This window comes from Paenibacillus sp. J22P15, from assembly GCF_056269345.1.
In genome coordinates, this window is record NZ_JBWDNT010000012.1 from 57,672 (window position 1) to 115,342 (window position 57,671).

Consider the following 57,671-nt stretch of genomic DNA (forward strand, 5'->3'; position numbering starts at 1 on the left):
GTATTAGATTGACGATGCTTCATTAAACTAACGGGCAGGATAAGTTAACTATACATATTTCTCACGTCTTTAATATAGGAACGATTTGGGCTTTAGTGGTGGAATATTACTTCAAATGGGAATGGAGACTTATGTGATGAGGATGTATGCAGACCCAAAAGGTGAAGCATACTGTATCAAATGTAAAAGATTACTTTTCCCATGATAAGAAATGGGGTAAGTAATCTTTTTTTTTACAAAACTTTTACACACATTTGATTTGTTGAAAACATTGCGATTTTATAATCAAATTGTTCTCGAAAACAACTTAAACACACAAATAACCAAAATACGGAGGGATTTATTGTGAAAAAACATCTTTCATTGAAGTCTGCCTTAATGATCAGCTTGATGGCTTTGAGCATCTCGGCGTGCGGTGCTCCTCAACAATCCGCTCCATCGACCACCAACACTCCGGCTCAGGCCAAAGAACAGACTTTGGAAGAGATTCAAAAGCTGGCTAAGCAAGAAGGCAAAATTGTCAGTGTCGGGATGCCTGATAACTGGGCCAACTGGAAAGAAACGTGGGGCAATATCACTTCCAAATACAGTTTAACGCATTCGGATACGGATTTGACAAGTTCAGAGGAAATCGCCAAGTTCGATGCTGAGAAAAAAAACCCAACGGCGGATATCGGGGATGTAGGCATGGCATTCGGTCCGATCGCCGTGCAAAAGGGCGTGACCATGCCTTATAAAACTTCTTACTGGAACGAGATTCCGGATTGGGCGAAGGATAAGGACGGCCACTGGCTGGTTGGTTATCAAGGGACAATCTCCGTACTTGCTGATAAAACGCAAGTGAAAAATCCGCCAATAACATGGGACGACATTGAAAAGGGCGATTATAAAGTTCAGATCCCGGATGTTACCAAGTCTTCACAAGCACAGATGGGCGTACTGGCAGCGGCGATCGCACACGGGGGTAATGAAGGCAACATTCAGCCTGGATTGGACTTTTTTGCGAAACTGGCCAAGCAGAACAGATTGGTTACCAAAGACGTAACCAAAGCCGATTTGGAAAAAGGGGAAGTGCAAGTTGCGATTCTTTGGGATTTTGTATCTTTGGGCTTCAAAGACCAAATTGATCCGAGCCGGTTCGACGTTAACATCATGAAGGAAGGCAGCGTCATTGGCGGATATGCAACCATCCTTAACAAGTATGCGCCACATCCGAATGCCGCGAAGCTTGCCCGAGAATATATTTTGAGTGACGAAGGACAGATCAATCTGGCCAAAGGCTATGCTCGTCCGATTCGCAGCAATGTCAAATTGCCGGAAGATGTCGCCAAGAAGCTGATTCCGAGAGAACAGTATAAAGATGCGAAGCCGATCACGGATTTTAAATCATGGGATGAAACAGCCAAGCAATTGCCACAAATGTGGGAAGAACAAGTTTTGGTTAACATTAAGTAACGAGAAGTGAGGTTTGTCCGAATGAATCATAAAGTCACGCTGTTCGCTGTCATTGCGCTGCTTCCATTTGCCTTGCTGATAGTAGGGTTTGAGCTGCTACCTCTGATTGCCATGATCCGCGACAGCTTTCTTGCTGATGATGGGGTCACATATACGTTCAAGCAGTATATTACGGCTTTAACCAATCCTTATTATACAAAAGGAATGCTGAACAGCCTGCTCATTTCTGTATATGCGAGCTGCATCGGTATCGCGATCGCAATCGCTGCCTCTTATTCCATGACGCGAATGCCTATGAAGATCCAGTCCATGCTGGTGACCTTCTCGAATTTAACGTCTAATTTTTCTGGCGTGCCGCTAGCCTTTGCTTTTATAATTTTGCTCGGTAACAGCGGCGTGTTTACGCTCCTTTTTAAAGAGTGGGGATGGAACATCACGGATTCATTCAATTTATACAGTTGGAGCGGTTTGGTGGCTGTATATGTTTATTTTCAGGTGCCTTTAGCTATATTGCTTCTATACCCGGCCTATTCCGGTATTCATAAACATTGGCGTGAATCCGCTTCGTTGCTCGGAGCATCGGCTTTTCAATTTTGGCTGCGAATCGGACTCCCTGTCATTATACCCAGCATAGTCGGTACATTCAGCATTCTACTAGCCAATGCCATGGGCGCCTATGCAACAGCTTATGCGTTAGTAGGGGGTAGCTATAATTTGCTGCCCATCCGCATCGGCGCGCTCGTAGCGGGGGATGTTGTTACAAGACCTCAATTGGGCAGCGCGCTCGCCGTAATTTTAGGAACGATGATGGTTGTCGCGATGTGGTGTAATGAACGAATGATGCGGCGATTCAGGAGAGACTTGCGATGAAGAAAAAATGGGTGCATATCATTATCATTTCGGTGGTTTTTCTATATCTCTTCTTGCCGCTCGCGGCAACGTTCTTGTATTCGATTGCCAAAGAATGGCATAACACAATTTTGCCGGCATCGTATACGTTCAGTGCGTATGAGAATTTGTACACGGATCCTCGATTTTTACAAGCAGTCGGGCGAACGCTTCTCATCTCTGCGATAACCCTTGTTTTAAGTATAGTTACGATGACGACCGCCACTTTTGTCGTGTTCATGTATTTGCCTAAAATGGAGCGAGTCCTGCAGGCGCTTGTGATGATCCCCTTCGCCGTTCCCGGTGTGGTTGCTGCCGTAGGGTTGATCAAGGTGTACTCCAGCGGGCCGATCGTCTTGTCCGGGACAATCTGGATCTTAATCGGAGCGTATTATGTACTGGTACTTCCTTATATGTATCAAGGTATCCGAAACAATCTGCGTACGATTGACGCAAAAAGGCTGATGGAAGCCGCTGAGGTGCTTGGCGCAAGCAAAATCAAGGGTTTTGCATTCGTCATCATGCCTAACATGGTAACTGGCATTCTCTTATCCGCGCTATTATCGTTCTCGATCCTAATCGGCGAATTCGTTCTAGCCAATTTTCTAATCGGTGGATACTATGAAACGATTCAAGTTTATTTAATGAGACGTTTGAATGAAAACGGCCACTTAGCTAGTAGTATTGTGATTACGTACTTCCTTACAGTGGCGGTGATTTCTTGGATGATGCTGAGATTAGGCAGGCGTTTTGGGAAGACAGAAGAAATCAAGGAGAAGATATCATGAGCTACGTCCAAATCGATCAGGCGTTTAAGCAATATGCAGATTCTACCGTACTGAAGCAAGTATCTCTACAGATTGAAAAAGGTGAATTGGTTACCTTGCTTGGACCAAGCGGCTGCGGGAAGAGTACACTGCTCCGTTCCATCGCCGGTCTGGAGAAGCTGGACGGCGGGACGATCAACGTTAACGGGAACGATATTTCCCACCTTCCACCGCAATTTAGAAATGTGGGCATGGTTTTTCAATCTTATGCGCTGTTCCCTAACATGACCGTCTTCGATAACATTGCCTTCGGTCTTAAGATGCGAAAATGGCCACGAAAAGAGATTACCGACAAAGTAAAACATATTATCGAGTTAATCCATATGTCCGATAAAGCATCTTCCTATCCGCATCAATTGTCTGGTGGTCAACAGCAGCGTGTAGCACTTGCAAGAGCGCTTGTTACAGAACCGGATATTCTGCTTTTGGATGAGCCGCTAAGCGCGCTGGATGCAAAAATCAGGAAAAGCCTGCAAATCGAACTTCGAAACATTCAGCGGGAATTGAAAATGACGATGATCTTCGTTACGCATGACCAGGAAGAAGCGATGACGATTTCCGACCGCATTTTTATTATGAATGGCGGGGAAATTGTTCGTCAGGGCAAGCCGGAAGACATTTACGCTTCACCAAAGAATGAGTTCGTCGCTAGATTTATAGGCAGCTATAACGTATTTACGAGTCAGGAACTTAACTGTTTGACGGGACATACATTCAAATCGGGCAATTATGCCATTCGACCGGAGGTTATGGAGCTGCATCCGCTTGACTCGTTATCTGAACAGCAGAAGTCCGGCATGTGGATCTCAGGGATCATCCTCAATATGACCATCCGTGGCAATGTGCGGCGTTACACTATCCAGGCGCAGGATATAACCTTATTGGTGGATGAGCTGAATGTACCTCAAAAAAGCGCTTTGGATGAGGGTTTGTTCATTAAGTTATGGCTCTTGGAAGATGAATGTAACTTACTAGAATAGAAGGTGATTGAAATGTCGGTTCTGTCGATAGAACGAAAAAACTTAATTTTAGATCGATTGCAGGCTTACGGGAAAGTGAACGCAGCGGAATTAGCTAAGCTCATTGACGTATCCATGGAAACGATCAGACGTGACCTTGATATGCTGGAGAAGGAAGGATTGCTTAGGCGTGTGCACGGCGGCGCAGTCAAACTCAATTTCCAATTGGGAGAACCTCCGTTCTATCAGCGGAAAAGTGTCAGTCTGGAAAGCAAGAAGAAAATAGCGCAGAAAGCCGTTCAACTGGTCAGAGACGGAGACACCATTGTCATCGGGGGAGGGACAACGATCCTTGAGATGGCTCATGCGCTCCGCGGAGTCAATCGAGTAACGATTCTAACCAATTCCGTACCCACGTCACATACGCTCATGGACTCATTAAATCAAGGCTTATTTCACGGGAAAGTGATTTTATTAGGTGGGGAATTGAATGAGGAACAGTATTCGACCTATGGGTCTGTGTGTGAGAAAATGCTGGATCTGTTTTGTGTCAATAAAGCTTTTATTTCGCCGGGATGCCTCTCGCTTGCAGGCATTATGGAATATTCGCTAGAAGAATCGTCGATATCGGCCAAGATGATTCAGGTCGCAAAGGAGAAAATTATCCTTGTGGATCACTTCAAGATCGGTGCGGAAGCATTGTGCAAATTCGCGCAGCTTGATCAGATAAACGTTATTGTTTGCGACCAACCAGCACCGAAATCGTGGAACCCTTCCTTGGAGAATATCGAATGGATTACGGCGGATGAGGAGACAATCAAGTGAAACAGATTAAAGGGATATTATTTGATAAAGACGGAACTTTAATGGATTTTTACTCCAGTTGGGTCTTGGTGGTCACACAGCTAGTGGATCGTTTGTTTGAAAAGCTAGAAATCACCTATTGCCCGGAGCTGAAAAATGATTTGCTCTTTTCTATCGGTTTTCATGAAAATGAAGTAGATCCCGGTGGATTTCTGGCCATAGGTACGACACAGGATATCTACGGCGCGTTTGTTAATGTGCTTGTGAACGTGGATGTGTGTCAGGAGAAGATAAATGGGTTGGAAGATTGGGTGACAGAAGAGCTTTTCAGCTTAACCAAAGCCAACCGGGACAATCTAAAGCCGACAGCCGATTTGCCGGGTTTACTTGTGCAGCTCCGCCGGCATGGTATGAAAATAGGCATCGCAACAGCGGATGATAGAGATTCTACGAAGTTCTTTTTGGATAAGATCGGCATCAAAAGTTATTTTGATTTTATCGGCACATCGGATTATTTCGAGAAAAAGCCGAATCCAAGTATGATTCAAGCATTTTGCGAGATTGCGAATATCAGCGCAGAAGAAGTGGCTGTTGCCGGCGATACGGTTGTCGATCTACAATTTGCCAAAAACGGTTCGGCGGGACTCGCGATCGGTGTTCTCTCCGGGGTCAGCGGAACTAGCCAGCTGAGCGGACTAGCGGATCTCATCATAGAATCAGTGGGGGATATCGTTACGGAGAACGGCGGATTAATTTGGCAGATGAAAGACTGATGAAGCAAGACTGGTCTTATGTGCTGATTGCGAGTGTGTGTGAAGTAGGCTGAGTAATCGGATTGGAGTATGCGGATGGCTGGTTGACATGGTTAGGAACGCTGGCGGCGGTAATTGTTTATCAGCATGATCGTTATCTCGGCCATTGGCTTAAAGCTAATGGATTCATAATGATTTCTGACAGGATAAGGAGGCGTGATCATGAAAGTTGGGTTGGAAACGGAAAGTTATCACCTGCAGTTCATTTCAGGTCGCATGGATGTATTTCAATTTATCCGCAAGACAGCCGAATTGGGATTAGACGGGGTCATGCTGAATATTAATCCTTGGCCGGGGCTGCCGGGATGGGGAGTTCTGGAATCATTTGATCCCGAATATTTGGCGAAAGTTAGCAACGAAATCCGGAAATACGGGTTTTTTGCTGAAATCGATACACGAGGTACGGATCCGGGTTATTTAACGCAAGTGATTGAAGCTGCTCATAAAATAGGAGCCGACGTCATTCGGACTTACGTTTGCACAGACGGATTTGATCTAGATAAATTGAGAAGAGCTCCGCAAGACATTGTAGAGCTTGTCCCGTTGCTGAAGAAATATAGAATTCGACTGGCTGTGGAGAACCATGAGGAAGAACTTGCGGATGAAGTCATTCAAATCATTAAGAAGGTGGACAGCCCTTGGGTCGGTGCTCACTGCGATATTGGCAACAGTATGATGGCATGGGAAGATCCGGTTGAGGCTGTCAGGAAATTGGCGCCATATGCATTTACGACCCATTTTAAAGACCACATCATTATTCATGATGGCGAGGATTACCGCGTATGTGGTGTTCCGGTGGGAACGGGCAATATTGATACTGAATTCTGTTTCAAAACACTTGTTGACCATTCGACCTTAACCCGAATTAATGTGGAGATGTGTTTTCCTTATGCCATTTCTTTCAAAAGAGAGTCCGGAACAGGTGGTATATCGCAGGTCGGTGAAGGCGCGTTTAAGGTTGAGCAGCCACCATATCCATTAAGCCTGATTAAACCGTTGGAATATTACTATCCGCCTGAAGAACTATTGGAGCAAATGATTGAAGATCAAGAGAAGGGTACGGAGCAGTCCGTTAAGTATACGCTGTCGTTAAGAGATAAGTATTGTAGATGAAAAAGGAATGGATCCCAAATTTACTTGATTAGAGAAATTTGAGAAATTTGTTAGGGTGCCTAAGTTAAGAAGGTATGAATGTCGTATTCGATAAATTAATTAAAGAATGTTGATGTCAGACGACAAGAACATATAGACATTGAAAGCCGCTTAAATTGCGGCTTTTTTGTTTAGGTTATGTTAAATCTTAATGTTGATTTTTAACCAAAAGAAAACCGCCCATAGATGAACTGTACCTCCAATTGTTAGATGGTGTCTAACAATTGGTGTGCAGTTCATCCCACGTTGAGTGTGTATGAGATTAACACTGTGACCCTATTTTATTATATTGCTGCAAGCCATGAGCTTCCAACAGGCTCGTTCGGACAGGAAAAAACGGTTATGACGATTATTGATTACGTAACGAATGTGAATCCTGCCGCTAAGGATCAATTCAATATGCAAATACTACTGGAGAAATACCCACAAGGGGAGAAGTTAATGGATGTCTACGAGACGGAAGAGGATGCAGCCGGTTTATATATAACCGGGCCCATAACCAGACAATCCTCGCATCTGTTCCGTCATCCATTTGTTTACCAAGTGAACCCCGAAGGCGGTTCCTTCAAGATCAATGACGAAATTAAACAGTCTCATCTCAACGTTGATGGGACCGATGAACACATAACAGGTGGTTCAACTAATGGATAACGTTAGCTCCATAAATACTAGACGAGGCTGCCGGCATAAAACGGTAGCCTCGTTGAACTAACGGGCAGGTTAACGTAATCACTTCACGAATATATATCCAAATAACTAAAAAGGGATGTTGAAGGTATAAAATGAAAATTTCTATAAGTGAGTTATATGCAGAACCGGGTTGTTATTTTTCAATTTCTTATAAAGTGCCAAAATACATCAGAGAAATACTCAATAACAAAATAATTGTGCCTCACAAAATCACTGAGAAATTAAAGGGATACCATATGTCTCTTATGGTTTCCACTAATTCTCAGATAGAAAAAATTGAAGTAAAAGGTCCTAGCAGGGATACCCGTAATAAATACCTGACGTGGGGTCTATGGCTTCCTTATGAAGAGATAGTAAGGAATGAAGACGAGAGAGAGCAATTCATTAAATATTTTTTCGATTCAATTAAGATATTATTTGCGAAATATGATGTTTCTGAAAAGGAGATTATTATCGTTGAAAGTCTAGTCCGGGGTGAAATATTAGGTAATCCCGAGTATCATATAGAAAAAGAGATATTCGAAGAAATCGATGTATCAGATCTCAATATTGACTAAAGAACTTATTAAGCAAACGGAGAACGATAGTGGAGGAGTTTGCTATGTAGCAGCACCTCTTTTATTTTATTAAAGTAACTGACAGTATACTGGATAAAATTACACGTACTGGTACCAGGGATCCACATTATAAATTAGAATCAAAACAAATAAAGATAAAAGGTAGTAAGGTGAACACTTATGAAAACCAAGTTACTTGAGGTATTAATTTGCATTGTGCTAGGCTTTTTTTCAGGGTTGTTGCTAAGTGGGACTGGGAGACATATTGAAGAAAGTGGAATTCAAATTTTGCTAGGATGTATCTTTTGGATATCTGTCTTTTCTTATCTCAGAAATAAATGATCGACTTTTTATTAAGATAAAGGGGAATTATACCGCAATAACTATCAGGAGAGGGCAGCCAGTATTATTGGCTGCCTTTTCCCCGCTAACTGGCAGATTACGCTAATGAGTATTCTCAAAACAAAAGCACAGTAAAAGGGATATGCCGTAGCTTTCGCGAAAAGATAATTAGTCAAACATCGCCGATCCAGGGAGCTTGAGCAGGAATGAAAAAGATCCTCATTATTGGAATTGTAGCTAGTGGTAAGACGACATTGGCTAAACGCTTATCACAGAAAGTTAGAGTGCCCTGGTATGAACTTGACTCCATAGTCCATCATAAAACACCTACGGGACGAAGCAAGCGTTCTGCAGAAGAACAAATCGAAGTTATAAAGGAGATCGATAAAAAAGGAGCATGGATATTTGAAGGAACAGATAGAGATTCCTATCGATGTTTGTATCAAATGGCAGATACAATCATATTCCTTGATACTCCATTATGGAAGCGGAGGATCAGAATCCTAACACGATTTCTTAAGCAAAAACTTGGTATTGAAAAGTGCCACTATAAGCCAGATATCATGATATTGAAGATGATGTACAAATGGACGAGGGATTTTGAACAAAGTAGAAACAATTTTGAAGCCAAGTTGGAATTATACAATGAGAAAGTGATCAGGTTAAGAGATAATAACAATTTGGATTTTACTAAGGGAAGATGACTAAGCTAACGGGACACGATAGTTGAAAATCGAATGCGGTGCTACTCTATAATATTGAACCAACTAAAAGCCAAATCTAACCTAATATAAAAAAGTCCTGCTAAATTGTTAACCATTTTAGTAGGACTTTTTTTGCATTTATCTAAACGACCGGTTAATTTTTGCGGACGCTTATGGATACGATTTTGTTTCCAAGATATAAGGGCGGATAATATCCAGCGCATCGTGTATTAATTACATAACCTCATGATGTTTTTTAAGCTTTTGTGAAATAATACAGTTAAAGGAAATGAGTTTACAAGAAAGTGGGGGTCTTTATGAATTCAAGTAGACTAACTTGCATCGTACTTATCGGATTAATTATGTTTTTGTGTGGATGTGGAGCTGAGAATAATGCAATAAAAGAAAAAGATAAAAAGATTTCTTCGTTGAACATTAAAAATCAGGGCTTAGAAAACAATTTGGATGTGCTTTTAACAGACGTGCAAAATCATTGGGCAAAGAAGGAACTAACTTTGTTTTTGGGTGCGGATATTATCAAAGGAATCATTTTGACAAATGGGCAGATATCAGTAAAACCTAACAAAACAATGACCAGAGCAGAATTTATAACCGTGTTAGTTCGTGCATTAACACTCGAGTATGACAATGTTCCCTCCGTCACCTTTCATGATGTAAAACCAAAAGATTGGTTTTACTCGTCCGTGATGGCTGCCAATAAAAGTGGGATAGTTTCTGGAGTAAAGGATAATAAATTTGCTCCAAACGCGTATATCACCAGAGGTGAAGTGGCAGTAATTATCGATCGGGCTTTTGCACCCACTGTCAACTTTTCTGGTACGGCTAAACCATTTCCAGATGTAATTAATTATTGGGGCAAATCATCAATTAATAAAGTAAGCAGTGTAGGTATTATTGGGGGTTTACCTGACGGTACTTTCAAGCCTGGTAATAACATAACTAGGGCAGAAGCGGTTACAATGATATACCGTGCCGTGCAAAAAGAGCAATCTCATCTAGTATACGGAGAAAAAATATTACATCATGTGGGTCAAGATGCATCAGATATTCTTTGGTATTTAAATAATCGAGATTATAAAATGTTGACTCAGCATATAGAAGATAATTATTCCGAATGGTATCAAAAACTAATGATTCAACAGTTAAATGAGTACAAAAACCTTCATAAAAAGTATCCCATTGCTCTTGCATTTCACGGCGCTTCTTCGTCCTCAAGGAAAATCATTAGTCGCTCAGACCGTTTTTTTGCAGTGGAGATAAATGTTAATGACGACGTGTACATAGGTGGCGAAGTTAATATTAAGTTGCCAGAGAGAGATATTATTGTAAATACAAGTGGAACTGTTTATTTAAGAAAGTTGGGAAATGGTAAGTGGAACACTTATCTCTTTATTCCTAAAAGTGGAACTTTTGGTTTTTTGGAGAATGTTATTCGCGGAGTGAAAACGAAATTACCTGAAAATTAATAGGATTATTGCAGATCTAATAATTTCTAGTATAAAGCCAAGGACACAAGGGCAGGCAGGATTATGGAACAGATGATTATTTTTCATTTGCCCCTATCCATGTATGGCCCACTTGGCTTTTTCTTATCTCATTTTAAAGGTGAAGGACAAAATATGAACAGGTCTGGATCTGTCTTAGGCGTCATTTTTGATAAGCACTAGATCTCAATTCGGTGGATACAGCTTGTCCCTTGTTAAAATAATATCGTCGGTAATTGTTTATATGCCCCCAATAATACCTTGAGACTCTTAACATACGTTTTAAGTTTAAGTCCTTTTTATACCAAAGTGATTTGAGCACTTTTTTTTGTTTATATAGCTTTTTAATTTCAGCAGATAATGCCGGTTCTGTAACATATTTTCGCAATACCACTCTTGGTACATTTGTCCAAAGGGCTGTGTTGTCACTGTATACGCAGTCTTTGTCCTTGTTATAAACGACATTTTCTATCAGCTCAGCTATCAAGTTAAATCCTGCTGCCCTGACAAAAAAACTGCTTCTGCCAAGTCTCGGGTTAATTTCGAACATCATATATTTGCCTGTTCTGCTGTCGTATTTCATATCGATATTGGAAAAACCGACATAACCAATATTTTCAAGAAATGATTTTACCTTTTGATAAATGTCCATATCATATCGACAAATAATCGCAGCATAGTTGCCAAGTGTTTTCGGTGCGTATTCTTCAAGTACTGGCTGGCCAAGACACATCATTTTCACTTTCCCGTTGTCGTCGGAGTAGCTATTGATGACACGCATCGAGCTGTCCCCGCCAGGAATAAATTCCTGTATAATTAACTTTCCTTTATAATCAGAAGTATTCATGTTTCTGACCATAGATAAATATTCATCCTTAGTGTTAAAGAAAAACACCTTCTTTTTGCCTTCAAAATGACAGTACAAATACGCGTAGGCATTGCTGTTTTCGGGCTTTACGACGATTGGAAATTGAAAATCCATTTGTTCCAGCGCTCTTTCGCGCTCATTCGACTCACAAACAATCGTTTTCGGATAATCCAGTCCATGTTTTTCACATAGTTTATAGAATTTATCTTTTGTATCAAGTGTATTAAGCAAAGCCTCTGAAATAAAATGATTCACAATAAGTCCTTTGAATTTGCTATAATGCCGCGACAACAAGGCGGCATAGTAATCCGAGCAAGGAATGACGACTAGTTTTCTGTTCGGGGCAGTGTGTTTTTCTAATATGGAAAGCAGAGCGCCCGGAAATACGTTCTCATGATCAAATCGATCGATTTGAATGAGATCGAACAATTTGCTGTTCATGGTTGGGATTAACAGCCGGGTGCATAGCAATAGCGGCTTGATCTGGTAAGCCTCATGGATGAGTCTTACGTTTCCATATGCATTTTCATCGCTTCCAAGTATAATCGGAAAAAAATCGTAACTTTTCATGGTTTTCTCCTTGTTCAACATGTTCTACGTTAATTCCTCTTATTATATCAAAAAATATGCCTACAGAAATTCATTAAACTAACGGGTAACGATAGTGGAGCATGCTGCCGCGGTGCAGATGCTCCATTTTTCACTCAACTAACTGGCAGTATAGCGTAATGATTTTCCTCATTAAGGGAAGACTATCACAAAAACATTGAGGTGGAATAGTGATTAGTGAATTGTCCGTAATGTTGGTTCTCTGCATTCTGGTAAGTGCCTCCACTGCTTTTGCTGATCCATCTCCTACTGATGTACCCTCAAAAGGTTACGTTGAAGCAATTATGTATTTTAAAGTATCTTCTGTTATCGACGGATACGGAACGAAGAAGAAACCGTTTAATGATAAATCATTTAGACCTATACCTAATGCGCGTCTAATTATAATTGATTACAAGGGAAATATTGTTGCAAATGGTTTAACAGATAGAAAAGGGCAGTGGAGCATCAAAATAAATACTCCGATCGATCCACGTTTTCCAACTAAGAATATGGCTCTAGTGACTGTGATTACGGTGGCAGATGGGTTTAATGAATTTATTAACTTCAATGTCCCAGTAAACGAGCATGGAAATAGAACAGGTGAGGCAGCAATTACTCTTAGACCGATTAAACCTGACGCTCGGAATGAACCGTCATTCGATGCTGGGTTTCATCGGTTTACGGTATTTGAAATGTTAGATTACTATGCGAAGCAAATTGGACTTGTAAAACAGAAACAGATTCAAGGAGCAGAAGGCTTCGGTGAGGTCGATATGCCATGGAGTGCAACATCGAAAAAGAGCACCGTTAAAAAGGAATAATAGTTTAGCTGGAGTAATTACTTTTGCTCTATATTCAAAGAGGCACGACACGTTAAGCTAACGGTGAATGATAGTTCAATATAAAGCCAACACCGCCATCCACTGGTTGGTGTTTTTTGTTCATCCAGCTAGAGAGAAGTGGAAGCGGTGGTAAGAGTTTTTAGTTAATTTCCTTGATTTCCAATACATCTTTTGTTTTCGCATCAATTTCAACATTAAATTTCCGATGTTGAAATCCTGATTCGGTTTTAATAGTAATCACATTTAACCTGTAAACGGGATTAGTATTAAAAAGAAACGACCAATTATTTCTGCCACCTATCTGACTTATACGATACCCGTCTGATATTGGAGTTACCTTTTCAGCAATTTGAGCGGCTTCTTGGAATGATATTGACGGTGTATTGAATATGGACAAAACAATCAAATAAGCGAGAAGGAAAAAACCAATGCGTAAAATAAATCTTTCCTTCATATAGTAAACCTCCAAGAAAAATGATAATTTTTTTAATCATATGCAATTCCATTACAAAGGTTCTTTGGATTGACTTAATCAGCATTCGTTTCTCAGCTAACGGGGAACGAAAAAATAACGGTATTTGTTCAAGTGTACTGCTGGGCGTTAAGCTAACTGGCAGGATAGTTGAATAAACCATAATGTTTAGAACATATACTTAGTGGTGAATTATTCCGAAATGAAGGAGTTAACGAATAAATGGAAATAAGCCATTGGCACTTGGGGTATTACAAGGATGGCAATGATATAGAAGCTGTTGGTTTTTTTGAAGATGGCAAATGGGTTGTTTACTACGATGATAGTCATGATACAGGTTTGTTTGCAAAGACTCAGCCAAGACATGAATTGTTTGGTGTTGTGATTTTAAAGGTGCATGACTACGAAGAAGCAGAAAATAAATTTTATGAATGGGTAGAAAGCATTCTACTTCCATATAGAAAAAAACGCTCGTGCAGATAGCGTAGTTCTTCGACTATTTCATAGTTTTCTCGCTGACCTGGAGCTTCTCCTTTACTAGATTTGGATACCGCTTTTTAAGTAATCTACCTGCGCTTTCAGGTAATCCCGTTCTTCTTCTACGGTACTGAAGACCGTGCGAGGACGTCCTGTAAGAGGGTTTGTTGTCTTTTCTGCGCGTACGTCAAAGGCCTCTCCTTTTTGCCATTTACTCACCCACACCTTCAATTGGCTACAGTTTCTGATTTCTAACTTTTCAGCCACTTTCTTATAGCTGGATGATCCCTTCATGTATTCCTGCACCGCTGCCAGCTTAAATTCTTCTGTATACTCCTTAAATGTTTGTCCCTTTATAGCCATAGAAAAATCCCCTCCAATTTGAACTCATCCCTTATGGTACCATAAGGTTTTTTCTGAGTGTCTACCTAAACGGGATAATACCACATTCCTTGACGGAACTGGCTTTTTTGCTTCTACATTCAAAATTTTATAAGCGGCCCGATTGAGTGTGGTTTTTTAACAATTGTAGCATCCATGTGACAGCACCTTATCCGGGACATCGACATTTCATATCTATTATTCTTATTTTGAGGGAGGTATGTCCAGAATGAAAGAATTGATAGACTCTGATTTTGACCCTCTAAGTGAGAGCCGAGAATCGATGATGATAATTGGTTCAAACTTACGACCTAACCGAAACTATTACCATTTTTGTGCCTGAAGCTTTCCGGTGTACAGCCCACATGCTTTTTAAACGTTTGATGAAAGTAAGAAACACTGCTATATCCACAGGTATCTGCGATATAAGATACGGTAAGCTCCGTTTGAATAAGCAGCTCTTTGGCTTTGATGATTCGTTTTGCTCCCAAATAGGCAGGCAGGGTAAAACCGGTAACTTGTTTGAAAACCCTGCTGAAGTGCTCCGGACTTACCAGCGCCTGGGAGGCTAGAAGATTCAAGGTAAGCGGTGTTTTCAAGAAATGATCATTGATGTACATAAGCACTTCTTTCAGCCAAATCTCACTTTTGGTAAGCTTACCCATGGTTAGAGAAGTGTCTTTATGGTTCTGTCCGCGGTTGACTTCAAGCAAAACTCGATGCAGCAGGATCATTGCCGCATGCCGGCCTCCACTTCGCCCACTATGCAATTCCTCATTGATTTCATCCAGCAAAGATTCGCAACGACTTAATTCATTTTCCGATAGGGTATGCCGGTAGCCTGTGTTATCTGTTTTTCTTTCGAATGGCTGCAATAGCGTAAATACCTCTCCGAGGGAATGGGAGTGGATGAGGGAGGGGTGGAATAATATAACGCTGCAATCATAAGGATCAGGTTCAGATGGAAGAGGTTTATGAATGACATCCCCCGTAATGGTGTAAACATCCCCCTTTTTCATGGAATACCATTCCTTGTCAATAAAGAATGTGCCACCGCCTTCATGCACGAATACGATTTCATACCAGTCATGAAAATGATAAAAGTTCACTTTGTGCGCAGGATTACCCCTCATATGATAGAACCAAACAAATGGAAATATAGGATCGTATGAATGCTCTTCTCTAATGATGTTATGCATATAATACCTCTTCCTTCATAGAGATTTTTGATTGCCATGATTATAACAAAATAATCAAGAAAAGATCAAAAAAACACACAAGTATCTTAATATAACTAATCTTGCTGCCATTCGAAATAGTTATAATAACCATTACAAGCTGCAATTCATAATAGGAGGAGATCCACATGCAAAATGCTCAAAAACAACCGTTGCCGGAGTTAGCGTCGAATTACGATATTTCCATGGAGCAAGTCCGGCATTTTGAGAAAACAGGCCATATTTGTTTAAGAGAGGTAGCTTCTTTGGAGGAAGTTACGGCTTACAGAAAAGTAATTGGACAAATTGTTCAGCAAAGCGCGATACAAGCCGATCCAATCTCAAAACGAAATACGTATGGGAAAGCATTCATACAAGTTATGAACATATGGGAGCGCTCGGAAGAAGTAAAGAAATTTTCATTTGCCCGCAGATTTGCTAAGATTGCTGCAGAGCTTATGGGTGTTGATGGGGTGCGGATGTACCACGATCAGGCTCTGTACAAGGAACCCGGCGGTGGTCACACACCTTGGCATCAGGATCAGGTGCTTTGGCCGATTGATGAGAAGATGATTACGATGTGGATGCCTTTGGTTGATATCTCTGAGGAGATAGGCTCCATGACTTTCGCGTCAGGTAGCCAGAAGCTTGGATATGCCGCAGATTTATCAATCAACGATGAATCCCACACCACATTGAGAGACCTGATCAAAGCCAAAGCAATTGAGACCGTCACATACGGTGCTATGGCTGCCGGAGATGCTACCTTTCATAATGGATGGACGATGCACACCGCCCCCGGCAATCCGACAGACCGAACACGCGAAGTAATGACCATCATTTATGTAGCCGATGGGACCAGAGTAGCCCAGACGGTAAAAACAAGGCCACGCCAGAGTGATTTGGCAACTTGGATTCCTGGTGCAAAGCCCGGGGATTTGATCGAAAGTCACCTAAACCCAATTATTTACAAAAAATAATAAAAAAAAAACGGCTTCCTTCCCGCCACTGAGGCGATGGGCCTTGTGGTGTATCCACTATCAAAAGCATCTATTGAATTTCGGGGAAGAAACGCATACATGTGGTTTCTCGTTTTTACGATGCTGTTCAGCGGAGGGCACATTCCGTGGTACTTAACGATCCGCTCGCTTCATCTGCTTGATACGATGTGGGCGCTTTTACTTCCTGGAGCCGTACCCGTGTTTAGTGTGATCCTTGTTATGAACTTTTTCCGCAGCATCCCGAAGGAATTGGACGAGGCGGGTCTGATGGACGGAGCAGGACCCAGGTAAATGCAGTTAAGAGTCTATTTACCGCTATCGGTTCCGTCGCTTGCTACTGTGACGCTCTTCAGCATCGTTAATCATTGGAATTCTTTCTTCGACGGACTAATTCTGATGAATAAACCCGAGCATTATCCGCTGCAAACGTACATTCAGCAACTTGTCGTGCAAATCAAACCGAAACTCTCGACCTCGATCAAATCAAACACTGCAAGCAGCGAAAGTGTTCGTTTCGATGATTCCGATAGGTTGTCTATCCTTTCCTACAAAGATACTTTATCAGCGGGATCATGCTCGGATCGGCGAAGGAGTGATGCGCGTTCCCGATCGTCTACCTATGAATTAATCACAAAGTTACCACCAGTTTTACGCTTGCAGGAAGGTCCAAATAGAATCTGACATCAATGAGTTCTGGGTGGAGTTTCCGTATGTTGAATCACTCAATAACAAATTGTGTTGCCTGCTGAAGTGGCCCTAATAATTCCTGAAGCAATTAGACAAGGGTGGAAACCTAGAGAAAAAGGAGCGTTATTAAGTTTCAAAATGTCTGGAAACAAGCTCGGGTCGTTAAACTAACGGTGAACGTTAGCTCAATAAAACATCGGCAGTCTAGGACTTTATTTTCTTGTCCACGGCTACCGCTGTTTTTATAGTTGGGGCAAGTCTAATACCTTCATGAAGAACTTCCAGCCGACCTTGTAACTTTTGATTATTTTGTACATGTTTAGATTAGCATTTGTAGTCAAACTTTGTGGAAGGAAGATGGTTGAGGGGGGAACCTGTAAAACCGATGAGAGTTATCACTAATGGACATTGACGCTGTATTTTTTTAAGTAACTATTACATTAATCGGTGACCGAGCAGTACCTGTTTAGGTAGGGGGCTAGTCGCCCCCTCCTACTCGATTTCAGTTACACTCTTGAGAATAGAAGCGGGAAAAACTCGTTGTCGTATTTCTGTCCGCTATACGGACGGGGCCCAAGTAACTTGACGTTGGTATGTTGCTGTTCGTTTTCCTGGTAAGCTGTATTTCCAGGCATGAGATGGGCTACAAGCGATAGCCGCGGATCAGCCGTATGATTCGGTCCGCTGCCGTGAAACGTAAGCGCGTGATGGAAGCTTGCTTGACCGGCTTTCATGATGCAGGGCTCCTCGACCCACTTCCTATTCTCCGTTGCGAATTTATCACGCAGTATATCCAGATTTTGCTCGAAGAATGTATTGCTGTCTTTGATTAATCCCCACTTATGAGAACCGAGGATCGTCATCATTCCGCCATTCGTCAAATCCGTATCCTGGAGCGCAATCCACACCGTCATCATATTTGTCGTGTTGGAGCTTCCCCAGTAGCCGTAATCCTGATGCCATCCAACATTTCCGACATTCGATACTTGTCCGTTGAGACCGGGCTTATATAATACTTGGTCATGCCACAGCCGGATCGAATCTTCCCCCAATAAATCTGCCGTGATTTCACCTAATAACGGGTTCGTCACAATCTCGTGAACGGTATCGTTAATCCACCAGCCGTTATCAAGCTTGCGCAGCTTGGGGTTTTCTTGGGTGTAAGGAGTGAAATTGTGATAGAGAGGCGATCCTTCCCTATCCCAATCACCAGCCCATATGCGCTCATGCGCCTCGCGAAGCTGGGCGATTTCTTCGTCTGTAAGTAACTTCGGGCTAATCCAATACCCGTCTCGGTTAAATACATCTTTGTCTTCCTGCGTAACTTTAATGTGATCCATCGTCTGTTGCCTCCTCGATTGGTTGGAATTCATGGAATTCATCTTGAATTATCCCAATCATAATCGGTTGAAAGCGCGTTGACGTTCGGAAAATTGAAGAGTAATATTTTGTACATGAAAATAAATAATGAACAAATCCATTCCATGCGATGGGGACGAAACGGCGCAGATTTTGGAGTACCGGAATTGGAGTCGATAGGCTTCGACCATTTAAAGAAGGCGTTAACACTTACGGAGCATTATCATGAAAACTGTTATGAATTCGTAATAATTGAGAAAGGAAGGGCCAGCTGGGGCGTAGGCGAAGATATATATGAGACGCGGACAGGGGAAGTGTTCTATACCCTCCCGAATGAGAAGCATCGCGGATCATTCAATGTAATAGAGCCATGCAGATTGTGGTGGATTATTCTCAATATACAACAACGCGATGAAGACGGAAGATGGCTAGGTTTAAGCAGATCGGAAGAATTAAGTTTGCTTCATCTGTTACAGAATGTTCGGCGTGTAACTCAACTGGGGATACAAGCTGCCCGAAGCGCGCGTCGAATAAAGCAAACGATGGAACATGGCAGTAATCTCCCTGCCTTAAACATTCGGCTGGCGCTCTTGGAGCTGCTGTTAAGCCTCACCGATTTTCGCGAACGCAAAGAGCTTTCCCCTGAATTGATTCAAAGCATGGATCTCATCCTGCGCGAAATGACGATAAGGCCAGAATGGAACCCGCGGCTGCATGAATTGGCGGCGATCGCTAACGTAAGTCCATCATATTTTCATCATATATTTCAAGAGCACACGGGACTTACGCCTAAAGGCTACATGGAATACATTAAAATATCGGAAGCGACGAAACTGTTGAAGGATACGGAGATGTCTGTCACAGAGATCGCATTGCGGCTTGGCTACAGCTCATCACAGCATTTTGCCACCGCTTTCGGAAGAGCGATAGGTCAAACACCCACGCAGTGGAGAGGGTGAATTTGCTGTCTGCATGTTCGCAACCCTATTTATAAAAAACGGTTAATAATCAGAATAGATTTGTGGGAGTAGTTTCGATGATCTGGTTGCAAGGAGTAGTTTACTTCAGGCGGTATTACAGGGCATGGCTCAATATAAAAAAAGGGGACGAATAACTTGGAGAGCAGATTAACTCCTAAACAACAAAAACGACAGCAAGAGCGTGAGATTATTGATGAGTATCATAAATTTGTAACTGAGCAAGCTCTAGAACCCTTGTATCAATCTTTTTGGAATGGAAATCAGGGTCTTTGCCTTATTTCGAACTAACTGAGCTAATCCATGTATTCCATAAAAAGAATCAGGAGATCTACAAGGATTTTACATACACAGATCATAAAGACATCCTTCTACTTGCAAAAATGAAATTGGGCCGATTAACTGAGGAGGATATTAATGATAATAAGTGGCTACTGGAACGATGGGGGTTTGAAGATAAAACCTAAATTATAATAAGCTAGACAGAAAAGTCTCCCTCGGACCAACATAAACGTCAGCTACAGGGGGAACAGATAGCGAGACTCTATTAGAACTAGAGCCAGGTCTTTTAAATGCTTCATGGGATTGGGGCAACGGTGATTGGGAAACTGCACTTGGTGCTGCTGCACATATGGGAAGAAAGGATATTGCAAATTATTTACTTACTGCAATGTTAGATAAGGTCGAAATTGTAAAAGCAATAATCTCTGATAACTCTGCCTTAAAACATAGTTTAGGACCTCATCAAATCCCGTTAATTAATCATGCCGAAACAGGCGAAGCAACAGCTGTAGTTAGTTTTCTCAAGTCAATAGAAAATTGAGACCTATTAAAAACTAACGTGACACGTTGGTTAAACACAAATGGAGCAGTTGCAGTCGGCAGCAGCTCCATTTTTTATTACTTTAATTGGGAGTTAAGATAAATAAGGAGTGCAACCATAAGCTTATCTTAGGCGTCTGTTTTTAAAACCAGTAAAGGAAAATAGTGAGGGGAAACGTTAAAAAAATCCAAATCACGGATTGGGGTGGTCTCATGCATTTAGAATTGGAAGAGGGAACATGGACACTTTTTATCACTTGTATTTCGATCATTTTTCTTTTAAGCGCAATTTTTTTAATAAGAATGTCGATTATTCATAAAACAAAAGCTTTTGTATGGATAATCTTTTCCACTATCTTTCAAACTGGAGCACTAGTACTTGGACTAACATTATTTCCGCAGGATAATGAATTAGGAACTATGCTGTCAGAGGAAAACTCTTTGAATCTTGGAATGATTGGTCTAACGTGGGCAGCAAGTATGCTATTTCTCCTTATTGGAATTTGGCAAATAATCGCTAAGCTCTCAAATAAGAAAAAAGATAATGCTTAAGCTACGTTTAGTAAAACAGCAGGTTTAAGTTAACCGGTTATTCCGCTGTCTGTCATGTTTTCCAGATCGGCCGACGTGCTGGAGCTTGGCGACGAGACGGCTTCAGGACTAGGAGTAAGGGTGCAGCTGCATCGCTTTGGCATGATGGCTATAAGCGTTGCCTTGGCTGGCTCGGCAGTCGCGTTTGCGGGAGGAATCGGCGAACCGAGTCTCTGCCGCCACCTTATGGGAGAATACAGAAGTCAATTTATATTGGCTGCACGAGAAGAGGATCGGTGAAGAAGCCAGTCCGATTCAGCAATTGCGCATCCAGGAGGATTACAACTATTTGCTGTCGGCACCGGGTGTTAATCGAAAAACTACGACACAAAACTGTTTTTTAAGCAGTTTTGTGTCAACGCACAAGTCACTCACGAATAGAGTGGCTTTTTTTATCTAGTCGTGAAGGGGATCCGAGCCTTCAATGAAGGTAGTTCGCCGGAAGACGGATAGTAATCGTCGTTCCTTCCCCAAGCTGACTGTCGATGCTTATGCCGTATTGCTCCCCGAAGTAAAACAGAATGCGATCATGTACATTTTTGATTCCAATATGTTCCTCGTCCAGTGTATCCGATGGTTGATATAGTCGCCTGCGGAGCTCTTTAATCTTCTCTTCACTCATACCAACACCGTTATCCTTAATCATAATCAATATATCGCTTCCTGATCTAGTGGAGGATACCTCGAGCAAGCCGGGTCCGCTGCGGCACTCTAATCCATGTACAATGGCGTTTTCTATTAAAGGCTGCATCGAAAAATGCATAACTTGAATACTCTCGCTATTCGCTGCCAATCGTTCGACATACTGAATTTTATCTCCAAAGCGCAATTGTTGTATTTTTACATATAGACGTATATGCTCAAGCTCTTCCTGAAGTGTAACGGTCTCCTTGCCAGATTGAATATGAACCCGGAATAATCGTCCGACAATCCCAACCATCTCGCCGATATCACGTTGTCCATTTATGACTGCTTTCATCTGAATGGATTCGAGTACATTGGCAAGGAAATGAGGGTTGATCTGGCTCTTTAGAGCGCCAAACTGCGCTACCTTTTGCTGAGCTTTTGCCATAGAGGTTCGCTCGATATAATTCTGCAAGTCTTCGACCATTTTGCGAATGCCTTGATAGAGAACGCCGAATTCATCTTGACGGTCACTGCTTAAATCAACGTCAAATTTCCCCATACCGACCATTTTGACCTGCCTGCTTAAGAGGATAATAGGTTTCGTTACACGCTCCGATAAGATGTACATGAACAATATAGCAGTGCCAAGCGAAAGGATGGCTAGCGTTAAAATAATTTTGCCGAGAAACGCTGCCTGCTTCGTCATTTCTTTCTCTCCAATATACTGAATGACCTTCCAATCGGAATAAGAGGAGGTCACAAAGTTAATATACGATTTGGTATCGTCAACATCCGCATAAAAGCTTCCTGAGTCTTTGTTTAGAAAAGTACGAAGCACTTTATCCCTTATCGGAAGTGTGTGGGCGGTGGCCGTAAGATCGGTATCCGAATTGTAAATGACGCCGCCCTTATCGTCGATAATAATAAAATTGCGTTCGCTCGTTTCTGAAAGTTTCAAGATTTCCCGCAGCGAATCAAGCCTAATATCAATGAGCATGACCCCTAAAGGTTGTTTGCTGCCGACTTTGTTGATGACCCTTGCGATTGAAATGACCAGCTCTTTGGAATTGGTTCGGTGGAAGGGGATATGGCTGCCAAATAGAATGATTCCCCCTTTTTTTTGCTGCGTCTGCAAATACCAATCTTCTTTAGTGAAATCCTTGAAGTCGTAATCGGCTCGGTTAAAATTTGCGGAATAAAAGACGCGGGAGCCAGCATAGATCTGGACGCTATCGACATTCTTGATCGTCATCTCAATAGCGCTTATGAAATGCTCAATGGTGTTTCCATACTGAATACTCTGATCATTCCCGCTGCTATCCTTATTGTTCGTCCAATGCTCAAGCGCAGCTTGAAGCTGGCTATCCATTTGCGCATTGAGCGTGCCTTTCTCGATGCTTTGAAGGTACTGGTCGATATTGAAGGATAGATTATTGAGAATGAGATTAGAGCTGCTTTGATATTCATTTTTGACCGCTTGATTTGAAAAGATATAGATAATGGCCGATATAGCAAGCAACGGAATGGTGATCGTCAGGACCATAAGGACAAAAATTTGATGATTAACATGCTTCATGCGATAGGAGTAGACGGGCCTACGTAATTTGTTCACAGCTTCACCATCCTGATTGCTTTCTATAGTCAGTTGGCGTCATATTCGTCATGCTTCTGAATGTTTTTACGAAATGCTTATAACTCTTATATCCGCACATCGTGCAAACATCAGTCACCAAATACTCTGGTTTCTTCAAACATTCCTGTGCAAATTCCATGCGAATTTCGGTGACGAAGCGCATGTAGTTTTTATCTAATTTACGTTTAAACAGACGACTTAAATAGGATGGATTATAGAAGAAGCGGTCTGCAACCATTTGCAGTGTCACCTCTTGATCGATATGCTGCCTGATAAACGCTTCGATATGTTCAAAGATGATCGCATCCTGTTGGTGATGCTGCGTTATACCTTCTGTATAAACGATACCCAAATGAACCATCCACCTGCCCAGCCAGTCGAAGAGGGCTCTGAGCGTTGGAAAATCATCCACAAACGTAAGGTTCAATAGCTTTTCGCTGTATACACCTTCAATGTGAATCCCATTTTTATTGGCAAATCGAATAATTACACTGATCATTTCCTGCAAAAACGCGAGCCATTTGTCAGGTGAGGAATAGGTTGTTTTACTCAAAATATCTTGGGTAAAACGCTGCAACAGCACCTCTGTCTCCGTCTTATTTCCACTTTCGAGACAGGCGATGATTCGTTTTCTATCATTCTCATCCAGCTGGAAAATCGCTGCTTTAGAAGATGGTGAGGTTTCACTGAGCTGATCGGCGATAAATAAAGAGCGATCTGTTTTGTAAAATCGCTGATACAATGATTTACCGGTATGATGAAGCAGCTTATTAAGCTCGGATAAATGAGTCGTTTGCGTGCCTATCACCATAAATAGTTGATATTCGTTACTGGCGGTTTTCAGCATATGATCCAGTTGGCTGTGGGCATGCTCCGCAAGCAGAATACCGTTATCGCTATCTTCTGTTGCTGCCATAACAAATATTCCATAAAGCTTGGATTTATAGGTGTATGTAAAAATATGATGCGGGGTAGGAACAGAAACTAGCGGCTCTACCATTTCTGACACAAAGGATTCCGCTTGCTGTCTGCCCCATCTGCTTGACTTAGAATGCGCTTCCAAAATAGGTAACCAAGTCAGCACAAATGGTTGATAGATGTAAGTGACACTCTTAAATGCACAAAGAACCTCGATCATAGATTGGTCTATTGCAGCATGCTCATCTTCCAGCAGGTGCTTCACGAGCTCACTCCCTTTGAGCTTCCAGCTTTGCTTCATTTCTTGTTCCATAGTAGAACGACTTTGGATTTCAAGACGTTTTTTCTTAAGCATACTCATGCAATTTTGCAATGTTGTAAGGCTTTCCTCGTATTCCAAAGGCTTGAGCAAAAAGGCGTGGACACCGCCGACCTGAATCGCCCTCTGGGCATATTCAAAATCATTAAATCCTGTCAGAATGATAAATACAGTATCAGGCAGTACCATACGGATTTGCTCAATCATCTGAAGTCCATCCATCACTGGCATACGGATATCGGTTATGACCAAATCGGGCACTTCCCTGAGTGCGACTTCAAGCCCTTCCATTCCGTTCTCAGCTTCAATAATGGAATGGACCTCAAGCTCCTCCCAAGAAAAATAATGTTTAAGACCGAGGCGTATAATGGGTTCATCCTCAACAATCATTAGTTTGTACATGATAGTCCCTCCAGAAGGTAAATACCTATTTTGGATTTCACTAAATGATGTAATGAATTATAACATTACCTCTGGACATGTAGTAGGAACATGTCAGAAAACGACCATGAATGTAAAGTGAGAGGGATTCTTCTAAATTTACAAATGTTTTATGATTAACGCAAGGAATAAAACGCTAACAACTATTCCGAAAACAAAATGGGGGGCATTTAAATGAGTGTTATGAAAAAAGGACTTATGACGATAGCAGGTGTCGCTTTGCTAGGCATGCAGCTCGCTGCATGTGGGAACACGAACACGAACACGAATTCGAATAACGAGCCTAGTAGTAACGCTGGTAATACAAAACCAGTTGCAACCGAGACTGCCGCTAAGCCAGTCGAGATAACATGGTGGAACTTCCCAACCTTCCAAGCGCTTGACGGTGAAGTCGGTAAATACGAGAAAGAAATTATTGCAGCCTTTAATGAGAAAAACCCAGAAATTAAAGTAAACCTTGAAATGATTACTTTTGAAGGCGGCCCTGAGAAGCTGAATGTCGCAATCGCTTCCAACACAGCCCCTGACGTTATCTATGATGCACCTGGACGAATTATTGACTGGGGCAAAAAGGATTTGCTTGCACCGTTAAATGATTTGGTAACGGATGAAGTGAAAAACGATATTGCACCAGCTTTCTGGAAGCAATCGAGTGTAGGCGATGAAATATATATGTATCCGATTAATACCGCGCCGTTCATGATGGCTGTCAATAAGACGATATTCGAGAAAATCGGTGCGCTAGACCTGCTTCCACTGGAAAAGGAAGATAGAACATGGACGTTTGAAGAGTATAAGAAAGCGCTTCAGGCTGTTAAAGAAAAAGCGCCGGAAGTCATTCCTACCGGATTTTTTGCAAAAAGCCAAGCAGGAGATCAAGGGACACGCGCTTATATCGCTAACCTTGGTAATTCCAGATTTTTGAATGAGGACAATTCCGCAGTTGCCATTAACACAGAGGATGCTGCTAAAGCGCTCGACTGGATTGTGCAAGCTACAAAGGATAAAGTAAGCGTTGCAGGTTCGGCTTCACTTGCTGCCGCTGATGTGAATGATTTGTTCCTGCAAGGGAAACTAGCTTTTACACTTAACTATTCTGCTGTTCTTAAAGCGCAAAACGTTTCTAAAAAAATGGTTGAATTTGAAGATATTTTACTTCCTTTCCCTACATTAGATGGATCTGAGCCTAAGCTTGAGCCGTATCTAGGCGGCATGGCCATATTCAACAATGGTGATGAGGATAAAATTGCAGCATCGAAAAAATTGATTGATTTTATCGCTAACGACGAGGTATATGGCAAGAAAAACTTGATTCAAACGGGTGGATTGTCCGTACGCAATTCCATTACAGGGCTATATAACGATCCCGAGTACACCTATGCTGAATATGCACGTAAATTTACGACTGATGCGCCAACAATTGCTGACGGCTATGCCGAAATCCGTACATTCTGGTTCCCTGAATTGCAAAACGCACTGATTGGCGGAGCAACAGGCAAAGAAGCTTTGGATAGCTTTGCGAAAAAAGCAGACGAAGCGATTGCGAAAGCAAAAGCAGCAGCTAAATAAATTATAAAGAACAAGGCGGCCATGAAGGAGTAGAGTGCGCAAGTGCTCTACTCTTTTCAAATCATCGAAGAATGGGGAGAGGGAAATGGAGGTAGCGGTTCGCAAAACAAAGGGCTATGTTATACGCGATTGGTTGATGAGCTATATTTTTTTATTACCAGCGTTTGGGTTTTTCCTGCTTTTTGTTGCTTATCCGATGGTCAAAGGGGTTTATATCAGCTTCTTTGATTACTCGCTCAGAGATTTTAACTTTATTTGGTTCGATAATTACATCTCATTAATTCATAACGAAACCTTTCTGAAGTCCATGAGAAATACGCTTTTGCTTGTTGTCATTACCGTGCCTATCGTAATCGTCTTCTCTATTTTTGTTGCGGTCAATATTTACAAGAAGAAAGAGTTTGCAAGATCCTTCTTTAGAGGCGTTTTCTACTTGCCGGCCGTATCCTCCGTCGTTAGTATTACGGTGGTATGGGGCTGGATCTATCATCCGAATTATGGCATTCTCAATTACTTAACAAGCTTGGTTGGGGCCGAACCCATTTCTTGGTTGGGAGATACAAGGACTGCACTGCTTGCCATTATCGCTGTATTAATTACGACATCCGTTGGTCAACCGATCATCCTATATGTCGCATCACTTGGCAATATTCCGACCTCCTACATCGAAGCGGCGGAGCTGGATCGCGCAACGCCTTGGCAAATTTTTCGGAAAATTGTATGGCCTATGCTGATGCCTACAAATTTGTATATTATCGTGATTACTACGATTAATACTTTTCAGTGCTTCGCTTTGATTCAGTTGCTTACCTCAGGAGGACCCGTCTATAGTACATCGACTGTTATGTACGGCGTATATGAGCAAGCATTCGTGCTTGGCAATTTCGGCAATGCTTCTGCGATGGGGGTTCTGCTCGCGATCGTTATTGGCATCATCTCTATCATTCAATTCAAATACTTTGGCAGCGATGTTGAGTACTAAGGAGGGGACATCATGAATACAAGCCATTCATTAGAAATGAAAACATCTATGCCGCAGCCAAAGCGAAAAAGCGCATGGAAAAAAGAGTTCACGCCCTCGAAAGTGCTGGCAGGAATCCTTTTGATACTAGCGACAATATTTTTTATGTTTCCTTTTTACTGGGTTGTCTCAGGCTCGTTTAAGCTCCAGACCGTCGCTACCACTATTCCTCCAGAATGGTTTCCGCTCAAGCCGACCATGCAAAACTGGACCGAATTATTTAAAAACCCTGTAGAGCGCTGGATGTTCAACAGCTTTATCATCGCATTGGTAGAGATGATAGCGATATGTGTTGTTTCTTCTCTTGCTGGATATGTGCTTGCCAAAAAAACATTCCCTGGGCGAGTGATCATTTTTACGATGTTCGTCGCAGCGATGGCGCTGCCTAAACAAGTTATTCTCGTGCCGCTCTTTACGATGTTAGCTGATTTTGGCTGGGTGAATACCTATAAAGGACTTATTTTACCAGCGATCGGCTGGCCTTTCGGTGTGTTTCTCATGAAGCAATTTGCACAAACCATTCCGGGAGAATTGATTGAGGCTGCAAAGATAGACGGCTGCTCGGAAATACGATTATTCACTACCATTATCGTGCCTTTACTTAAGCCTGCATTAGGCGCGCTTGCGATCTTTACGTTTATTACTTCTTGGAATGATTATTTCAGCCAACTCATTATGACAAGATCAACATCAATGATGACGCTGCCGCTTGGCGTAGCTACGCTTAGAGGCGAATTTACAACCAATTACGGACTGCTTATGGCTGGTGCGGCATTAGCTTCTATTCCAATGATCGCCATCTTCCTTTTATTCCAGAAGGCTTTTACACAAGGGATTACAATGGGGGCAGTCAAGGGTTAACAGGCATTATGATCTATTTCAAGCACTTTAAAATTCGACTTTCTAAAACGGAGGCTATTTTACAATGAAACGCTATGATTTAGAACGGTTTAAAGGCATTACGATCGCGATGTACTCCAGCTACAATGAGCAGGGGGAGATTAATAAGGAAGCAGCACGGAAGCTAGCTCGCCATTATGCTTCTACTGGTGTGAGGGGTCTGTATGTCGGGGGAAGCTCAGGCGAGGGCATGCTGCAATCTGTAGAAGAGCGCAAGCAAATGCTGGAGGCGGTTATTGCTGAAGTTGGTCAAGAGCTTACGATTATTGCTCATGTTGGAGCTCCATCAACCAGAGACAGCGTTGAGCTTGCTATGCATGCGGAGCAAGCGGGTGCTCATGCTGTGTCTGCCGTACCGGCAATTTATTACCGATTATCTCCACAAAGCGTAGAAGCTCATTGGCAAGCCATTATTGACAGCACTTCACTTCCGTTCATTATTTATCATATTCCCCAAACAACAGGCTTTCAACTATCGAAGAGCCTCTTAACCAAAATGGCTGCTCAGGAAAAAGTAATTGGCGTAAAAATATCAGCAGAGAGTACGTTTGAACTGCAGCAATTCAAGGCTGCCGGCGGCAAAGAGTTTCTCGTACTAAACGGTCCTGATGAGCAATACCTTGCCGGACGCAGCATCGGAGCGGACGGTGGAATCGGCGGTACGTATGGGGTCATGCCAGAGCTTTTCCTTAAGATTGAGCAATGTTATGTTCAAGGTGACATGGCCGAAGCGCAGAAATGGCAGTTTATCGTTAATGAGCTTATTGTGGAATTGTTATCATTCCCGTCTCTGTATGGGGCTTGCAAAGCGATTTTGAAGCTGCGTGGTTTCGAAACGGGCGAGCCTAGAATGCCATTATTGCCTGTTGCAGCTTCCGATATGAGTCGCATTGAAGGGCTGAATCATAAAATATTGACATCGATCACGAATGCAAAAGGCTAAGTGTAGACATAGATCTCCCCGTAAGCCCGCCCGATATAATTTTCGGGCGGGCTTTTGCTCGTTTGGCAGTCATTTATCCGCCAGTATAGTAAATTCCCAAGGAATATTTTCATTATTCCATCCACGATGTTCATCAAACTTACGCAGTCTGAAGCCTGATGCAATGACCGAATTGATAATGTCGCTCAGAGTGTACGATCGAATGGAGACATCAGGAAAATCGGGCTGTGATTTGCTTTTTCCTCAGGAGAACCTTCTCGTTTATTCCAAAATTCATAAGCTCGATACTCCCAAGCCTTTTTTTTTGGTGATTCCGTTTGTCATCGGAACGTTAAACTTAAAACGAAAGAAGTCTTAAGATTTGCAATCGTGTTAGTACATCGGCAAGGAGTAAGCGGTTTCATTACAATATCTTTAGTTGTAATTGATTTTGACCTTACAATACAACCTTATTATTTGGAGGTAGAACGGCTAGGCTGTCCGTCCTTAAGCGGTCAAACTAACATGATTCCAACAAAAAATGGTAGAAAAGGAGATTTGTAAATGAACATAAAACGAAATCCAAAAACGTTACGACTAATAGGTTATTTTACGTCAGTCATGATGTTAATTTTCACCTTGTCTGCAGTATCTTTTATGCCTGTCGTTGGAGCAGCTTCCGATCAGATGTTAACAATGGACAAACTTCAGTACCTCAAAGGGGAAGCGATCACGCTGTCTTACACAGGCGCTGGCGCAAGCGGGTCGGATTGGGTCGGAATTTACAAAACCGGAGATATTCCTCCAGGTGCCGGTGTGTCGCTGACATGGACTTATCTAAAGTCTGGAGACGGAAAGGCTAGTCTCAGCAATGGACTTGCCCCAGGTAAGTATGATGCTCTTTTCATGCTAAATGACGGATATGAGATCGTAGATCGCAAGACATTCGAAGTTGTTGACCGGGTTCCTGTTAACGGGGTAACGCTTGATCAACAGAACGTCATCATGACTGAAGGTCAAACCAAAACCTTAACAGCTGTGGTTACGCCGGATAATGCGAACGATAGCCAAGTTTCATGGGAAAGCAGTGATCCTGCTGTCGTATCTATAACCGCAACAGGCAGCAGCGCTTCGCTAATCGCTCATACTCCTGGGAAGGCGACAGTGACGGTCACAACTGCTGATGGAGGTTTTACATCTTCCGCCAATGTGACAGTAGAGCCCAATCTAACATTACCAAGCATAATCGAAAGCGCTCATGCTAAGCACGATGCAGCAGTGGAAGGCAATGAGGACGGCCTTTATACGGCTGGTTCCAAAGCACAATTGCAGTCGGCTATCGATGCAGCTAATGAGACAGCAAACAATTCGAATGCTACTGAGGAGCAGGTGGATAGTGCGAAAGCGGCATTGAAAGCGGCTATTCAAGCGTTTGACAAGCAGAGAATCACAGCAGATGTCAATGGAGATGGTAGACACTCTGTTGGAGACGTGGCTATTGTTGCTGGGGCATACGACAAACAACAAGGTCAAGAGAACTGGCATGAAAACGCGGATGTGAATCATGACGGTAAGGTTGATATTGTGGACCTTGGAATCGTAGCCAAAACGGTTGTGCAATAAAATTACTTTGTATTTGCTAGCCGATAGTGTATTCGGACTCGGTGGCGGCTCTTACTTAAATTAATGGAGGTTTTTCTGTAATGAAGAGAATTTTATCCGTTACGCTCGCACTTACGATGTTATTCACTATGTTATCGACCAGCGTATACGCAGAAACAGAAGCTGCTGACGCCAATGCAAATCCCCTTATTGCATCGATGAAATTCGATAATAATTTAAAGGACGATGCAAATCAAGAGGATTTGAAAGGTAATGGAAATTATAGTTATGTAGACGGTGTATTACCCGGGACCAAAGCTCTGCACTTAGAAAGCGGAGACGACAATTATGTCGGAACGAAGGATAGCTTGAAGTTTGGTAGTGACAGTTTTACCACATCCTTCTGGTATAAGGGCGACACTAAAAATGATCAGGTCATATTATCAAACAAGGATTTTACTAAGAGCTCTAACGAAGGCTGGGCGATTTATACATCAGGCAATTCGGTCAATATGAATTTAGGATTCCCGACCGCATCAGTAAAATTTGGGCGCGACACGTTTAATGCTTCCGTTTGGCGTTACGTAACATTTGTTGTAGACAGAGATAAAATGCTCGGATCGTTGTATATTGATGGTTACAAAATGACTGAAACTTCGCTGGGGGTAGGTACTTTAGATACACCAAACCCATTAAATATAGGCAGCGACGGATTGGGCAAAAATGGCGGTAATTCATTCGATATCGCTGATCTGAATGTTTGGAAAGGCGCATTAAGCAGTGATATGGTTCAAGCGAATTATAATAGTTACGGTGTAAATAAAGTAGATATGAAAGCACTTAACGACACCATATCAGAAGCAAATACAATAGTAGCAGGCGGTCTCGGCGACGGCTTCAGCGAAACCGATTTTGAGTCTTTGAAAAAGGTTTTGAATACGGCAACTACGGTTGCAACAACGCAAAAAGTAAAATTATATACACAGGAAACTATCAATTATTATAAACGTGAACTCAATAACGCCTTATTCATCTATCAAAAAAGCAATAAAACATTAACTCCCGCCGATTTAAATATGATTGTGGACAGTGATCCGGAAGTTAGTAGCGATCCCGCAAAAATAGCGCAAATTGAAAAAGGCTACAGAACAGAACTGAGACTATTCCCACAGGCCGATGTACTCTTTATTCCTGGCGACGTTACCGGCGGTAACAATGCCGATGAATATGTGTGGATGAAAAATCTGACAGCCATACACACTAAACTTACAAATGAGGGTTTGTTAGACAATACGAAGTTTTATATGGTAAGAGGCAACCATGATATGGGTGGCGCCGAACAATTTATACCTATCGGTTCGGCAGGCGCGTGGAACGAGTCAACGAATTCATACGATAACAATTTCTTTAACGATTCTTATAGGGTAAATGTAAAAGGATATAATTTTGTAGGTTTTGACGGAAATTATAACAACGACAAAACGGTGGGGAAGGCGACCAATTTCCTCAACCAAATTAAAAATGAAGAGGATTACGATCCAACCAAACCTATATTTGTATCTTCTCACTACCCTATAAGCGGGACCGTGTGGTCAGGGCAATGGAGCAGCGCGGGAAGTAATGCTGTAGGTAAATATATTGCCGAAAATAACTTCTCGCAGGTGGTATATATGTCAGGTCATACGCAATACGACCCGACCGACGAACGTTCTCACTATCAAGGTTCGGCAACGTTTCTCGACAGCGGTGCAAGTTCATATTCCAGTTATATTGATGGCGGTCCGTACGGCGGATATATAGAAGGCTCGTATATCAACTACAAAACCACACCTCGCATCGTGAATTTCATAGAGGTTTACGGTCCAAAAATTATTATCAAACAGTATAATTTAGCTACAGATGAATATGTAGGCATACCTTCTGTGAAAGTCGTAGGTGAAGGCAAAGAGGCCTTTACCTATAGCAGGAGCGATATAAGAGAACTTATTGCTCCGCAGTTTGAAGAGGGTATTAAGATCGATTCCTACAATAACAACGAAGTTGCTTTTACAATAAAACAAGCAAATGACAATGTTCGCGTCTTGGAATATAATATTCAGCTTATTAACAAGCTCACGGGGAAAGTGGACAAATCGTTTAATAGCCTTTCGCTGCCGCTAGACAAACCATTCGATGAATACAGGCAGTATAAGTTTACAGATTTGTCGCCGGACACTCCATATATGATCAGGGTATTCGCCGACGATTCCATGTATAACCGTTCGTCGATGGACATTGACCTTATGACTAACAGTGGTAATTTAAACAGCATCACAGCGCCTGTTGACATAACAGAGGCAGCAATCGGAACGGCGAAGACAGCGGATGCCCTTGGATTGCCAGGGACAGTATCCTTGGTTACCGATGAAGGTTTTGGGTATGCCGAGGTGACATGGAATGTAGAAGCTTCAAACTATGATCCCACTGTAAAGACTGAACAGACCTTCACTGTAGATGGAACTGTAACTTTGCCAACTGGGGTGGCAAATCCCAATAACGTGCCTTTGACAACAAGCATTAAAGTAACTGTTAATAAGATCCCGGCGTGGACCGCTGCAGTTACCGCTTCATCGCAATTCAATGCCAATTATTCTCCCGACAAAGTATTCGATGGCATCATTGGGCAATCAGGCAGCGAATGGGCGTCCAAGGGAGAACAGAATCCATGGATTCAGCTGAATTGGACGACGAATCAAACGTTCAACAAAATTATCTTCAATGATCGGCCCAATTTAACGGACTGGGCGCCCGGCGGAACGCTTACCTTTAGCGACGGAAGCACTTTTGAGGTTTCAGGAATCCCGAATGATGGGAGCGCTTATTCTGTAACTTTCCCTGACAAGACGGTGACATGGGTCAAATTCCAGGTATCCGGTGGAAGCGGATCAAATATCGGTTTGTCGGAAATGACAATTTTCGCGCCGGCGCTTCCGGCTGCAATGCCTCAGACTACATTGACAGGTTTACAGCAGGTGAACGCTGGTGAAACCTTCAATCTTACGATGGGATTGACAGGCGTAACACAAAGTGTATACCAGTCGGTGTATGCCCAAGATTTGATGCTTCAGTATGATTCGGCGATTTTGCAGCTCGATTCGATCGCATCACTGAAAGACGGATTCCAAGTCATCGCTCAAAAGGAGACAGCGCCGGGACAAATTCGAATTATGGCTGCCAGCGTTGGGGCGAACGTGCCCGCACAAGGTGATTTGCTTTCATTTAAGTTTACGGCAAAAACGGTAACTACCGATAAGACGACAATTTCTCTAGATCATGTTGTAATTGCAAACGAACAGGGGAATGAGCTGCAGGTAGGCAGTACCTTCCATGATGTAAAAGTGTCAACCGGTGACGGTAACGTCGAGCAAATTCCTGCTGTTCCAACAGGTTTGAAAGCAACAGCAGAAAGTAAGTCACAAATTAACGTATCCTGGAACGATGTAACAGGCGCAACGGGCTATGACCTGATGGTGGATGGTGTTATTCAAACGGATCTTTCAAGCTCGTTCGCACACACAGGGCTTGCAGCAAATACTAGCCATACCTATAAGGTGAGGGCTAAAAATTCGGCAGGAGCTAGTGAATGGAGTGCACAGGTAATTACAAGCACTCATAGTGAAACGGCGCCGCCAATTCCGACTCCTGAACCAACACCTAAACCGACGCCGACACCTGAACCTACAGATAATGTATTCAACAGTAATATTATTAATGTAGTGAACTTAATTGATGCGATCGAGTCCAAGGTGGAGGAAGCTAAGAAATCTAATGTTGAGATTAAACTAGCTGATATCAAAGGACACTGGGCCGAAAAGACCATTGGAACATTCGTGAAATTGCAGTTTATCGTTGGTTTTGAGGATGGCACGTTCCGTCCAAACGGTAAAATCACACGCGCTGAGTTCGCAGCGATCATCGCTAGTGTATTCGATGTCAATGGCGGAGTTAATAATGAGATTGAACTGAAAGACATTAACAGCCATTGGGCTAAAAACGCAATTATGAAACTTGCAGGCGCAGGAGTTATTTCTGGATACGGAGACGGAACATTCAAGCCGCACCAAACGATCAGCCGCGAGGAAATGGTCATCATTCTGTCCCGTATTGTCGACTTGAATAAAGTTGATAAAGATGTTTCCAAAGGCAACTTCACGGATCTGTCAAGTGCAAGCTCTTACGCAGTGAAGCAAATAAAAGATGCGGCACAAGCTGGCATCATTAACGGCAAGCAAATGGGGGTATTTGATCCGAAAGGAACCTCTACACGTGCTGAGGCTCTGACGATTATTCTGAATTCATTGAACCTTAACCCTCAAATTAAAACACTCTTGGACAGCTTGAATTAATACTCTTCTACTCGGGGAGTTAGATTTAACCAAAAAAGAGATGGTGTTCTTTCGACACCATCTCTTTTTGATGTATTAAAATGTATAGGTTTCGGGTCCTATTCCCCTTGATAAGGAAAATAATTGCATTTGTTTTCGTAATATTAAACTCAGAACAAAAAAATTTACTAGATTTGCAATCATGTTGGAATGTCAGGGGTTAGTAAACGCTTTCGTTACAATTTCTTAAGTTGTATTTGATTTTGACCTTACAATACAACGTTAATATTGGAGGTAGAACGGCTGGGCTGTCCGTCCTTAAGAGGCCAGACTGACACGAATCCAATAAAGAGAAGGAACAGGTGATCCAATGAAACGGCGAATGTTATTTACGAGTCTTATTCTTGTCATGATGCTATCAGCATGCTCGAATGCAGGAAACGGCGGGAATGACTCCGGCGCTAAGAACGGCAGCAGCAACAAAGGAAAAGATGATTCCAAGCAGACGATAACAATCGCTTGGCAACCGAACGAATCAAGTGGGGACTTGCAGGAAACGCGCGACGCGATCAGTAAAATGATCGAGGAAGCGACGGGTAAGAAAGTGGAGCATTTCACTACGACGGATTATATTATTTCGATCGAAGCGCTAACTAACGGCAGCGCAGATATTGCCTACATGGGCGCGACCTCGTACGTCGAAGCCAAGAAGAAGAACGACAATCTGGTTCCACTCGTCGTGAACTCTGGTGAATCGGGTACGCTGGACGATGCCAGCTACTATGGCTGGTTGGCGGTGAGACAAGCAGACGAAGCGCAGTATAAGGAACAGGATGCGTATTCGATCGCAAATATTGCTGGTAAATCGTTCTCGTTTGTCTCCAACAGCTCGACCTCGGGCTTCAAAGTGCCTTCGAATGCGATTGTCTCGCATTTCTCCAAGCAGGATGCTTATAAAGACTTGACGGTCGAAGATCTAATGGAAGGCGGAAGCGGCCAGTTCTTCAGCGATGTCGTGTATGGCGGCTCTCATCAAGGCTCCGCAGTCAATCTTCTGACGAAGAAAGCTGATGTCGCGGCTTTCTGCGACACATGCGTCGGCAACTATGTCGAGCTGGCCGAGGGAGAAGCGAATCGTCCAGGCGCATTGTACAAGGTGAAAGAAAAGGCGGAGCAGCCTTTCGACAAGCTGTCTAACGAGCAATTCCGTCTGATCTCCGTCACGCCTGTACTGAATGGTCCGTTCGTGGCCAATCGCGACACGATTTCGGATGAAGATTTCAAGGCAATCGTAGATATCATGACATCTGAAGCAACGGCGAACAATGAAAGTGTGTTCCTGCCAGAGGATTCAGAGAAATCTGGACTGTTCTGGAAGTCGGGGGATGCGAAGTTCCTTCCGGTAGATGATGCTTGGTATAACCCGATCCGGGAGTTGTCTAACTGATGAGAGAGCATATCCGACAGGATGAAGCACTGCTTCGGGTTGGGGGCAAAGCATATCCCGTTAGAGCAATTTTATTCGATAAAGACGGAACGCTTCTGGACTTCATTGGCTTGTGGGGCAGCTGGAGCAAACTGTTGATAGGTAACATCGTGATGCTGCTTCAGGAGCAATACAAGATTAACGCATCGACGGAATTAATGATGCAGATGCTCGGCATCAGCTGCGACGAAGACGGCAACGTGGTGGACTACGATCGGGCGGGACTACTGTCCGTCGGCACGAACATCCAGGTGAAGACGCTGTTGACCGAACATATCTGCGATTTGGGGGTACCTGCCGAGGAAGCAGACCGCTGCATGGAGGATTGTATCCGCCGGACGAATAGGGAGATCGACATGCTCCGGCCGGTACAGGCCCGCCACAGACTAGTCAATTTTCTCGATCAATGCATGTCCAGAAATTTGCCGATGGCGGTCGTCACTGCCGACGACACCGACGATGCCATCAAGCATCTAGAGTGGTTGGGTATTCGGCATTATTTCCGGGAAGTGATCGGCAGTAATGCCGTTCTTCGCGGCAAGCCTCATCCAGACATGGTGGAGATGGCCTGCGAAAGGATGGGCATCTCGCCTGCGGATGCCGCCATTCTGGGCGACACCGAGCACGATATGCGCATGGGCAGAGCGGCTGGAGTCGCCGTGACCATTGCGGTTTTACCAGAGGAAAGCACGGATGCGGACATGATCCGGGAGCGCGAGGTCTACTTGAATGCAGATGCATTCATTACTTCGTATGAACAATGCAGCATTGATAACTATTTTATTTTGGAAAACGCAGACTCACATTAAGGTTGCAGACCCTGTTCGAGTTTCGATACAGGGTCTGATTTTCAGTTTTTAACTAGCAAAGGAGCATCTTATGTCGACATTACTTGCTTTGGATAACATATCCAAACGTTACAATAAAGACGCCATGGCCCTGGAGGATATCAGCTTCTCAATTAAGAATGGTGAATTCGTAAGCATTATCGGTCCTTCCGGAGCGGGCAAATCGACCTTACTCCGGTGCATCAACCGCATGGTCGAGCCAAGCAGCGGCCGGATTTTTTTCGACGGCAAGGACACCTCTCGTTTGAGTCGGGGAGCGCTGCGGCAGTTCCGGACCAAGATCGGTATGATCTTCCAGCATTACAACCTGGTTGATCGGTTAAGCGTCGCGGAAAATGTTCTGCATGGTCGGCTGGGTTACAAGAGCGCCATTGCGGGCGCGTTCGGTATTTATAATGAGCAGGAGAAGCGGCAGTGCCAGGAGATCCTGCAGGCGCTTGGTTTGTCGGAGCAGATGTTTAAACGCTGTGACCAGCTGAGCGGAGGACAAAAGCAACGAGTCGGTATTGCCAGAGCGCTCATCCAAGAGCCGCAGCTGATGCTTTGTGACGAGCCAATCGCCTCCTTAGATCCGAGCTCCTCGAAGGTCATTATGGACCATTTGCGTAACATCAACAAGACAATGGGCATCACGGTTCTCGTCAATTTGCATCAGGTCGATGTCGCATTGAAATATTCAGATACAATTATCGGGGTCAACAAGGGAAAAATTGTGTTCAACGGGACGCCACAGGAACTAACGACGGATCGTATTCATCATATTTACGGGTCCGACAAGGGGACGCTGATTATGGATGAGGCTCCCTCCTTCAAGCAGGAGGCGCGGTTATCGTATGAAATTGGATAAGTTCTTTTTACGTAAGCGGAGACGGACGTTTTTCCTTTTGTTAGGGGTTGTTATGATCGTCTGGGCGGCGTCCGCCTTGACTCAGTTTAATCTTGTGAAGGGCGTACTCTCTTTCCCCGAAGCGGTGAAGTGGGCAGCATCCAACTTCTATCCCGATGCAAAGGCGATATCTAAGCTTCCGAAAATTATGTCGAAGCTATTGGATACGCTTGTTATGTCCATCGCAGCTGCTGCTGTTGGGGCCGTCGGCGCTGTCGTGTTTGCTGTACTGGGGTCGGATACGACCAAAGTTAACGGGTTTTTCAGTACGGTTTCCCGCTTTATCGCAACCTTGTTTCGGAATGTCGACGTTTCAGCCTGGGCGATGGTGCTGCTTTTCTCATTCGGACAGAGCGGGCTGACCGGTTTTCTGGCACTCTTGTTTGCGAGCTTTGGATTTTTGACACGGGCGTTTATGGAGACGATCGACGAGGTCAGCGGCAGCTCCGTAGAAGCATTGAAGGCTTCGGGGGCCGGATATTTATCGATCGTATGCAGAGCTGTTCTGCCGTCCGGCACGCCTCAGATGATCAGCTGGCTGCTGTATATGGTAGAGACGAACATTCGAAGCGCTACGCTGGTGGGAATCTTGACCGGAACGGGGATTGGGTTCTCGTTCGATCTTTACTATAAAAGCTTGAACTATGCTTCGGCCAGTTTGGTCGTACTCGTCATTGTGATGGCTGTGCTAGTCATCGAATTGATATCCAATGCCATTCGAAGAGTTATCGTGTAGGGGGATTAATATGTTGATGAACAACTCAGAAATGGATTCATCGCGCATCGCCGCTCGCGTTTCATCGGAGCCGCTGCGCAGGAAGCCGTTCAATAGAGCGAATTTCACAGTCAAAGCCACTTTGCTTGTCATCGCTGTCATTACGCTGTACGCCCTGTTCAATCTAGAGAGTAAGTACATCCCGTTTGACGAGGGCATGGTACTGATGCTCGATAACTTCAGGCTTATGTTTCTGGAGCCGCATTTCAAGCATTTCACCTTCGGGAAGGCCGTCTATTCCGCATTCATTACGTTGGGGCTTGCCGTATTGACGACGATTCTTGGAGCCATTATTGCTTTCGGACTCAGCTTGCTTGCGGCACGCAATTTAAGCGGCAATAAAGTGTCAGGCTTCGTCAGGGCCTTAGTTGCGGTCATTCGGGCAGTACCAACCATATTGTGGGTCCTCATCTTTGCCGTTTCATCGGGACTTGGGAGTGTGGCCGCAGTCATCGGAATGACCTGGCATACGATAAGCTACTTGACGAAAGCTTATTCCGAAGCATTCGAGGAAATCGATAGCGGTACGCTCGAGGCGTTGAAAGCAAGCGGCGCCAACCGAATACAAATCGTATTTCAAGCTGTGTTTCCATCTTCCCTGTCCTATTTGATCTCGTGGACGTTTCTGCGTCTGGAAATGAATTTTTCCAATGCGCTAGCTATGGGAGCTGCGGCTGGAGCCGGAGGACTAGGCTACGATTTATATATGGCCGGCAGTCTGTATTACGATATTAGGGAGATCGGTGCTCTGACGTATTTCATTCTTTTCTTTGCCATTGTGCTGGAGATTAGCTCGACCCGGTTGAAGCACAGGCTGAGAAAGGGCTCATTAAGTACCGGGAAACACGGCTAAGGATAAGAAGGGGCTGGCAGCATGTCGTTTATTGGAGAAGAACGTAAGAAGATCATTCTAGATACTTTGGAGCTCGAAGGTTTAGTGCGCACGTCAGATTTATCCGAGAAGCTGAAGGTTTCGGGAGAGATGGTCCGCCGGTATTTGGAAGAACTGGAGAGGGAGAAACTTCTGAAGCGGATCTACGGCGGTGCGGTCAAAGTCAACGTCTCCCGGGCGGAGCTGCCGCATCTTAACCGGGAAGTCGTGCGTGCTGAGGAGAAGAAGAAAATCGGTATGGCGGCGTCCGACTTAATCGAAGACAATGATGTTGTCTTCGTTGATGACGGTTCCACACCGATGCAGGTGATTTACTACCTGCAGGATAAGCAGAACATTACGGTTGTCGTCTATTCCTTTGATTTGCTGCGCCTGGTTATGGATTTATACGGCAAGGGATTGTTTAGCGGTCACATCTATTTGCTTGGGGGCCGGGTTCTGCCCCGGTATTCCAGGGTTGGCGGCGGAATGGCGGAGACGATGGCTGAGAACTTCCATGTCGACAAGGCACTCATATCGGTGGACGGATTTACGATTGATAAGGGCATCACGGGCTTTGATCTGGAGCGAGGTTATCTGCTGCGCAAAGTGGTAAGTACGGCCAAGCTGACCGTCGTCATGACGGACCATACGAAGTTTGGCAACAGCTGTCCCTATAAAATATTAGATTTGAAAGATATCGACGTCATCGTTACCGATGTCCCCCAACCGTCGCAGTGGATGCATCATCTGGAGCAAAGAAGCATCACCTGGATCAATGCCATGACGGAAAATTCGGAGAAAGGAGCGCTGTACATGTAGATCGGCCTTGCCTTCCAGCGCAACAAGCCAGCAAATCAGGTGAGCGATTAAAAACGGCAGAAAGGCTCCTTGTAGGCACAACTGGGAGCCAAACTCGTTTTTCTGAAACTCTTGATACGCACTAGTGGCGGATGATTCGAAATGTTATTTTCTTCTTGAGACGGGGATCCATATTTCGCTTCTAAAGGTAGGTGAAGAAACGTCCTTGTGCTCGTTCCACAGGATTTCCGGGCCTTCCGTTTGTTCATAATTAGAGGATGGGAACCATTCTGAATAGATTCGTCCCCATACACTTTGAAGGGTATCCGGAAAATGTCCAACTGCTTCGAAAACAGCCCATGTTGATGCGCGAACATCAAGTTGTGTGAGATCAGCAGGGCAATCCTTTGTAGTTGCAACACCTATATAATGATCAAGCTCCCCCTGTTCATCCATTCTGCCTTCAGAGAAATTCGTGGAACCGCTAAGTAATCCGAGTGGCTCCACATTTGAAAGTTTCTTTAAAGTATCGATTCTCTCGGCATCTAAACTTTGCCACATAGAAGCAATCTCCGCATTTACCCCGTTGAATTGGATAGGCACTCTTTTATTAATTCCTACAATGCGAAACGCCTCTTTTTCTTCAATGCGATAGTTCATTTGATCTCCTCCTTTAATTGCCAATTGAAAAGTCATGCGTGAATAAGATTTAAGAAATTGACCGTTATGTCTAGCTTCAGAAGGCGTCACACCGTGCATATTCTGGAATGCTTTTGTAAAAGAGTCAGGTGAGCTGTATCCATACTTGACAGCAACATCAATTATCTTTATGTTGCTGCTAATAAGCTCGAACGCTGAAAGAGTAAGGCGTCTACGACGAATGTACTCTGACAATGTTACACCAGCAAGGAACGAAAACATTCTTTTAAAATGGTATTCTGAACAAAAAGCCTTCCTCGCTACCTCTTTAAAATCGATCTCATTCGTAAGGTTATCTTCAATATAACGCAAGGCATCATTCATCTTTTCAAGCAAAGTTATGTGCACCTCCTCTCACAATTAGAATATCAGGTTTTGTAGGTATTAATCCGACATTTGGTGCACCAATACATCGGTAATAATTATGCCTTTGTCATTTTCTTCATCCGGGATGGTGAAGTTGTGATGGAGGATGTAACTCCCATAGTGTCCAAACCGTCGCTTGCTACACTTGTCTTATTTACCTATATCTATTGTCGTTTTTACCGCTATTCGAGTGAGGGCTACCGGCTATAATGAGTGATATATAAGGGTTTTCATAACTGGTAATTCTATTGAAAAGAGGGATGAACTTGAGCAAACAATATGACGTCGCAGCATATATATGGCCTGCCTATACGGGAGACGAACCGCGTACGAGAATGTTCTGGCCAGAAGGCATGGGCGAATGGCAGTCCGTCAAGAATGCCGTTAAGAAGTTTCCCGAGCATAATTGGCCTCGTAAGCCGCTATGGGGGTACTGCAACGAAGCAGACCCATACGTGATGGAGATGCAGATCAACGCGGCGGCGGACCATGGCGTTAACGTATTCATTTACGATTGGTACTGGTACGACAAACGTCCCTTTCTGGAAAATTGCCTCAACGACGGTTATCTGAAGGCGAGAAACAACGATAGAGTGAAATTTTATCTGATGTGGGCCAACCATAGCGTGAATAATACATGGGATATCCGTTTGTCGCACGATATAGATGGCTCCATGATCTGGGATGGCGCGGTCGACCGCAAGGAATTCGAGATCATCGCCGATCGCTTGATTAATCAATATTTTAAGCACCCGTCTTACTACACGATCGAAGGCAAACCGATTTTCAATATTTATGATCTTGCCAATCTGATGAGAGGCTTGGGCGGCGCCAAGGAAACAAAAGATGCATTCGCTTGGTTCAGAGCCAAATGCATCGAAGAAGGCCTGCCCGGCTTGCACCTGCAGCTCACTTTGTGGGGCGAGCAGAACTTCAATCTCAGCTGTGTTGACGGTGGGGAGAAGGTATCTGCGAAAGAAATTGTGAAGCTGCTCGGTTTCGACAGCTTGACTCACTATCAGTACGTTCATTTCGTGAACGTGGACCGCGATTACAATGAAATTATGGTGGATGTCGTTCAAGAGTGGTCGCGTATCGATGCTGCGTACGACATTCCTTATTATCCGCACATTTCGGTTGGCTGGGACAATAATCCGAGGTTTAAGGAACGCGTAATGCCTGTTGTTCAGAACAATACGCCAGAGAACGTTCAGAAGGCGTTCGAACAAGCGAAGCAATATGCGGACGCGCATCCGGAGCAGCCTCCGCTCGTCACGGTGAACAGCTGGAACGAGTGGACGGAGACGAGCTATCTATTGCCGGACGATTTGTACGGCTACGGGTATTTAGAGGCGATTAAGAAGACGTTCCTCAAATAGTATTTCAAATTTGAGTTTTATAGTTGAACAACCATACCGATAGAGGATGACTGGCATATTTTGAAGTAGTCCTATTTCAACCTTACTGAATAAACATTCGGTTAATATTAAAGAGTAAAGGAATGTGATTCGAAGTGGAAAGAAAAAAAAGAGCTCGTATTAGCGCGATTCTTCCTGCTGTAGATGAACCATTTAATGGCTTTAGTCAACCGGTTGAATCTACTATTGAGCCTAACTTTGAAAGAGCAGGCTCTATGTTTAGTCGAATCGGCGGTATTGATGGAATCATGTCCATGATGGGAAGAATGCAGCAGTTGTTTGGCTTCGTTCAACAGATCCCTCCAACTTTTAAAGTAGTGGGCTCATTCTTTGGACCGAAAGCAACTGTAAGCAGCGTATCTAGTAAAACAAGAATGAAAAATAAAAAGTACGACGCAAAACCACGGGTATCCGCAGCTTCGCGTCGCACAGCAAGAAAGTAAATAGTCTCGTCTATGCAAATGAAACTTCCAAACGAATAGGTTTAGTTAATCCCCATCTAACTTGCGAGTTCAAGCAGCCGCAAGATTATTTGGGTGTTTTTTTAATTTGCCGATAATCGGGAGAGTCAGCAATAGAATGAAGCTAGAAGTTCCGTATATGAACACCAAGGACGTCGCTTCTTTCAGAAATCCGGAGCAAAAGTGAAAGGAATGAATCTCACATTGAGTTGTAGACCCATTAACGTTTATAATAAAACGATAATATTCCAAAAGAAAAGGTGTCATTCATGAGCATATTAAACGTAGAACGACTAAGCCACGGCTTTGGGGATCGCGCGATCTTCAACGACGTATCCTTCCGCCTGCTTAAAGGCGAGCATATTGGACTGATTGGCGCGAACGGCGAAGGCAAGTCCACTTTTATGAACATCATCACAGGCAAACTCCAGCCGGATGACGGCAAGGTTGAATGGTCCAAGCGGATGCGTGTAGGTTATCTCGATCAGCATGCAGTTCTTAGCAAAGGAATGACGATGCGGGACGTGCTGAAGGGAGCTTTTCAGTACCTGTTCGATATGGAACAAGAAATGAACGATATGTACGGCAGGATGGGCGATGTTACTCCTGAGGAATTAGAGCAAATGCTTGAGGATGTTGGGACGATTCAAGATACGCTAACGAATCAGGATTTCTATTTGATCGATGCGAAAATTGACGAAACTGCCCGGGGTCTTGGGCTTACCGATATTGGACTCGATAAGGACGTTCATGACCTTAGCGGAGGTCAGCGGACTAAGGTGCTGCTAGCGAAGCTGCTGCTCGAGAAGCCGGACATTTTGCTCCTCGATGAGCCAACGAACTATCTCGATGAGGTGCATATCGAATGGCTCAAGCGTTACCTGCAAGAATACGAGAATGCATTCATTCTCATTTCGCATGATATTCCGTTCCTTAACAGTGTAATTAACCTCATTTATCATATGGAAAATCAAGAGCTGAACCGTTATGTTGGTGACTATGAATATTTCCAACAGGTTCATGAGATGAAGAAACAGCAGCTTGAATCCGCATATAAACGTCAGCAGCAGGAAATAGCTGACTTGAAAGACTTTGTTGCACGTAACAAAGCGAGCGTAGCGACGCGGAACATGGCAATGTCAAGGCAGAAGAAGCTCGATAAGATGGATGTTATTGAGATAGCGAAGGAAAAGCCGAAGCCGCAATTTAACTTCAAGGATGGCAGAACCTCAGGCAAGCTCATATTTGAGACGAAAGAGCTGGTTATCGGTTATGACAGTCCTTTGTCCAGGCCGCTCGACCTTCGTATGGAACGCGGTCAGAAGATTGCGCTCGTAGGTGCGAATGGAATTGGTAAAACGACGCTGCTGCGCAGTATTTTAGGTGAAATTCAAGCTTTGTCGGGTACCGTTCAGCGCGGGGAGCATCAACAAGTCGGTTATTTCCAGCAGGAAATTAAGGATACGAATTATAATACTTGTATTGAGGAAGTATGGAAAGAGTTCCCTTCACTCTCACAATTCGAAGTACGCGCGGCACTCGCCAAGTGTGGGCTGACAACTAAGCATATCGAGAGCAAAATCGCTGTGCTTAGCGGTGGAGAGAAGGCTAAGGTTCGCCTATGCAAGCTGATCAACAGTGAAACGAATTTGCTCGTACTCGATGAGCCTACCAATCACTTGGATGTGGATGCGAAGGATGAGCTGAAGCGCGCCCTTAAGGCGTACAAAGGCAGCATCCTGCTTATTTCCCACGAACCGGAGTTTTACCGTGATATCGTAACGGATACATGGAACTGTGAGTCGTGGACGACGAAAATGTTCTAAACTGTCCAATCACCAAAGCCAATCTGATCGTTAGTGATTAGATTGGCTTTTTTTTCTATAAAAATATGAAGAGAAGTAGGTTTTGAAGAATGACCAATGACAAGGAGCTAGCGTATCGATTTAGCGAGGCGCCCATTTGGGAGCTGCAGCGCTCTTATTTTGAAGAGCAGGGCATAAAGGCATGGCAGAACGATGAAGTGCCGCAGTATATTACGAATAATCCAATTATCGCATCAGCCTATGCTGAAATCGTATTTGGATTTTTGCAGGACCGTGCGCGGCAGGGGCATTTAACGGAACCGGTTACGATACTTGAGCTTGGGGCGGGATCGGGCGGATTGGCGTTTCATGTCATTAAGGAACTGCAGGAACTGATCGATTTTGCAGGAATGGAGCTTCCTCCTTTCCGCTATGTCATGAGTGATTTGCCGATCAAAAATATAACCTATTGGCAGCAGCATCCGAGCCTGCAACGTTTTGTGGAGCAGGGGTTGTTGGATTTCGCCGTGTTTGATGCGGTAAAGGATACGGAGCTGCATTTGACGCAATCTGGTATCACAATAGGGACGAGCGATCTGGCACAGCCGCTGCTAATCATCGCCAATTACTTTTTTGACAGCATCCCGCAGGAATTAATTTATGTGGATGAAAGCAAAATTTATGAGTGTAGAGTTTCTCTGAAGTTTCCTACTCGGGATGGTGAGCCTACTAAGGCGGACATACTGGGGCAGGTCGTGCCCGAATATCATTATCAGAGAGCTGCTGAATATGAGCAGGCGTCGTTTCCTTACCGATCTGTCATTGAGCTATATCAGCAAAAGCTTGAAGATTCACATATTCTTTTTCCGACAATTGGGCTGGAATGCTTAGAACGACTTGGACGGCTATCTCAAGCGGGATTTGTTCTGATTACGGCAGACAAAGGCGATCATCGAATCGAAAATTGGGAATTTGCTGAGCCTCCGAAGCTTATTCATCACGGCAGCTTTTCCTTAACAGCAAACTATCATGCGATACAGCATGTTTTTGAGCAGAAGGGTGCATTGACTTATTTTACGGAGCATCACTATAAAAATTTGAATGTTGGCTGCATTATTATGCTGGATCAACCTGTAAGCTACGCCAACACACGGTTAGCCTATCGCAGGTTTGTTGATTGTTTTGGACCGGATGATTTTTTTAGCATGAAGCTATGGTTTGATGAGAATCTGGAATCGCTAGAGCTGTTTACTATTTTGGCCTTTTGGCGATTGAGTCGTTATGATGCTCAATTGTTCATTCAGAGTGCTAAGCGTATCCAGTCACTGCTGCTAGACTGCGGCGATGAAGAAGCGGAAGATCTTCGCCACGGCATACACTTAATGTGGGCCGGCTATTATAAGCTGAACGAGCAGCATGACTTGGCTCTGGATTGCGGCAACCTGTTCTTCGAGCTGGAGCTGTATGACGATGCACGACTGTTTTTTGAACGTTCACTGGAGGAGTATGCGGTATCTGTTGATGTTGATATTCTCTACAAACTGGCGCTTTGCTGTTATGAGAATGGTGATGAAGCGGATGCTTCGGAATATGCCCATCGGGTCTTAAAGCTTGAGCCGGAGCATGAGGAAGCTGGAGCGCTGCTGGCTTACATGGGGTAGGTGGGGGCTTGCAGCCATATTTCGAGGTATCGCATACGCCGAATTGGTGCAATAAGCACATATGTGTGCTTACAGAAGAGTAACCTAGGTTACTTTGAGGCTGTAAGAGCAAATACGCGCTTACGGTCATTTTTCATGGTCTCGCACACATCGAAATGGTGCAATAAGCACATATGTGTGCTTACAGAAGAGTAACCTAGGTTACTTTGAGGTTGTAAGAGCAAATATGCGCTTACAGCCATTTTTCGAGTTATCGCATACGTCGAACTGGTGCAATAAGCACACATGTGTGCTTACAGAAGAGTAACCTAGGTTACTTTGAGGCTGTAAGAGCAAATATGCGCTTACGTCCATTTTTCATGGTCTCGCACACATCGAACTGGTGCAATAAGCACATATGTATGCTTACAGAAGAGTAACCTAGGGAAGTTTGTGCTTCTAAGCGCAAATAACGCTGTTAAGTATCATTTGACGTTGTTAGTCTGGGGTTTTCTTGTTATTGCTCCATATTGCGGTTTTTGAACAAATGGTAAAGGAGGGGTATAGTGGGTATAAGTAAAAATGAATCGGACCTTGAACAGCAAGGCATACAGGGGGTTGCCAAGTATGGAATCATGGAAGCGTACAATGTGGATTTTATGGTTCGGCGTTCTGTTTTGCAGCTCAAGCTATACGATGTCGGTTCCTTTTCTGCCGCTGTTCCTCTTCGATTTGGGGGTGCCGGAAAGCTCTGTTAACCTATGGGCGGGCATTGTGCACTCATCGGCTTTTCTCGTCGGAGCAGTGATGGCTCCTCTATGGGGATTGCTTGCAGACAAATACGGGAAGCGAAAAATGGTCATACGAGCAGGGCTCAGTCTGGCCATTATTTATGCCTTAATTGCCTTCGTGCAGACGCCTTGGCAGCTTGTGGGTGTCAGAATGCTGCACGGTTTTGTAGGCGGATTCGTCCCGGCCTCGATGTCGATCGTAGCGTCGGTTGCTCCGAAGGAGAAGCTTGCTTGGAGTCTCGGGATGATGCAAGCGGGTACGATGACAGGCGGTATTCTCGGACCATTGTTCGGAGGGCTGCTGGCAGAAGCATTCGGACTGCGCAGGTCCTTCGTCGTTGCAGGTATTATTATTTTGGCAGCTACAGCAGCGGTTATTGTATGGGTTAGGGAGGGAAAAGCTGAACCAACGGAGGGTACGGCAGCCGGGAAGAAAAAAGCGGAGCCAGTCACTTATCGAATGGCTTTTCGCAACCGCGCACTCATGAGTATGCTTCTGTTGCTTGCGCTCGTTCAGCTTTCGGTCAATATGATACAGCCGCTGCTCACACTTCATATCGCCAAGCTTCAGGGCGGACTGCAAGGAGCTGTGCTGTCAGCAGGTTTGGTGCTTTCTCTTATCGGGATTGCTGGTATTGTGGCATCTCCAATCTGGGGAAGACTTGGCGAGAAGAAGGGCTATTACCGCATACTGATCATTTGCTTGCTTTGTGCCGGATCAGTCATTAGCATGCAGTTTTTTGTTCAAGATTTATGGCTGTTTGCCATCGTACAATTCGTATTCGGATTGTTTATGGCGGGCATCGCTCCCATCGTGAATACGCTTGTTTTGCAAAGCACAGGTGAGCAGTTTAGAGGCAGATCATTTGGTTTAACGACGAGCGCGAATCAGTTCGGTGCCATGCTTGGCCCGCTCATCGGCGGCCTGCTTGGACTAGCTGTGGGTATCCACTGGATATTCGTTGCGACCGGATTAGTGATGGCAGCAGCTGGTGTGAGCGTATGGTTTAAGCGGAGGTATGAACTGGGGCACATGAAGTCTGTTTCAAGAGGCTAATCTAGGTGAAGTGTATAAATGAGCAGGATAAGCCGAGCGGAATGTAGAGAGATCATCTCTATTTCCTATCGGCTTAACTTGTAAATAAATAGGAAAAGTCCGTTTCTATTTAATCAAAAGTCTGTTATTCTACTGAAGCATGGAACTTTTTGTCTGAGGAGTGAGCAGCTATTAAGCCGGTTACTGTATATGATATTGCTAGGGAAGCCAACGTCTCAGTAGCTACTGTGTCGCGGGTAATCAATAATACGGCTCCGGTAAAAAAGTCGACAAGAGAGCGAGTTATGGAGTTAATTACGAAATATCAGTTTCAGCCTAATGCGCTTGCTAGAAGTCTGTTTAAGAAGGAAACAGGGATGATAGGTGTTATTTTACCCGATATAACCAATCCTTTTTTTCCTGAGGTATTGTCTGGTCTTGATCAGGAAGCACGGAGCAAGGGGTATACTTTTTTTCTTTGTGATACCGTTTCAACCAATGGAGATTCAGCAGAGCAGTATGTGAGAGAATCACAATATTTGAGTATCCTGATGGAGAAGCAAGTAGATGGGATCGTGATGATAGGCGGTCGAATTAATCTAGCAAGACCGGGTAAGGAGCTGGTGGACGAGGTTGCCGAAGCTAGTAAAAGGGTTCCACTGCTGCTCATTAACGGCAATCTTCCTGGTGAAGGGATGACGCGGGTATATTCCGATGAGCTGGAGGGTGCCGAGCTGGCAACGCAGCATTTAATTGATTTGGGGCATACAGATATAGCCTTCGTTGGCGGTTTCAGAAATATGTCTAATACGATACAGCGCATTCGCGGTTTTGTGAAAACAATGGAGAAAAACGGTCTGAACACGCGTAAGGAATGGATATGCGACGGAGGATTTTCGGTAGAAAGCGGAAAGCTGCTTATGACTCAGCTCCTAGCACTGCCCGAGCGGCCAACTGCCATTTTTTGCGCGAACGATTTAGTCGCTATTGGCGTAATGAAGGTAGCTCACAAAGCAGGTCTTCGTATACCGCATGATTTATCACTAATTGGGTTTGACGATATTCCTTATGCCTCGAACAGCATACCTGAACTGACGACGATTTCTTTAAAATGTTATGAGGTTGGAAGGCAGGCAGCTGAATTGCTCCATCAAATGATTACGAAAAATAAAGTCAGCAAAAGCACGAAATTAAGGCCAGAGCTCATCGTTAGGGAGTCTACAGCCCCGCCGCGGGTAGAAATTAAGGCATAGGAATGAGTTTATAAATAAATATTGACAACGCTTACATTGTTGCATACAATCTAAATGTAAAAACATTACAGGTTATCATCGATAAGAATGTAACCCGTTACATAAACTTCCTTGCTACTTCAACCTAGAGGGAATGACATAAATACACATCAGTGAACCGTACAGAATTGCGATCTGTTTACCTCGGTTATGACGTGTATTTATTTTTGTTTATTTATGTAACGGGTTACATGAAACGGGTTACATATTTCGTGCTTTTAGCCTAATTCGTTGGAGGTTTTGACATGATCATGGACATTGGAGCAAGAGCAGCCGTAAGGTTTGATGCGGATGCCGTGAAAATTCAGGAGACCCCTCATATTTTGCTATGTGCTTCACTGTTTTACTTCCGCATACCAAGAGCGCATTGGAAAGAGCGGATGGAGCAGCTGAGAGCATTCGGCTATAACAGCATCGATGTGTATTTTCCGTGGAATTATCATGAAACGGCAGAAGGGGAATGGGATTTCAGCGGTGAGCGTGACATTTCCGCATTTCTGGAGGCTGCTGCGGAAACAGGCTTATATATCGTTGCAAGACCAGGCCCATACATTTGCTCAGAATGGGATGGGGGCGCTCTTCCAGCTTATCTGCTGACCAAAGGACTAAAGCTTCGCGATAATGACACGAGCTTCCTAAGCTATGTTTCGAAATGGTTTGATCACATCATCCCCTTGTTAAAACAGAATCAAGCAGGAGAAGGCGGAACGGTAATCGGCGTTCAGCTCGATAACGAGCTCGATTTCTATGATTGTCATGACCCGAAAGGATATATAAGTGCACTGCGCGATATGGTACTTAATCACGGTATCACAGTTCCGCTGTTCGCTTGTGCCGGGCAAGGAGGATTGCTTCAAGCTTCGGGTCTCGCAGAACAAGTAGTGCTAACCTGCAACTTCTATCCGGATAACCGGGAGGCTGGATTTGAGCAGAAGGTGCTCCACTATACTGAAACATTAGCGGGGCTCGGCTATCCGCTGCTCGTAACGGAGACAAATCGAGCACATTATCTGCTGCGTAGATTGCTTTCTTGCGGGGCTAAGCTGCTTGGTCCTTATCTGCAAGTGTCAGGTACAGATTTTGGCTTCACGAATGCTACGAACAACTGGGGCAAGCCACTGGCATTTTTAACCTCGGATTATGATTTTGGCGGTATGATCTCTCCGGAAGGACATCTTCGCGAGGAAGCTTATGAGGGCAGGCTGCTTGGACGATTGATCGCAGCATACGGAGCTCCGCTTGCTGAAGCAATACCCGGACATGGCCTGTGCGCGGACAGTAAGTTGATTGGAGAATGCGATAGAGTAGTCGGCCCTTACACCTTGAAGCTAAAAGGCGGCGGAAGTCTTCGATTCATAACGAATTTGGATGATCAAGACAAAGAAATAGCCGTTGAGATGGTCAATGATTCGAATACAGCTCCTAAGCGTACTTTTACACTTAGAGCGGGCAGGTCTCTCGCGCTTCCGTCCCAAGTTCCACTCCAGCTATGGGGTGTAAAAGGATTATTAGAGAGCTCGACAGCTGAACTGTATATGGCAGATACGGCCAATGCTGAAACATGTCTCGCCTTTCATACGGAAGGAAACGGTGAAATTATTTTGCTGCTGGACGCCCCGCCGCTTGAGGTGAAGGCTGAAAATGCAGAAGTCGAAACGATAGAGGAAAGTAAGGTGAGGATCTCCTTCGACGGTAGTGAGGACAGCATCTGTTCGATCATAGCTTCGGATGGAAGTGAGCTAAAGTTATTTATAACGGACAGATTGAAAGCGCTTTATATTAATGATATGAGCAGCGCAAACGGCACGATAAACCATGGAAAGCCGCTGCAATACTCTGATCGTCCCGAAATTTCCGCAGCGGAGTGGAGTTTACATGTTTTTGATGCCGCATCACCTATGAACGAGATGGATAGGAAAGGGCAGTCTGCTTCTAAGGAAGCAGATTACTTGGAACAGCTTGAAATTTATCGCGGCTATGCCTGGTATGATGCGACTGTTCAGCTGGCAGAAGCCGAAGCGGTGAAAGGTCTTCTAATTCGGCAGGGCAGTGATGTTGTATCGCTGTATGCTGGGGGGCAGTATGCCGGAACGGTTGCGCCTGGCGGAGGCAGCTCCTATCTTCCGCTCAGCAGCGGACTGCAAGATGGAAGACTGCTTGCAAGAGTAGAAATTTGGGGACATTCGAACTTTGACGATGCGAGACTTCCAGCACTCCGATTGCATGCGTTGAAGGGGTTGAAAGGTTTGGCGGCAATAACGGAGGTTCAGGACCTTAGCCATAGCTGGAGTGTATATCGCGCGTCAGATCGAGTTCTTCGCAGTGAGCTAACGGAGTCGCCTGATTGCAGCATGTGGCCGATCGTTAACTTCGGAGGCTGGTTGTCTCCAGATCATCCGGCATTTGAATATTACCGAAAAACCTTTCAAGCATCTGATTCAGCCAACTCATGGACGCTGCATTTTCAAGGCATTCAGTCACTCGCTCGGCTGTTTGTAGACGGCAAGGACATAGGAGCGATACACCCATTTGATCCATACTTCGACATATCCGATCACGTGTCAGCTGGAGCAACGGTAGAACTGACGGTATACGTTGAGCGGGTACTCGGATTGCCTTCCGGACAGGTGTACTTGTATGAAGGTCAGGCTGCCGATAACTTCGCAGTTTATGCGGCGGAGGAGAAGGAGCTTATCGCTCATGCAGAAAGCCTGAGAGAGCAAGGGGAAATGAACGAGTTTCCAATCACGTTGGAGAGAGGGCAGACCGCATGGCTGTACACCTCAACCGTCAATTCGGAGGCAGGTAAGGGGTGGAGAGCGAAAGTTTCAGGGACTGGGCTGAAAATGACCGTATTTTTGGAGGGGAAAATCGTTGGGCGAATGTGGCTTCCAAGCGATGCCCATAGACCTGTAATGTCAGGCGGCAGCCCCGATTCCTTTTATTTGCCGGGCGCTTGGTATGAAGCGGGGCAAGGGAGCTTAATGATTTTGCTGGAGGCAGTGGATCGAGTGAAGCAAGGTCGTTTGGAATCGATTGAATTCATATCCGTCTAGCATTTGACGACAAGGGGGGAAAAAGGATGGAAACAACCATAGTCGAGAGGACGGCGCAAACTAAGCGGCAGCAAATGAACAGCAGCAAGCTCAGACGATTTTGGAACAACAAAACGCTTCTCCTTATGTGCTTGCCGGCCATTGCCTTCTTTATCATTTTTGCATACTTGCCGATGCCCGGCTTGTATCTCGCTTTTATTAACTACAATTACTCCGATGGCATCTTCAGAAGCCCTTTTGTTGCGTTTGATAACTTCCGATTTCTCGTTATGAATGGCGACCTATGGCGTCTATCGTTCAATACGGTTGCTTACAATCTGGTATTTATCGTGTTGGGAAATGTAATGCAAATTTTTGTAGCCATTCTGCTAAATGAGATTCGTAAGAAATGGTTCAAGAAAATAACACAAACGCTCATGTTTCTGCCTCATTTTATATCCGCCGTTCTGATCGGTCTTATTGCCTACAATATTTTGAGCTACGACTACGGCTTGCTGAACAGCTTGCTCGAGTCGCTGGGCATGGAGCCCGTCAAGACGTATTCTGATCCGAAAATATGGCCGATTATTATCGTCCTAACTTACCTATGGCAGTCAACCGGGTACGGTTCCATCATTTATTTTGCAGCGATCATGGGTCTGGATAATGAGATTATCGAGGCATCAGAAATTGATGGTGCCAATGCCTTCCAACGCATTATATACATCGTGCTTCCTTGGCTGAAGCCAACCTTCATCATCTTGATGCTGTTCTCGCTCGGCGGCATTCTCAAAGGGAATTTCGGTCTGTTCTTCAACCTAGTAGGCGCTAACAATACGGCCCTCTATCCGACGACCGACATTATCGAAACCTATGTGTTTCGCTCCCTTATGACGAACTTTAACTTCTCGATAGGCAGTGCTGTAAGCCTGTATCAGTCGGTATTTGGTTTTGTTGTCGTCTTGACTGCGAACTGGCTTGTGAAGAAAGCTTCGCCCGAAAACTCGTTATTTTAGGAGGTGTCGAATTTGGAAAATAAGGGAGAATCAAGCAGCATTCGAACAGACATAAGCGGAATCATCGTGAAAGGTTTCGGATATCTCTTTATTTCAGTATTTTCCCTGTGCTGCTTATTGCCTTTCCTGCTCGTACTCGGCACCTCGCTGACAGCGGAGGGTACGATCAAGAAATATGGCTTTAACCTGTGGCCGCGCGATTTTAGTACATTTGCCTACAAGATCGTATTTGAAAATCCTGATCTGATTATTGGCTCCTATCTTGTCACGATGGGGATCACTATTGTGGGGACGGCCTTTGGTCTCTTCCTCGTAGCAATGACGGGCTACGCGCTTCAGCGTCCAGACTTCGGCTATCGTAATGGGATATCGTTCTTCATTTATTTTACGACGCTGTTTTCCGGTGGACTTGTGCCGTTCTACTTACTGATGACGCAGTATTTGACGCTGAAGGACAATTATCTGGCGATCCTTCTTCCGGGTCTGCTCAGTCCTTTTCTCATTATCATGATGAAAAGCTTCGTACGATCCATCCCGCATGCAATTACCGAATCGGCCAAAATCGATGGAGCCGGCGATTTTACGATTTTTTTAAAGCTGATTCTGCCGATGACTACGCCAGCTCTAGCTACCATTGGTCTGTTTATCGCGCTCGGCTACTGGAATGAGTGGTATAACTCCATGCTGTTTCTTTCGCCGGATATGAAGTATCGTCCACTTCAGCTGTTCTTGTATAACGTTGTGACCAGCGCTGATTTTATCCGAAATTCGTCTGCAGCCTCTAATGTGCAGCTTCGTGATATGCCTTTGGAGTCGATGAAGATGGCTACTGCTGTAGTGGCGACGGGTCCGGTTATCCTTTTCTACCCATTTGTACAACGGTATTTCATTAAAGGAATTACAGTTGGTGCTGTAAAAGGCTGATGTGCCGCAGGCCGATATCTGGCCTCTTCACATAGCGGGCTTTGCCCGAATTATGAAAACAAAGGGGAGAAGTGAGATGACTAACTTCAAGAGGATTTCCGCTCTGCTAATCGCGGTTATAATGATCATCAGCCTTGCAGCCTGTTCTGGCAACAAAGAGGATAAAAAGGAAAGTAGTACTAGCGGAGCGGATACTTCCAAGTTCGTGAAGATCAGTTACGTTGTACTTGGCGATAAACCAAAAAACGGTCAGTTTGAGAAGGTGCTCGCAGAGGTTAATAAGCTGATGAAGGAAAAAATTAACGCCGAGTTGGAGTGGAAATGGGTAGAGTGGGCGGATTGGCAAACGAAGTACAACCTGCTGCTGGCATCCGGCGAAGCGGTGGATTTAATAACGATTGGTACAGACTGGCTTGATACATGGGGCAATGCGCAGCGCGGCGCATTTATGAATTTGGATGATTTACTTCCAGAGTATGCGCCTCAGACTTGGGATGCCGTTCCGGAAGAGGACTGGGCAGAGAGCAAATATGAAGGAAAGATCGTTCTGATTCCAGAAAACGATTATACGCAGTGGGTTAACCATGGCTTCTACTACCGTGGCGATTGGGCGAAGGAAGCGGGAATTACTGATCCGATTAAGGATTGGGAAGGCATTGGCAAATACCTGCAATATATCAAAGATAATAAAGAAGGCGTCATACCTTGGGATGCTGTTGCAGCAACAAGCACATGGGGCGGGTATGCAGCGTCCTACACGGATCAATTAGAGCTTCCGATCTCTACGGGCTATTTGCCAGTGTATACGACCAAATCATTTGAGGAGAAATATACGGTAGTGAGCCCTGTATTCGAAGATACATTCCTTAATTTCGCAACTTTAATGAAGGAATGGGCGGATAAAGGCTACTGGCGCGAGGATGTGCTTAACAACAAGAACGATAACCGCTCCGCATTGCGTGCTGGATTGTCGGGACTTGATCAGCATCATACACAAACCTTTGGCGGACTGCGCGTCAATATGGATAAGGATCAGCCGGGCTCCGAGCTGCAAATGTTCCCATTTGCTCGTACAGGAGGCAATAATCTCACTGAGCTTTCCATCACGCACGGTGGAACATCGCTTGGGGCGCACAGCAAAAACCCAGAACGCGCTCTAATGGCTTATGATTTAATTCGTAACGATGAGCAAATTTATCATCTCATTAACTACGGCATTGAAGGCGTTCAGTACGAAGTTAAAGATGGCAAACGCCAGCTGCCGGAAGGATATGACGAAACCAAAGATTCTTTCTATGCCGATTTCTGGGGTGGACGTGTCGATAAATTTGAAATTCCGAGCGTGACGACATGGGATCAGCTAGAAGAAACGTTGTATGCGGAATATGACAAAATCAAAAAGCCTTACCCTTATGGACAATTCGTATTCGATAAAACACCTGTGGAAGCTGAGCTAACCGCGATCACGCAAGTCTCAGGTGAGATGGGACCTGCGATTACGTATGGTAAGGCAGGTGATCCGGCTAAAGCGGTAGAGGAATTCCGCAGCAAGCTAAAAACAGCAGGCTACGACAAGGTGCTTGCTGAGCTGCAGAGTCAGATGGATGCATACAAGAAGATGATCGAAGGCTAAGCGAATAAACTACTAAGCGCAATAGGAGTTGCCATGCACGAAAAGTGCAGGACTCCTATTGCGCTTGTTTTTGGTCAATTATAATCAATTGACGGCTTATCTAGGTTAACCTCAGTAAAGTAGCGCTTTCATTAATAGTGATACAATTAACCCATGACAATTTATATTAATCCAATTATAGAATAAAGGCGGCGGAGATATGAATTTATCCAACATTGCAGTACAGCTATACACTTTGCGGGACTATTGCCAGACAGAAGCTGACTTGGAGCAGACGCTGCGCAAGGTAAGGGAAATCGGTTATCAAGCGGTTCAGGTTTCAGGAATCGGCCCTATTTCTCCAGAGAGAGTAAAGGAATTAGCAGATGCAGAGGGACTGCGCATTTGTGCAACACATGTTAGCCTTGATTCTATAGTTAATGACTTTGATAATACGGTACAGAAGCATAAGTTGTGGAATTGCTCTTATGTCGGATTAGGATCTATTCCGGATGAATATCGGACGAGCGCGGAAGGATACTCTGCCTTTGCACAGCAAGCCACTGAAATCGGAAGAAAGCTGAAGGAGCATGATTTGCAGTTTATTTATCAT

Annotated in this window: 51 protein-coding genes (1 of these 51 only partly in view); 43 read left to right on the plus strand and 8 right to left on the minus strand. The window is 44.2% G+C overall.

Going from position 1 to position 57,671, the window contains the following annotated elements:
• Window positions 1-345 precede the first annotated feature (345 nt).
• The 11 genes from AC0YN6_RS21140 to AC0YN6_RS21190 all read left to right on the plus strand — a co-directional run bounded on the left by AC0YN6_RS21140 (window position 346) and on the right by AC0YN6_RS21190 (window position 10,677).
• Window positions 346-1,455: an ABC transporter substrate-binding protein gene (locus tag AC0YN6_RS21140; RefSeq protein ID WP_475749275.1), complete on the plus strand. Its 1,110-nt coding sequence runs from the start codon at window positions 346-348 to the stop codon at window positions 1,453-1,455.
• A gap of 21 nt (window positions 1,456-1,476) precedes the next feature.
• Complete coding sequence (locus tag AC0YN6_RS21145; protein WP_475749276.1) at window positions 1,477-2,325, plus strand: ABC transporter permease; 849 nt, start codon at window positions 1,477-1,479, stop codon at window positions 2,323-2,325.
• Window positions 2,322-3,131, plus strand: a complete 810-nt coding sequence (locus AC0YN6_RS21150) for an ABC transporter permease (protein ID WP_475749277.1) — start codon at window positions 2,322-2,324, stop codon at window positions 3,129-3,131. The genes AC0YN6_RS21145 and AC0YN6_RS21150 overlap by 4 nt, the downstream gene beginning before the upstream one ends.
• Window positions 3,128-4,150: an ABC transporter ATP-binding protein gene (locus tag AC0YN6_RS21155; protein ID WP_475749279.1), complete on the plus strand. Its 1,023-nt coding sequence runs from the start codon at window positions 3,128-3,130 to the stop codon at window positions 4,148-4,150. Before AC0YN6_RS21150 ends, AC0YN6_RS21155 begins: the two co-directional genes overlap by 4 nt.
• A gap of 12 nt (window positions 4,151-4,162) precedes the next feature.
• Entirely contained in the window at window positions 4,163-4,954 is a 792-nt protein-coding gene (locus AC0YN6_RS21160) for a DeoR/GlpR family DNA-binding transcription regulator (protein WP_475749281.1), read from the plus strand.
• Entirely contained in the window at window positions 4,951-5,706 is a 756-nt protein-coding gene (locus AC0YN6_RS21165; RefSeq protein ID WP_475749283.1) for an HAD family hydrolase, read from the plus strand. The genes AC0YN6_RS21160 and AC0YN6_RS21165 overlap by 4 nt, the downstream gene beginning before the upstream one ends.
• Before the next feature lie 201 nt (window positions 5,707-5,907).
• Window positions 5,908-6,858, plus strand: coding sequence for a sugar phosphate isomerase/epimerase family protein (locus AC0YN6_RS21170; protein ID WP_475749284.1), 951 nt, complete (start codon window positions 5,908-5,910; stop codon window positions 6,856-6,858).
• A 309-nt stretch (window positions 6,859-7,167) separates the two neighbouring features.
• The gene (locus AC0YN6_RS21175; RefSeq protein WP_475749285.1) at window positions 7,168-7,548 is read left to right on the plus strand and encodes a hypothetical protein; all 381 of its coding nucleotides are present in this window, start codon (window positions 7,168-7,170) and stop codon (window positions 7,546-7,548) included.
• 131 nt (window positions 7,549-7,679) lie between these two features.
• Entirely contained in the window at window positions 7,680-8,144 is a 465-nt protein-coding gene (locus AC0YN6_RS21180) for a hypothetical protein (protein WP_475749286.1), read from the plus strand.
• A gap of 548 nt (window positions 8,145-8,692) precedes the next feature.
• Window positions 8,693-9,190 carry a EutP/PduV family microcompartment system protein gene (locus tag AC0YN6_RS21185; protein ID WP_475749287.1) on the plus strand — a complete coding sequence of 166 codons (498 nt, stop codon included), beginning with the start codon at window positions 8,693-8,695 and terminating at the stop codon, window positions 9,188-9,190.
• Between the two features lie 317 nt (window positions 9,191-9,507).
• Complete coding sequence (locus AC0YN6_RS21190; RefSeq protein ID WP_475749288.1) at window positions 9,508-10,677, plus strand: S-layer homology domain-containing protein; 1,170 nt, start codon at window positions 9,508-9,510, stop codon at window positions 10,675-10,677.
• A gap of 181 nt (window positions 10,678-10,858) precedes the next feature.
• Here AC0YN6_RS21190 and AC0YN6_RS21195 read toward each other — a convergent pair whose 3' ends face one another.
• Window positions 10,859-12,133 carry a carboxylate--amine ligase gene (locus AC0YN6_RS21195; RefSeq protein WP_475749289.1) on the minus strand — a complete coding sequence of 425 codons (1,275 nt, stop codon included), beginning with the start codon at window positions 12,131-12,133 and terminating at the stop codon, window positions 10,859-10,861.
• A 209-nt stretch (window positions 12,134-12,342) separates the two neighbouring features.
• On the opposite strand from AC0YN6_RS21195, the gene AC0YN6_RS21200 reads away from it, so the two are divergent.
• Window positions 12,343-12,975, plus strand: a complete 633-nt coding sequence (locus tag AC0YN6_RS21200) for a hypothetical protein (RefSeq protein ID WP_475749290.1) — start codon at window positions 12,343-12,345, stop codon at window positions 12,973-12,975.
• A gap of 160 nt (window positions 12,976-13,135) precedes the next feature.
• Here AC0YN6_RS21200 and AC0YN6_RS21205 read toward each other — a convergent pair whose 3' ends face one another.
• Window positions 13,136-13,450, minus strand: a complete 315-nt coding sequence (locus AC0YN6_RS21205) for a PepSY domain-containing protein (RefSeq protein WP_475749291.1) — start codon at window positions 13,448-13,450, stop codon at window positions 13,136-13,138.
• 240 nt (window positions 13,451-13,690) lie between these two features.
• Between AC0YN6_RS21205 and AC0YN6_RS21210 the strand changes: the two genes are divergently transcribed.
• Window positions 13,691-13,951 carry a DUF3986 family protein gene (locus AC0YN6_RS21210; RefSeq protein WP_475749292.1) on the plus strand — a complete coding sequence of 87 codons (261 nt, stop codon included), beginning with the start codon at window positions 13,691-13,693 and terminating at the stop codon, window positions 13,949-13,951.
• A 54-nt stretch (window positions 13,952-14,005) separates the two neighbouring features.
• On the opposite strand, the gene AC0YN6_RS21215 is transcribed toward AC0YN6_RS21210, so the two are convergent.
• Both AC0YN6_RS21215 and AC0YN6_RS21220 read right to left on the minus strand, forming a co-directional pair.
• Window positions 14,006-14,308, minus strand: coding sequence for a transposase (locus AC0YN6_RS21215; protein WP_475749293.1), 303 nt, complete (start codon window positions 14,306-14,308; stop codon window positions 14,006-14,008).
• A 329-nt stretch (window positions 14,309-14,637) separates the two neighbouring features.
• Window positions 14,638-15,525 carry an AraC family transcriptional regulator gene (locus AC0YN6_RS21220; RefSeq protein ID WP_475749294.1) on the minus strand — a complete coding sequence of 296 codons (888 nt, stop codon included), beginning with the start codon at window positions 15,523-15,525 and terminating at the stop codon, window positions 14,638-14,640.
• A 167-nt stretch (window positions 15,526-15,692) separates the two neighbouring features.
• On the opposite strand from AC0YN6_RS21220, the gene AC0YN6_RS21225 reads away from it, so the two are divergent.
• The 3 genes from AC0YN6_RS21225 to AC0YN6_RS21235 all read left to right on the plus strand — a co-directional run bounded on the left by AC0YN6_RS21225 (window position 15,693) and on the right by AC0YN6_RS21235 (window position 17,225).
• The gene (locus AC0YN6_RS21225) at window positions 15,693-16,523 is read left to right on the plus strand and encodes a phytanoyl-CoA dioxygenase family protein (RefSeq protein WP_475749295.1); all 831 of its coding nucleotides are present in this window, start codon (window positions 15,693-15,695) and stop codon (window positions 16,521-16,523) included.
• Window positions 16,524-16,622: 99 nt separating this feature from the next.
• A complete protein-coding gene (locus AC0YN6_RS21230; RefSeq protein WP_475749296.1) occupies window positions 16,623-16,835 on the plus strand; it encodes a hypothetical protein in 213 nt (70 codons plus the stop codon).
• Entirely contained in the window at window positions 16,836-17,225 is a 390-nt protein-coding gene (locus AC0YN6_RS21235; protein ID WP_475749297.1) for a hypothetical protein, read from the plus strand.
• A gap of 512 nt (window positions 17,226-17,737) precedes the next feature.
• Here the strand turns inward: AC0YN6_RS21235 and AC0YN6_RS21240 are convergent.
• On the minus strand, window positions 17,738-18,571 hold the full coding sequence (locus AC0YN6_RS21240; RefSeq protein ID WP_475749298.1) for a phytanoyl-CoA dioxygenase family protein: 834 nt from the start codon (window positions 18,569-18,571) through the stop codon (window positions 17,738-17,740).
• Between the two features lie 114 nt (window positions 18,572-18,685).
• Here AC0YN6_RS21240 and AC0YN6_RS21245 point away from each other — a divergent pair, with 114 nt between their 5' ends.
• The 4 genes from AC0YN6_RS21245 to AC0YN6_RS21260 all read left to right on the plus strand — a co-directional run bounded on the left by AC0YN6_RS21245 (window position 18,686) and on the right by AC0YN6_RS21260 (window position 21,220).
• The gene (locus tag AC0YN6_RS21245) at window positions 18,686-19,549 is read left to right on the plus strand and encodes an AraC family transcriptional regulator (protein WP_475749300.1); all 864 of its coding nucleotides are present in this window, start codon (window positions 18,686-18,688) and stop codon (window positions 19,547-19,549) included.
• 649 nt (window positions 19,550-20,198) lie between these two features.
• Entirely contained in the window at window positions 20,199-20,390 is a 192-nt protein-coding gene (locus AC0YN6_RS21250) for a hypothetical protein (RefSeq protein ID WP_475749301.1), read from the plus strand.
• Window positions 20,391-20,602: 212 nt separating this feature from the next.
• A complete protein-coding gene (locus AC0YN6_RS21255; protein ID WP_475749302.1) occupies window positions 20,603-20,941 on the plus strand; it encodes a hypothetical protein in 339 nt (112 codons plus the stop codon).
• A gap of 45 nt (window positions 20,942-20,986) precedes the next feature.
• Window positions 20,987-21,220, plus strand: a complete 234-nt coding sequence (locus AC0YN6_RS21260) for an iron chelate uptake ABC transporter family permease subunit (RefSeq protein WP_475749374.1) — start codon at window positions 20,987-20,989, stop codon at window positions 21,218-21,220.
• Between the two features lie 181 nt (window positions 21,221-21,401).
• Here AC0YN6_RS21260 and AC0YN6_RS21265 read toward each other — a convergent pair whose 3' ends face one another.
• Together AC0YN6_RS21265 and AC0YN6_RS21270 are read right to left on the minus strand one after the other, a co-directional pair.
• The gene (locus tag AC0YN6_RS21265) at window positions 21,402-23,219 is read right to left on the minus strand and encodes a cache domain-containing sensor histidine kinase (RefSeq protein WP_475749304.1); all 1,818 of its coding nucleotides are present in this window, start codon (window positions 23,217-23,219) and stop codon (window positions 21,402-21,404) included.
• Between the two features lie 4 nt (window positions 23,220-23,223).
• Entirely contained in the window at window positions 23,224-24,879 is a 1,656-nt protein-coding gene (locus tag AC0YN6_RS21270) for a response regulator transcription factor (RefSeq protein ID WP_475749305.1), read from the minus strand.
• A gap of 213 nt (window positions 24,880-25,092) precedes the next feature.
• Here AC0YN6_RS21270 and AC0YN6_RS21275 point away from each other — a divergent pair, with 213 nt between their 5' ends.
• The 12 genes from AC0YN6_RS21275 (at window position 25,093) to AC0YN6_RS21330 (ending at window position 40,984) form a co-directional block, all read left to right on the plus strand.
• The gene (locus AC0YN6_RS21275; protein WP_475749306.1) at window positions 25,093-26,487 is read left to right on the plus strand and encodes an ABC transporter substrate-binding protein; all 1,395 of its coding nucleotides are present in this window, start codon (window positions 25,093-25,095) and stop codon (window positions 26,485-26,487) included.
• 85 nt (window positions 26,488-26,572) lie between these two features.
• Complete coding sequence (locus AC0YN6_RS21280; protein ID WP_475749307.1) at window positions 26,573-27,469, plus strand: carbohydrate ABC transporter permease; 897 nt, start codon at window positions 26,573-26,575, stop codon at window positions 27,467-27,469.
• A gap of 12 nt (window positions 27,470-27,481) precedes the next feature.
• Window positions 27,482-28,369 (plus strand): carbohydrate ABC transporter permease, encoded by an 888-nt coding sequence (locus AC0YN6_RS21285; RefSeq protein ID WP_475749309.1) that lies wholly within the window; start codon window positions 27,482-27,484, stop codon window positions 28,367-28,369.
• A gap of 64 nt (window positions 28,370-28,433) precedes the next feature.
• Complete coding sequence (locus AC0YN6_RS21290; protein ID WP_475749310.1) at window positions 28,434-29,351, plus strand: dihydrodipicolinate synthase family protein; 918 nt, start codon at window positions 28,434-28,436, stop codon at window positions 29,349-29,351.
• 543 nt (window positions 29,352-29,894) lie between these two features.
• Window positions 29,895-30,953: an Ig-like domain-containing protein gene (locus tag AC0YN6_RS21295; protein WP_475749311.1), complete on the plus strand. Its 1,059-nt coding sequence runs from the start codon at window positions 29,895-29,897 to the stop codon at window positions 30,951-30,953.
• An 80-nt stretch (window positions 30,954-31,033) separates the two neighbouring features.
• A complete protein-coding gene (locus AC0YN6_RS21300) occupies window positions 31,034-35,317 on the plus strand; it encodes an S-layer homology domain-containing protein (protein ID WP_475749312.1) in 4,284 nt (1,427 codons plus the stop codon).
• Window positions 35,318-35,666: 349 nt separating this feature from the next.
• Window positions 35,667-36,743 carry a phosphate/phosphite/phosphonate ABC transporter substrate-binding protein gene (locus AC0YN6_RS21305; RefSeq protein WP_475749314.1) on the plus strand — a complete coding sequence of 359 codons (1,077 nt, stop codon included), beginning with the start codon at window positions 35,667-35,669 and terminating at the stop codon, window positions 36,741-36,743.
• The gene (locus tag AC0YN6_RS21310) at window positions 36,743-37,591 is read left to right on the plus strand and encodes an HAD family hydrolase (RefSeq protein ID WP_475749315.1); all 849 of its coding nucleotides are present in this window, start codon (window positions 36,743-36,745) and stop codon (window positions 37,589-37,591) included. The genes AC0YN6_RS21305 and AC0YN6_RS21310 overlap by 1 nt, the downstream gene beginning before the upstream one ends.
• Before the next feature lie 70 nt (window positions 37,592-37,661).
• The gene (phnC, locus tag AC0YN6_RS21315) at window positions 37,662-38,477 is read left to right on the plus strand and encodes a phosphonate ABC transporter ATP-binding protein (protein WP_475749316.1); all 816 of its coding nucleotides are present in this window, start codon (window positions 37,662-37,664) and stop codon (window positions 38,475-38,477) included.
• The gene (locus tag AC0YN6_RS21320; RefSeq protein ID WP_475749317.1) at window positions 38,464-39,252 is read left to right on the plus strand and encodes an ABC transporter permease subunit; all 789 of its coding nucleotides are present in this window, start codon (window positions 38,464-38,466) and stop codon (window positions 39,250-39,252) included. The genes phnC and AC0YN6_RS21320 overlap by 14 nt, the downstream gene beginning before the upstream one ends.
• 16 nt (window positions 39,253-39,268) lie before the next feature.
• The gene (locus AC0YN6_RS21325; protein WP_475749318.1) at window positions 39,269-40,144 is read left to right on the plus strand and encodes a PhnE/PtxC family ABC transporter permease; all 876 of its coding nucleotides are present in this window, start codon (window positions 39,269-39,271) and stop codon (window positions 40,142-40,144) included.
• Window positions 40,145-40,165: 21 nt separating this feature from the next.
• A complete protein-coding gene (locus tag AC0YN6_RS21330; RefSeq protein ID WP_475749319.1) occupies window positions 40,166-40,984 on the plus strand; it encodes a DeoR/GlpR family DNA-binding transcription regulator in 819 nt (272 codons plus the stop codon).
• Between the two features lie 144 nt (window positions 40,985-41,128).
• Here the strand turns inward: AC0YN6_RS21330 and AC0YN6_RS21335 are convergent, their stop codons facing one another.
• Window positions 41,129-42,004 carry an AraC family transcriptional regulator gene (locus tag AC0YN6_RS21335; protein WP_475749375.1) on the minus strand — a complete coding sequence of 292 codons (876 nt, stop codon included), beginning with the start codon at window positions 42,002-42,004 and terminating at the stop codon, window positions 41,129-41,131.
• 290 nt (window positions 42,005-42,294) lie between these two features.
• Here AC0YN6_RS21335 and AC0YN6_RS21340 point away from each other — a divergent pair, with 290 nt between their 5' ends.
• From AC0YN6_RS21340 to AC0YN6_RS21390, 11 genes are all read left to right on the plus strand, one after another.
• A complete protein-coding gene (locus AC0YN6_RS21340) occupies window positions 42,295-43,407 on the plus strand; it encodes a glycosyltransferase WbsX family protein (protein WP_475749320.1) in 1,113 nt (370 codons plus the stop codon).
• A 134-nt stretch (window positions 43,408-43,541) separates the two neighbouring features.
• Window positions 43,542-43,889 (plus strand): hypothetical protein, encoded by a 348-nt coding sequence (locus AC0YN6_RS21345; protein WP_475749321.1) that lies wholly within the window; start codon window positions 43,542-43,544, stop codon window positions 43,887-43,889.
• A 287-nt stretch (window positions 43,890-44,176) separates the two neighbouring features.
• Window positions 44,177-45,733 (plus strand): ABC-F family ATP-binding cassette domain-containing protein, encoded by a 1,557-nt coding sequence (locus AC0YN6_RS21350; RefSeq protein WP_475749322.1) that lies wholly within the window; start codon window positions 44,177-44,179, stop codon window positions 45,731-45,733.
• 89 nt (window positions 45,734-45,822) lie between these two features.
• The gene (locus tag AC0YN6_RS21355) at window positions 45,823-47,373 is read left to right on the plus strand and encodes a tetratricopeptide repeat protein (RefSeq protein WP_475749323.1); all 1,551 of its coding nucleotides are present in this window, start codon (window positions 45,823-45,825) and stop codon (window positions 47,371-47,373) included.
• 606 nt (window positions 47,374-47,979) lie between these two features.
• Window positions 47,980-49,200 carry an MFS transporter gene (locus tag AC0YN6_RS21360; RefSeq protein ID WP_475749324.1) on the plus strand — a complete coding sequence of 407 codons (1,221 nt, stop codon included), beginning with the start codon at window positions 47,980-47,982 and terminating at the stop codon, window positions 49,198-49,200.
• Window positions 49,201-49,370: 170 nt separating this feature from the next.
• A complete protein-coding gene (locus AC0YN6_RS21365; protein ID WP_475749376.1) occupies window positions 49,371-50,432 on the plus strand; it encodes a LacI family DNA-binding transcriptional regulator in 1,062 nt (353 codons plus the stop codon).
• A gap of 284 nt (window positions 50,433-50,716) precedes the next feature.
• A complete protein-coding gene (locus AC0YN6_RS21370; RefSeq protein ID WP_475749325.1) occupies window positions 50,717-53,527 on the plus strand; it encodes a beta-galactosidase in 2,811 nt (936 codons plus the stop codon).
• 74 nt (window positions 53,528-53,601) lie between these two features.
• Window positions 53,602-54,522: an ABC transporter permease gene (locus AC0YN6_RS21375; RefSeq protein WP_475749378.1), complete on the plus strand. Its 921-nt coding sequence runs from the start codon at window positions 53,602-53,604 to the stop codon at window positions 54,520-54,522.
• 12 nt (window positions 54,523-54,534) lie between these two features.
• A complete protein-coding gene (locus AC0YN6_RS21380) occupies window positions 54,535-55,446 on the plus strand; it encodes a carbohydrate ABC transporter permease (protein ID WP_475749326.1) in 912 nt (303 codons plus the stop codon).
• 76 nt (window positions 55,447-55,522) lie between these two features.
• Window positions 55,523-57,079, plus strand: coding sequence for an ABC transporter substrate-binding protein (locus tag AC0YN6_RS21385; RefSeq protein ID WP_475749327.1), 1,557 nt, complete (start codon window positions 55,523-55,525; stop codon window positions 57,077-57,079).
• A gap of 199 nt (window positions 57,080-57,278) precedes the next feature.
• Window positions 57,279-57,671 carry the 5' portion of a sugar phosphate isomerase/epimerase family protein gene (locus AC0YN6_RS21390; protein WP_475749329.1) on the plus strand. 369 nt of this gene lie beyond the right edge of the window, so 393 of the gene's 762 nt are visible here — the first part of the coding sequence; its start codon is at window positions 57,279-57,281; its stop codon lies off the right edge, out of view.

What these genes read in the sequence shown, in the direction of transcription:
- AC0YN6_RS21145 (WP_475749276.1), top strand. Translation starts at nt 1,477, where the DNA reads ATGAATCATAAAGTCACGCTGTTCGCTGTCATTGCGCTGCTTCCATTT.
- AC0YN6_RS21150 (WP_475749277.1), top strand. Translation starts at nt 2,322, where the DNA reads ATGAAGAAAAAATGGGTGCATATCATTATCATTTCGGTGGTTTTTCTA.
- AC0YN6_RS21155 (WP_475749279.1), top strand. Translation starts at nt 3,128, where the DNA reads ATGAGCTACGTCCAAATCGATCAGGCGTTTAAGCAATATGCAGATTCT.
- AC0YN6_RS21160 (WP_475749281.1), top strand. Translation starts at nt 4,163, where the DNA reads ATGTCGGTTCTGTCGATAGAACGAAAAAACTTAATTTTAGATCGATTG.
- AC0YN6_RS21170 (WP_475749284.1), top strand. Translation starts at nt 5,908, where the DNA reads ATGAAAGTTGGGTTGGAAACGGAAAGTTATCACCTGCAGTTCATTTCA.
- AC0YN6_RS21180 (WP_475749286.1), top strand. Translation starts at nt 7,680, where the DNA reads ATGAAAATTTCTATAAGTGAGTTATATGCAGAACCGGGTTGTTATTTT.
- AC0YN6_RS21185 (WP_475749287.1), top strand. Translation starts at nt 8,693, where the DNA reads ATGAAAAAGATCCTCATTATTGGAATTGTAGCTAGTGGTAAGACGACA.
- AC0YN6_RS21190 (WP_475749288.1), top strand. Translation starts at nt 9,508, where the DNA reads ATGAATTCAAGTAGACTAACTTGCATCGTACTTATCGGATTAATTATG.
- AC0YN6_RS21195 (WP_475749289.1), bottom strand. Translation starts at nt 12,133, where the DNA reads ATGAAAAGTTACGATTTTTTTCCGATTATACTTGGAAGCGATGAAAAT.
- AC0YN6_RS21205 (WP_475749291.1), bottom strand. Translation starts at nt 13,450, where the DNA reads ATGAAGGAAAGATTTATTTTACGCATTGGTTTTTTCCTTCTCGCTTAT.
- AC0YN6_RS21210 (WP_475749292.1), top strand. Translation starts at nt 13,691, where the DNA reads ATGGAAATAAGCCATTGGCACTTGGGGTATTACAAGGATGGCAATGAT.
- AC0YN6_RS21215 (WP_475749293.1), bottom strand. Translation starts at nt 14,308, where the DNA reads ATGGCTATAAAGGGACAAACATTTAAGGAGTATACAGAAGAATTTAAG.
- AC0YN6_RS21220 (WP_475749294.1), bottom strand. Translation starts at nt 15,525, where the DNA reads ATGCATAACATCATTAGAGAAGAGCATTCATACGATCCTATATTTCCA.
- AC0YN6_RS21225 (WP_475749295.1), top strand. Translation starts at nt 15,693, where the DNA reads ATGCAAAATGCTCAAAAACAACCGTTGCCGGAGTTAGCGTCGAATTAC.
- AC0YN6_RS21230 (WP_475749296.1), top strand. Translation starts at nt 16,623, where the DNA reads ATGTGGTTTCTCGTTTTTACGATGCTGTTCAGCGGAGGGCACATTCCG.
- AC0YN6_RS21235 (WP_475749297.1), top strand. Translation starts at nt 16,836, where the DNA reads ATGCAGTTAAGAGTCTATTTACCGCTATCGGTTCCGTCGCTTGCTACT.
- AC0YN6_RS21240 (WP_475749298.1), bottom strand. Translation starts at nt 18,571, where the DNA reads ATGGATCACATTAAAGTTACGCAGGAAGACAAAGATGTATTTAACCGA.
- AC0YN6_RS21245 (WP_475749300.1), top strand. Translation starts at nt 18,686, where the DNA reads ATGAAAATAAATAATGAACAAATCCATTCCATGCGATGGGGACGAAAC.
- AC0YN6_RS21250 (WP_475749301.1), top strand. Translation starts at nt 20,199, where the DNA reads ATGGGAAGAAAGGATATTGCAAATTATTTACTTACTGCAATGTTAGAT.
- AC0YN6_RS21255 (WP_475749302.1), top strand. Translation starts at nt 20,603, where the DNA reads ATGCATTTAGAATTGGAAGAGGGAACATGGACACTTTTTATCACTTGT.
- AC0YN6_RS21270 (WP_475749305.1), bottom strand. Translation starts at nt 24,879, where the DNA reads ATGTACAAACTAATGATTGTTGAGGATGAACCCATTATACGCCTCGGT.
- AC0YN6_RS21275 (WP_475749306.1), top strand. Translation starts at nt 25,093, where the DNA reads ATGAGTGTTATGAAAAAAGGACTTATGACGATAGCAGGTGTCGCTTTG.
- AC0YN6_RS21280 (WP_475749307.1), top strand. Translation starts at nt 26,573, where the DNA reads ATGGAGGTAGCGGTTCGCAAAACAAAGGGCTATGTTATACGCGATTGG.
- AC0YN6_RS21285 (WP_475749309.1), top strand. Translation starts at nt 27,482, where the DNA reads ATGAATACAAGCCATTCATTAGAAATGAAAACATCTATGCCGCAGCCA.
- AC0YN6_RS21290 (WP_475749310.1), top strand. Translation starts at nt 28,434, where the DNA reads ATGAAACGCTATGATTTAGAACGGTTTAAAGGCATTACGATCGCGATG.
- AC0YN6_RS21295 (WP_475749311.1), top strand. Translation starts at nt 29,895, where the DNA reads ATGAACATAAAACGAAATCCAAAAACGTTACGACTAATAGGTTATTTT.
- AC0YN6_RS21300 (WP_475749312.1), top strand. Translation starts at nt 31,034, where the DNA reads ATGAAGAGAATTTTATCCGTTACGCTCGCACTTACGATGTTATTCACT.
- AC0YN6_RS21305 (WP_475749314.1), top strand. Translation starts at nt 35,667, where the DNA reads ATGAAACGGCGAATGTTATTTACGAGTCTTATTCTTGTCATGATGCTA.
- AC0YN6_RS21310 (WP_475749315.1), top strand. Translation starts at nt 36,743, where the DNA reads ATGAGAGAGCATATCCGACAGGATGAAGCACTGCTTCGGGTTGGGGGC.
- phnC (WP_475749316.1), top strand. Translation starts at nt 37,662, where the DNA reads ATGTCGACATTACTTGCTTTGGATAACATATCCAAACGTTACAATAAA.
- AC0YN6_RS21320 (WP_475749317.1), top strand. Translation starts at nt 38,464, where the DNA reads ATGAAATTGGATAAGTTCTTTTTACGTAAGCGGAGACGGACGTTTTTC.
- AC0YN6_RS21325 (WP_475749318.1), top strand. Translation starts at nt 39,269, where the DNA reads ATGAACAACTCAGAAATGGATTCATCGCGCATCGCCGCTCGCGTTTCA.
- AC0YN6_RS21330 (WP_475749319.1), top strand. Translation starts at nt 40,166, where the DNA reads ATGTCGTTTATTGGAGAAGAACGTAAGAAGATCATTCTAGATACTTTG.
- AC0YN6_RS21350 (WP_475749322.1), top strand. Translation starts at nt 44,177, where the DNA reads ATGAGCATATTAAACGTAGAACGACTAAGCCACGGCTTTGGGGATCGC.
- AC0YN6_RS21355 (WP_475749323.1), top strand. Translation starts at nt 45,823, where the DNA reads ATGACCAATGACAAGGAGCTAGCGTATCGATTTAGCGAGGCGCCCATT.
- AC0YN6_RS21360 (WP_475749324.1), top strand. Translation starts at nt 47,980, where the DNA reads ATGGAATCATGGAAGCGTACAATGTGGATTTTATGGTTCGGCGTTCTG.
- AC0YN6_RS21370 (WP_475749325.1), top strand. Translation starts at nt 50,717, where the DNA reads ATGATCATGGACATTGGAGCAAGAGCAGCCGTAAGGTTTGATGCGGAT.
- AC0YN6_RS21375 (WP_475749378.1), top strand. Translation starts at nt 53,602, where the DNA reads ATGAACAGCAGCAAGCTCAGACGATTTTGGAACAACAAAACGCTTCTC.
- AC0YN6_RS21385 (WP_475749327.1), top strand. Translation starts at nt 55,523, where the DNA reads ATGACTAACTTCAAGAGGATTTCCGCTCTGCTAATCGCGGTTATAATG.